58 protein-coding genes, 1 tRNA gene and 1 pseudogene (1 of these 60 only partly in view) are annotated in these 54,318 nt (G+C 69.1%); 16 read left to right on the plus strand and 44 right to left on the minus strand.

From position 1 onward, the window contains the following. Positions 1-326: 326 nt before the first annotated feature. The 5 genes from AC07N1_RS20455 to AC07N1_RS20475 all read right to left on the minus strand — a co-directional run bounded on the left by AC07N1_RS20455 (position 327) and on the right by AC07N1_RS20475 (position 5,652). A complete protein-coding gene (locus AC07N1_RS20455) occupies positions 327-1,304 on the minus strand; it encodes a class 1 fructose-bisphosphatase (protein WP_494673464.1) in 978 nt (325 codons plus the stop codon). Between the two features lie 120 nt (positions 1,305-1,424). Further along, on the minus strand, positions 1,425-2,375 hold the full coding sequence (glpX, locus tag AC07N1_RS20460) for a class II fructose-bisphosphatase (protein WP_494673465.1): 951 nt from the start codon (positions 2,373-2,375) through the stop codon (positions 1,425-1,427). Between the two features lie 74 nt (positions 2,376-2,449). Then, positions 2,450-3,739, minus strand: a complete 1,290-nt coding sequence (locus AC07N1_RS20465; protein WP_494673466.1) for a homoserine dehydrogenase — start codon at positions 3,737-3,739, stop codon at positions 2,450-2,452. Between the two features lie 138 nt (positions 3,740-3,877). Then, positions 3,878-5,098 (minus strand): LL-diaminopimelate aminotransferase, encoded by a 1,221-nt coding sequence (locus tag AC07N1_RS20470; protein WP_494673467.1) that lies wholly within the window; start codon positions 5,096-5,098, stop codon positions 3,878-3,880. A gap of 107 nt (positions 5,099-5,205) precedes the next feature. Beyond that, positions 5,206-5,652: a hypothetical protein gene (locus AC07N1_RS20475; protein ID WP_494673468.1), complete on the minus strand. Its 447-nt coding sequence runs from the start codon at positions 5,650-5,652 to the stop codon at positions 5,206-5,208. Between the two features lie 95 nt (positions 5,653-5,747). Between AC07N1_RS20475 and phaC the strand changes: the two genes are divergently transcribed. Further along, complete coding sequence (phaC, locus tag AC07N1_RS20480) at positions 5,748-7,745, plus strand: class I poly(R)-hydroxyalkanoic acid synthase (protein ID WP_494673469.1); 1,998 nt, start codon at positions 5,748-5,750, stop codon at positions 7,743-7,745. A gap of 190 nt (positions 7,746-7,935) precedes the next feature. Further along, the gene (locus AC07N1_RS20485) at positions 7,936-8,550 is read left to right on the plus strand and encodes a DUF1287 domain-containing protein (RefSeq protein ID WP_494673470.1); all 615 of its coding nucleotides are present in this window, start codon (positions 7,936-7,938) and stop codon (positions 8,548-8,550) included. On the opposite strand, the gene AC07N1_RS20490 is transcribed toward AC07N1_RS20485, so the two are convergent. Then, a complete protein-coding gene (locus AC07N1_RS20490) occupies positions 8,532-10,052 on the minus strand; it encodes an FAD-dependent oxidoreductase (protein WP_494673471.1) in 1,521 nt (506 codons plus the stop codon). The two genes, AC07N1_RS20485 and AC07N1_RS20490, sit on opposite strands and share 19 nt — an antisense overlap. 81 nt (positions 10,053-10,133) lie before the next feature. Between AC07N1_RS20490 and AC07N1_RS20495 the strand changes: the two genes are divergently transcribed. Beyond that, the gene (locus tag AC07N1_RS20495) at positions 10,134-10,601 is read left to right on the plus strand and encodes a MarR family winged helix-turn-helix transcriptional regulator (RefSeq protein WP_494673472.1); all 468 of its coding nucleotides are present in this window, start codon (positions 10,134-10,136) and stop codon (positions 10,599-10,601) included. Here the strand turns inward: AC07N1_RS20495 and AC07N1_RS20500 are convergent. From AC07N1_RS20500 to AC07N1_RS20530, 7 genes and pseudogenes are all read right to left on the minus strand, one after another. Beyond that, on the minus strand, positions 10,598-11,677 hold the full coding sequence (locus tag AC07N1_RS20500) for an ATP-binding protein (RefSeq protein WP_494673526.1): 1,080 nt from the start codon (positions 11,675-11,677) through the stop codon (positions 10,598-10,600). The two genes, AC07N1_RS20495 and AC07N1_RS20500, sit on opposite strands and share 4 nt — an antisense overlap. A 99-nt stretch (positions 11,678-11,776) precedes the next feature. Then, positions 11,777-13,069: pseudogene (locus AC07N1_RS20505) on the minus strand (PAS domain-containing protein); the annotation flags it as partial. 67 nt (positions 13,070-13,136) lie between these two features. Next, a complete protein-coding gene (argC, locus tag AC07N1_RS20510) occupies positions 13,137-14,090 on the minus strand; it encodes an N-acetyl-gamma-glutamyl-phosphate reductase (RefSeq protein ID WP_494673473.1) in 954 nt (317 codons plus the stop codon). Between the two features lie 159 nt (positions 14,091-14,249). Then, positions 14,250-14,723: a 30S ribosomal protein S9 gene (gene rpsI, locus AC07N1_RS20515; RefSeq protein ID WP_494673474.1), complete on the minus strand. Its 474-nt coding sequence runs from the start codon at positions 14,721-14,723 to the stop codon at positions 14,250-14,252. 3 nt (positions 14,724-14,726) lie between these two features. After that, complete coding sequence (rplM, locus tag AC07N1_RS20520) at positions 14,727-15,200, minus strand: 50S ribosomal protein L13 (RefSeq protein WP_110118255.1); 474 nt, start codon at positions 15,198-15,200, stop codon at positions 14,727-14,729. A gap of 182 nt (positions 15,201-15,382) precedes the next feature. Continuing rightward, positions 15,383-16,870, minus strand: a complete 1,488-nt coding sequence (locus AC07N1_RS20525; RefSeq protein ID WP_494673475.1) for an alkaline phosphatase — start codon at positions 16,868-16,870, stop codon at positions 15,383-15,385. Positions 16,871-17,089: 219 nt separating this feature from the next. Next, the gene (locus tag AC07N1_RS20530) at positions 17,090-18,121 is read right to left on the minus strand and encodes a COX15/CtaA family protein (RefSeq protein ID WP_494673476.1); all 1,032 of its coding nucleotides are present in this window, start codon (positions 18,119-18,121) and stop codon (positions 17,090-17,092) included. 185 nt (positions 18,122-18,306) lie between these two features. On the opposite strand from AC07N1_RS20530, the gene AC07N1_RS20535 reads away from it, so the two are divergent. Further along, positions 18,307-18,558 (plus strand): GlsB/YeaQ/YmgE family stress response membrane protein, encoded by a 252-nt coding sequence (locus tag AC07N1_RS20535; protein WP_494593088.1) that lies wholly within the window; start codon positions 18,307-18,309, stop codon positions 18,556-18,558. Continuing rightward, positions 18,549-18,791 carry a DUF2842 domain-containing protein gene (locus tag AC07N1_RS20540; RefSeq protein WP_487291183.1) on the plus strand — a complete coding sequence of 81 codons (243 nt, stop codon included), beginning with the start codon at positions 18,549-18,551 and terminating at the stop codon, positions 18,789-18,791. Before AC07N1_RS20535 ends, AC07N1_RS20540 begins: the two co-directional genes overlap by 10 nt. A gap of 90 nt (positions 18,792-18,881) precedes the next feature. On the opposite strand, the gene AC07N1_RS20545 is transcribed toward AC07N1_RS20540, so the two are convergent. From AC07N1_RS20545 to AC07N1_RS20575, 7 genes are all read right to left on the minus strand, one after another. After that, positions 18,882-18,958 (minus strand) — tRNA-Pro (locus AC07N1_RS20545). A gap of 73 nt (positions 18,959-19,031) precedes the next feature. Then, positions 19,032-19,463, minus strand: coding sequence for a MerR family transcriptional regulator (locus AC07N1_RS20550; RefSeq protein WP_494673477.1), 432 nt, complete (start codon positions 19,461-19,463; stop codon positions 19,032-19,034). Positions 19,464-19,476: 13 nt separating this feature from the next. Next, complete coding sequence (locus AC07N1_RS20555) at positions 19,477-19,779, minus strand: integration host factor subunit alpha (protein ID WP_110118249.1); 303 nt, start codon at positions 19,777-19,779, stop codon at positions 19,477-19,479. Between the two features lie 222 nt (positions 19,780-20,001). After that, positions 20,002-20,979: a beta-ketoacyl-ACP synthase III gene (locus AC07N1_RS20560; protein ID WP_494673478.1), complete on the minus strand. Its 978-nt coding sequence runs from the start codon at positions 20,977-20,979 to the stop codon at positions 20,002-20,004. Next, on the minus strand, positions 20,976-22,058 hold the full coding sequence (gene plsX / locus AC07N1_RS20565; RefSeq protein WP_494673479.1) for a phosphate acyltransferase PlsX: 1,083 nt from the start codon (positions 22,056-22,058) through the stop codon (positions 20,976-20,978). Before plsX ends, AC07N1_RS20560 begins: the two co-directional genes overlap by 4 nt. A gap of 85 nt (positions 22,059-22,143) precedes the next feature. Next, positions 22,144-22,683, minus strand: coding sequence for a YceD family protein (locus AC07N1_RS20570; protein WP_494673480.1), 540 nt, complete (start codon positions 22,681-22,683; stop codon positions 22,144-22,146). After that, positions 22,668-23,198, minus strand: coding sequence for a ubiquinol-cytochrome C chaperone family protein (locus tag AC07N1_RS20575; RefSeq protein WP_494673481.1), 531 nt, complete (start codon positions 23,196-23,198; stop codon positions 22,668-22,670). The genes AC07N1_RS20570 and AC07N1_RS20575 overlap by 16 nt, the downstream gene beginning before the upstream one ends. 121 nt (positions 23,199-23,319) lie before the next feature. Between AC07N1_RS20575 and AC07N1_RS20580 the strand changes: the two genes are divergently transcribed. Both AC07N1_RS20580 and AC07N1_RS20585 read left to right on the plus strand, forming a co-directional pair. Continuing rightward, positions 23,320-23,808, plus strand: a complete 489-nt coding sequence (locus AC07N1_RS20580; RefSeq protein WP_494673482.1) for an outer membrane protein assembly factor BamE — start codon at positions 23,320-23,322, stop codon at positions 23,806-23,808. A gap of 153 nt (positions 23,809-23,961) precedes the next feature. Further along, positions 23,962-24,516 (plus strand): response regulator, encoded by a 555-nt coding sequence (locus AC07N1_RS20585; protein ID WP_494673483.1) that lies wholly within the window; start codon positions 23,962-23,964, stop codon positions 24,514-24,516. A 244-nt stretch (positions 24,517-24,760) separates the two neighbouring features. On the opposite strand, the gene AC07N1_RS20590 is transcribed toward AC07N1_RS20585, so the two are convergent. From AC07N1_RS20590 to glyA, 8 genes are all read right to left on the minus strand, one after another. After that, complete coding sequence (locus AC07N1_RS20590) at positions 24,761-26,896, minus strand: sodium-translocating pyrophosphatase (RefSeq protein ID WP_494673484.1); 2,136 nt, start codon at positions 26,894-26,896, stop codon at positions 24,761-24,763. A gap of 216 nt (positions 26,897-27,112) precedes the next feature. Beyond that, the gene (locus tag AC07N1_RS20595) at positions 27,113-27,652 is read right to left on the minus strand and encodes a hypothetical protein (RefSeq protein ID WP_494673485.1); all 540 of its coding nucleotides are present in this window, start codon (positions 27,650-27,652) and stop codon (positions 27,113-27,115) included. A 135-nt stretch (positions 27,653-27,787) separates the two neighbouring features. Then, positions 27,788-28,444: an outer membrane protein gene (locus AC07N1_RS20600; protein WP_494673486.1), complete on the minus strand. Its 657-nt coding sequence runs from the start codon at positions 28,442-28,444 to the stop codon at positions 27,788-27,790. A gap of 248 nt (positions 28,445-28,692) precedes the next feature. Next, positions 28,693-29,769, minus strand: a complete 1,077-nt coding sequence (thiL, locus tag AC07N1_RS20605; protein ID WP_494673487.1) for a thiamine-phosphate kinase — start codon at positions 29,767-29,769, stop codon at positions 28,693-28,695. Further along, positions 29,753-30,208, minus strand: a complete 456-nt coding sequence (gene nusB / locus AC07N1_RS20610) for a transcription antitermination factor NusB (protein ID WP_494673488.1) — start codon at positions 30,206-30,208, stop codon at positions 29,753-29,755. Before nusB ends, thiL begins: the two co-directional genes overlap by 17 nt. Further along, positions 30,205-30,669: a 6,7-dimethyl-8-ribityllumazine synthase gene (locus AC07N1_RS20615; protein WP_494673489.1), complete on the minus strand. Its 465-nt coding sequence runs from the start codon at positions 30,667-30,669 to the stop codon at positions 30,205-30,207. Before AC07N1_RS20615 ends, nusB begins: the two co-directional genes overlap by 4 nt. Positions 30,670-30,750: 81 nt before the next feature. After that, complete coding sequence (gene nrdR / locus AC07N1_RS20620) at positions 30,751-31,224, minus strand: transcriptional regulator NrdR (protein WP_494673490.1); 474 nt, start codon at positions 31,222-31,224, stop codon at positions 30,751-30,753. A 32-nt stretch (positions 31,225-31,256) separates the two neighbouring features. After that, positions 31,257-32,546, minus strand: a complete 1,290-nt coding sequence (gene glyA, locus AC07N1_RS20625) for a serine hydroxymethyltransferase (RefSeq protein ID WP_494673491.1) — start codon at positions 32,544-32,546, stop codon at positions 31,257-31,259. Between the two features lie 215 nt (positions 32,547-32,761). Between glyA and AC07N1_RS20630 the strand changes: the two genes are divergently transcribed. Beyond that, positions 32,762-33,205 (plus strand): Ros/MucR family transcriptional regulator, encoded by a 444-nt coding sequence (locus tag AC07N1_RS20630; protein ID WP_494673492.1) that lies wholly within the window; start codon positions 32,762-32,764, stop codon positions 33,203-33,205. A gap of 210 nt (positions 33,206-33,415) precedes the next feature. Here AC07N1_RS20630 and AC07N1_RS20635 read toward each other — a convergent pair whose 3' ends face one another. From AC07N1_RS20635 to AC07N1_RS20680, 10 genes are all read right to left on the minus strand, one after another. Next, the gene (locus AC07N1_RS20635) at positions 33,416-34,210 is read right to left on the minus strand and encodes an SDR family NAD(P)-dependent oxidoreductase (RefSeq protein ID WP_494673493.1); all 795 of its coding nucleotides are present in this window, start codon (positions 34,208-34,210) and stop codon (positions 33,416-33,418) included. Positions 34,211-34,403: 193 nt separating this feature from the next. After that, the gene (locus tag AC07N1_RS20640) at positions 34,404-35,048 is read right to left on the minus strand and encodes a hypothetical protein (protein WP_494673494.1); all 645 of its coding nucleotides are present in this window, start codon (positions 35,046-35,048) and stop codon (positions 34,404-34,406) included. A gap of 9 nt (positions 35,049-35,057) precedes the next feature. Continuing rightward, positions 35,058-36,284, minus strand: coding sequence for a 5-aminolevulinate synthase (gene hemA / locus AC07N1_RS20645; RefSeq protein WP_494673495.1), 1,227 nt, complete (start codon positions 36,282-36,284; stop codon positions 35,058-35,060). 168 nt (positions 36,285-36,452) lie between these two features. Then, the gene (gene mmsB / locus AC07N1_RS20650) at positions 36,453-37,352 is read right to left on the minus strand and encodes a 3-hydroxyisobutyrate dehydrogenase (protein ID WP_494673496.1); all 900 of its coding nucleotides are present in this window, start codon (positions 37,350-37,352) and stop codon (positions 36,453-36,455) included. Positions 37,353-37,522: 170 nt separating this feature from the next. Then, on the minus strand, positions 37,523-38,329 hold the full coding sequence (locus AC07N1_RS20655; protein WP_494673497.1) for a class I SAM-dependent methyltransferase: 807 nt from the start codon (positions 38,327-38,329) through the stop codon (positions 37,523-37,525). 87 nt (positions 38,330-38,416) lie between these two features. Continuing rightward, the gene (locus AC07N1_RS20660; protein ID WP_494673498.1) at positions 38,417-39,490 is read right to left on the minus strand and encodes an enoyl-CoA hydratase/isomerase family protein; all 1,074 of its coding nucleotides are present in this window, start codon (positions 39,488-39,490) and stop codon (positions 38,417-38,419) included. Positions 39,491-39,498: 8 nt separating this feature from the next. Then, positions 39,499-40,104, minus strand: coding sequence for a histidine phosphatase family protein (locus tag AC07N1_RS20665; RefSeq protein WP_494673499.1), 606 nt, complete (start codon positions 40,102-40,104; stop codon positions 39,499-39,501). Then, the gene (locus AC07N1_RS20670; RefSeq protein WP_494673500.1) at positions 40,101-40,526 is read right to left on the minus strand and encodes a type II toxin-antitoxin system VapC family toxin; all 426 of its coding nucleotides are present in this window, start codon (positions 40,524-40,526) and stop codon (positions 40,101-40,103) included. Before AC07N1_RS20670 ends, AC07N1_RS20665 begins: the two co-directional genes overlap by 4 nt. After that, positions 40,523-40,792 (minus strand): type II toxin-antitoxin system Phd/YefM family antitoxin, encoded by a 270-nt coding sequence (locus tag AC07N1_RS20675; protein ID WP_494673501.1) that lies wholly within the window; start codon positions 40,790-40,792, stop codon positions 40,523-40,525. The genes AC07N1_RS20670 and AC07N1_RS20675 overlap by 4 nt, the downstream gene beginning before the upstream one ends. A 42-nt stretch (positions 40,793-40,834) precedes the next feature. Next, on the minus strand, positions 40,835-41,974 hold the full coding sequence (locus AC07N1_RS20680; RefSeq protein WP_494673502.1) for an isobutyryl-CoA dehydrogenase: 1,140 nt from the start codon (positions 41,972-41,974) through the stop codon (positions 40,835-40,837). Positions 41,975-42,180: 206 nt separating this feature from the next. Here AC07N1_RS20680 and AC07N1_RS20685 point away from each other — a divergent pair, with 206 nt between their 5' ends. Genes AC07N1_RS20685 through arfB form a run of 8 tightly spaced genes read left to right on the plus strand, consistent with a single transcriptional unit; the run spans position 42,181 to position 47,444 of the window. After that, positions 42,181-42,618: a DUF2147 domain-containing protein gene (locus AC07N1_RS20685; protein WP_494673503.1), complete on the plus strand. Its 438-nt coding sequence runs from the start codon at positions 42,181-42,183 to the stop codon at positions 42,616-42,618. 56 nt (positions 42,619-42,674) lie between these two features. Beyond that, positions 42,675-43,679 (plus strand): porphobilinogen synthase, encoded by a 1,005-nt coding sequence (gene hemB, locus AC07N1_RS20690; RefSeq protein ID WP_494673504.1) that lies wholly within the window; start codon positions 42,675-42,677, stop codon positions 43,677-43,679. A 2-nt stretch (positions 43,680-43,681) separates the two neighbouring features. Continuing rightward, entirely contained in the window at positions 43,682-44,107 is a 426-nt protein-coding gene (locus AC07N1_RS20695) for a hypothetical protein (protein WP_494673505.1), read from the plus strand. Next, positions 44,104-44,961, plus strand: a complete 858-nt coding sequence (locus AC07N1_RS20700) for a helix-turn-helix domain-containing protein (RefSeq protein WP_494673506.1) — start codon at positions 44,104-44,106, stop codon at positions 44,959-44,961. The genes AC07N1_RS20695 and AC07N1_RS20700 overlap by 4 nt, the downstream gene beginning before the upstream one ends. A 32-nt stretch (positions 44,962-44,993) precedes the next feature. Then, positions 44,994-46,100 (plus strand): serine hydrolase domain-containing protein, encoded by a 1,107-nt coding sequence (locus AC07N1_RS20705; RefSeq protein ID WP_494673507.1) that lies wholly within the window; start codon positions 44,994-44,996, stop codon positions 46,098-46,100. Between the two features lie 37 nt (positions 46,101-46,137). Then, positions 46,138-46,536, plus strand: a complete 399-nt coding sequence (locus tag AC07N1_RS20710; RefSeq protein WP_494673508.1) for an NUDIX hydrolase — start codon at positions 46,138-46,140, stop codon at positions 46,534-46,536. Positions 46,537-46,566: 30 nt separating this feature from the next. Further along, positions 46,567-47,025, plus strand: a complete 459-nt coding sequence (locus tag AC07N1_RS20715; protein WP_494673509.1) for a YaiI/YqxD family protein — start codon at positions 46,567-46,569, stop codon at positions 47,023-47,025. Continuing rightward, positions 47,022-47,444 carry an alternative ribosome rescue aminoacyl-tRNA hydrolase ArfB gene (gene arfB / locus AC07N1_RS20720; RefSeq protein WP_494673510.1) on the plus strand — a complete coding sequence of 141 codons (423 nt, stop codon included), beginning with the start codon at positions 47,022-47,024 and terminating at the stop codon, positions 47,442-47,444. The genes AC07N1_RS20715 and arfB overlap by 4 nt, the downstream gene beginning before the upstream one ends. Positions 47,445-47,488: 44 nt before the next feature. On the opposite strand, the gene AC07N1_RS20725 is transcribed toward arfB, so the two are convergent. The 6 genes from AC07N1_RS20725 to AC07N1_RS20750 all read right to left on the minus strand — a co-directional run. Continuing rightward, entirely contained in the window at positions 47,489-47,764 is a 276-nt protein-coding gene (locus tag AC07N1_RS20725) for a hypothetical protein (protein ID WP_494673511.1), read from the minus strand. Positions 47,765-47,863: 99 nt separating this feature from the next. After that, a complete protein-coding gene (locus tag AC07N1_RS20730; protein WP_494673512.1) occupies positions 47,864-48,376 on the minus strand; it encodes a MarR family winged helix-turn-helix transcriptional regulator in 513 nt (170 codons plus the stop codon). Between the two features lie 149 nt (positions 48,377-48,525). Further along, positions 48,526-49,401 (minus strand): pentapeptide repeat-containing protein, encoded by an 876-nt coding sequence (locus AC07N1_RS20735; protein WP_494673513.1) that lies wholly within the window; start codon positions 49,399-49,401, stop codon positions 48,526-48,528. Positions 49,402-49,595: 194 nt separating this feature from the next. After that, a complete protein-coding gene (locus tag AC07N1_RS20740; RefSeq protein ID WP_494673514.1) occupies positions 49,596-51,377 on the minus strand; it encodes a CIA30 family protein in 1,782 nt (593 codons plus the stop codon). Between the two features lie 265 nt (positions 51,378-51,642). Beyond that, positions 51,643-52,920 (minus strand): RICIN domain-containing protein, encoded by a 1,278-nt coding sequence (locus tag AC07N1_RS20745; RefSeq protein WP_494673515.1) that lies wholly within the window; start codon positions 52,918-52,920, stop codon positions 51,643-51,645. 306 nt (positions 52,921-53,226) lie between these two features. Further along, positions 53,227-54,318, minus strand: partial view of an adenylate/guanylate cyclase domain-containing protein gene (locus AC07N1_RS20750; RefSeq protein WP_494673516.1) — the 3' portion only. It continues 528 nt past the right edge of the window; only the last 1,092 of its 1,620 coding nucleotides appear in the window; its start codon lies beyond the right edge, outside the window; the stop codon is at positions 53,227-53,229.

Below are 54,318 nucleotides of genomic sequence, written 5' to 3' on the forward strand. Positions count from 1 at the left end.
CCGCAAGGGGAGAGGGAAGACGGAAAAAGCCTGGGTCCCCGCTTTCGCGGGGATTTTACGGGAGGAGAGGCAGGCTCCCCTCTCGTAACTTCCCTCGCCCAACCCAACACCGCCTTCCTGGGCCTTGTGCCCGGGATCCATCGCTCAGCCGCTCAGACCTTGGCAGGACGGTCGAGGTCTGAGCGGTCGCCGGCATGGGCCCTCGCCACAGGGGCGAGGGAGGCGGGGTTTTGTGGTTGTGGGTGGGGGGAAGACCGGCCGGCTTCGCGGAAGCTGAAAACTTCCCCCCTCCGGCCCTTCGGGCCGCCTCCCCCAGAGGGGGAGGATCAGCCGGCGGCGGTTTCGCGGGCGACTTCGTCGACTTCGTTGGCCGAGCCGAGGACGACCGGGACGCGCTGGTGGAGCTTGGTCGGGGCCAGGTCGAGGATGGGGGTGACGCCGTCGGTGGCCTTGCCGCCGGCGCGTTCGACGATCAGGGCCATGGGGTTGGCCTCGTACATCAGGCGCAGCTTGCCGGGCTTGGTCGGCTCGCGGGCGTCCCACGGGTAGAGGAAAATGCCGCCGCGCATCATGATGCGGTGCACGTCGGCGACCATCGAGGCCACCCAGCGCATGTTGAAGTTCTTGGCGCGCGGGCCTTCCTTGCCGGCCAGGCACCCGTCGACATAGCGGCGGATCGGCGCGGCCCAGTGGCGCTGGTTGGAGACGTTGATGGCGAACTCGGCCGCGTCGGCGGGGATGGTCGCCGAGGCGTGGGTCAGCAGCCAGCGGTCGTCGGCCGACAGGGTGAAGCCCACGACGCCCGAGGTCAGGGTCAGGACCAGCATGGTCTGCGGGCCATAGACGGCGTAGCCGGCGGCCACCTGGTGACGGCCCGGCTGCAGGAAGTCGGCTTCGGTCGGCTCGCGGCCTTCCGGCGCGGGCAGGACCGAGAAGATGGTGCCGACCGAGACGTTGACGTCGATGTTGCTGGAGCCGTCGAGCGGATCGAAGGTGACGAGGAAGCCGCCCTGGCGGCCCGTGGGCTCGATCTCTTCCAGCTCTTCCGAAGCCAGGCCGGCGACCGGCTGGCAGGCCTTGAGGGCGTCGCTCAGCAGGTCGTTGGTCAGGATGTCGAGCTTCTTCTGCTCCTCGTCCTGGACGTTGGTCACCCCGGCCGCGCCGAGATTGCCCAGGATCGCCCCGCCGGCGACGATGCGGCTGATGCGGGCGCAGGCGGCGGCGATATCGGAGACGACGGTCTTGACCGCGGGGCTGGAGGGATCGCCGGCGAGGTGGCTGGCGAGATCGATCAGGGCGGTCATCAGGAAGGGCCTCGAATGGACAGGCGGCGAAGCGCGCCGCGGCTGCGAGCCGACTCGCAGACTAGTACGACAGTATTACGTGGCGGAACGGGCCGGCCGCCAGGGACCGGCCCTATCGCCTCAGACTCGACGCTTCATGCGCACTTCGCGCACGGCGCCGGTCGAGGAATTCATCACCAGGCTGTGGGTGTGGACGAAGCCGTCCTTGAAGGTCACCCCGTCCAGCAGGGCGCCGGAGGTGACGCCGGTGGCCGCGAAGATGGCGTCGGCGCGGACGATCTCGTGCAGATCGTACTTCTTGTCGAAGTCGGTGACGCCCCAGCGCGCCGCGCGGGCGCGCTCGTCGGCGTTGCGGAAGACGAGACGGCCCTGGAACTGTCCGCCGACGCACTTCAGGGCCGCGCAGGCCAGCACCCCTTCGGGCGCGCCGCCGGAGCCGAGATAGAGGTCGATGCCGGTCGAGGGATCGGCGGTGTTGATGACGCCGGCGACGTCGCCGTCGGTGATCAGGTTGACCCGCGCGCCGGCCGAGCGGACGGCGGCGATGATCTCGGCGTGGCGCGGACGGTCGAGCACGCAGACGGTGATCTGGGAGGGATCGACGCCCTTGGCTTCAGCCAACGCCTTGACGTTGTCGGCCGGCGACTTGTCCAGATCGATGACGCCCGCCGGATAGCCCGGACCGCAGGCGATCTTGTCCATGTAGGTGTCGGGGGCGTTCAGCAGCGTGCCCTTGGGCGCCCAGGCCATCACGGCCAGCGCGTTGGGCATGGCCTTGGCCGTAAGCGTGGTGCCTTCCAGCGGATCGAGGGCGATGTCGACCTTCGGGCCGCCACGGCCCACCTTCTCGCCGATATAGAGCATGGGCGCTTCGTCGCGCTCGCCCTCGCCGATGACGATCTCGCCGTCGATGGACAGGTCGTTGAGCGCATTGCGCATGGCGTCGACGGCCGCCTGGTCGGCGGCCATCTCGTCACCCCGGCCCACCATGGTCCAAGACGCGATGGCGGCGGCTTCGGTCACGCGGACCGCATCCAGGACCAGAGAACGGTCCAGGGTGTTAGAACTCATCAGTGTCTCCCAGCCCGTGGCGAGGCTAAATTCCCAATGTCTTCATACCCTGGACCGCTTGTTGCTCGCGGCCTCTAGCTACGTGCGACACGCAGAAGACGGGGACGCTCTAGCACGGCCTGCAGTTTTTCGATGCGTGTAATCGCGTCGAGAAGCTTCGATTCCGGAGTCGCATGGGTGACGATCACGATCGGCACGCCGCCCGCCCCTTCGACAGGCTTCTGCAGGAAGGCGTCGATCGAGACGCCGCATTCGGCCAGGGTTTCGGAGATGGCGGCGATGGCGCCGGGCTCGTCGCGGACCATGATCCGCAGATAGGCCTTGCCGACGCTGCGGGCCGGATCAACCGGCACGAACGGCTTCAGCGCCCCGGCCGGGGCCTGGAACACCGGACGCTGGGCGCGGGTCATGACGTCGGCGATGTCGGCGGCGACGGCGGCGGCCGTCGGGCCAGCGCCCGCGCCCGGTCCCTGGATGAAGATGCGGCCGATGCGCTTGCCCTCGATGAACAGGGCGTTGAGCGCGCCGCCGGCCTGGGCCAGCGGATGGGCCAGCGGGATCAGGGTCGGATGCACCGTCACCGAGACGCCGTCGTCGGACTTGGCGGTGCCGGCGATGAGCTTGATGCGATAGCCCAGGTCCTTGGCCAGCTTGATGTCGAGCAGCTCGACCTCGCTGATGCCCTCGATCTCGGCGGCCTCGTAGTCGGGCGCGCAGCCGAAGGCCAGGGCGGCCAGGATGGTGATCTTGTGACCGGCGTCGAAGCCGCCGACGTCCATGGTCGGGTCGGCCTCGGCGTAGCCCAGGGCCTGGGCCTCGCGCAGCACGTCGCCGAAGTCGCGGCCGGTCTTCTCCATCTCGGAGAGGATGTAGTTGCAGGTGCCGTTGAGGATGCCGGCCACCGAGACGACGTCGTCGCCGACCATGGCCTCGCGCAGCATCTTCACGGCCGGGGTGCCGCCCATGACGGCGGCCTCGAACAGCAGCGGGACGTTGTTGGCCTCGGCCAGGGCGGCCAGTTCGGCGCCGTGCTCGGCGATCAGGGCCTTGTTGGCGGTGACCACGGGCTTGCCCAGCTTGAGCGCGGCTTCGACCGCGGCCTTGGCCGGGCCGTCGCTGCCGCCGACCAGCTCGACGAAGAGATCGACGTCGGGCGAGCTGGCCAGGGCGACCGGATCGTCGAACCAGGCCAGGCCCGAGATGTCGACCGTACGCGGACGCGACTTGGAGCGGGCCGAGACGGCGACGACCTCGGCGCGGTCGCCGGCCGGGGCGAAATCGGGACGCTCGGCGAGGAACTGCAGGAGGCCGCCGCCTACGGTGCCGAGGCCGGCGACGCCGACGCGCCAGGTTTTCTGAGTCATGGTGCGGTTCCTAGTGGTCCGGTGGCCGGTGGGGCCGCCCTCCTCCTTCGACAAGCTCAGGATGAGGGCTATTGCAGGCGTTGGCGGTCGAAATCCTCACCCTGAGCCTGTCGAAGGGCGAGGATTTCGCAAATGGGATCAGGTCTGTTCGAGGCTGTTGTGGGCCTTGGCCAGGATCTGGTCGGCGTTGGCGATGAACTTCTTCACGTTGCGCGCGGCCTGCTTGATGCGGTGCTCGTTCTCGACGAGGCCGATGCGGACATAGCCCTCGCCGTATTCGCCGAAGCCGATGCCGGGGGCGACGGCGACGCCGGCCTCCTCGATAAGCAGGCGCGAGAACAGCATCGAGCCGGCGGCTTCGAACTGCGGGGGGATCTTGGCCCAGGCGAACATCGAGGCGGGCGGGTTGGGGATGTCCCAGCCGGCGCGCTTCATCGACGACACCAGCGTGTCGCGGCGGCCCTTGTAGATGCCGCGGATCTCCTCGACGCAGTCCTGCGGACCGTTCAGCGCGGCCGCGGCGGCCACCTGCACGGGGGTGTAGGCGCCGTAGTCGAGATAGGACTTCACGCGGGCCAGGGCCGCGCAGATGCGGGCGTTGCCGACCACCATGCCCACGCGCCAGCCGGCCATGGCGTAGGTCTTCGACAGCGAGTTGACCTCGACGGCGATATCTTTCGCGCCGTCCACCTGCAGAATCGACGGCGGCGGGTTGTCCTCGAAATAGATCTCGCCATAGGCCACGTCGCTGATCACCAGCAGGTCGTGCTTTTTGGCCAGCGCCACGGCGTCCTTGTAGAAGTCCAGATCCACCGTCTGGGCCGTCGGGTTGGACGGATAGGACAGGATCAGCACGGACGGCGGCGGCACCGAGTGCTTCACCGCGCGGCTGATGTTCGAAAGGTACTGCTCGGGGCTCAGCGCCGGCACGTGGCGGATGACGCCGCCGGCCATGATGAAGCCGAAGGCGTGGATCGGATAGGCCGGGTTCGGACAGATGATGACGTCGCCGGGGGCGGTCAGGGCCTGGGCGAGGTTGGCGAAGCCTTCCTTGGAGCCCAGGGTCGAGATCACCTCGGTGTCGGGGTTCAGCTTCACGCCGAAGCGGCGGTCGTAATAGCCGGCCATGGCCTTGCGCAGGCCCGGGATGCCCTTCGAGGCCGAATAGCGGCCCGAGCGCGGGTCGCGCGAGGTCTCGACCAGCTTGTCGACGATGTGCTGGGGCGTGGGCATGTCGGGGTTGCCCATGCCGAAGTCGATGATGTCGACGCCCTGGCCGCGCAGGCGGGCCTTGATGCGGTTGACCTCTTCGAAGACGTAGGGCGGCAGGCGGCGGATGCGATGAAAATCGGCGGTCATGATGGCTCGTGCGCCCTCTGGCGCTGCAGGAGCGAAAAGTCGGGCATGGATAGACCCCGAGCGGGGCATAGCCAAGCCAGTTCAAGGAAAATTATGCCTCCGTCGCCCTATTGGGGCTTGGACGGAGGCGGGGTAGCTCGGCCGCGAGCAGCCTTGGCGAAGGCTTCGGTCTCGGCGCGGTCGGCGGCGGTCGGAATCTCCGACGGCGGAACGCGGGCCGCGCGCTGGGCGCGGGCGGCGAAGCCGTCGGTGTCGGACAGGGCGAAGGTGTCGGGCGCGGTGTCGCGCTTCAGCTGGGCGGCGGCCGCCTGCTGTTCCTGCACCTGGGCCTTGTACTCGCCGGGCTTGGGCACGTCGGTGGGGATCGCCGGGATGTCGGCGAAGGTCGGCAGCTTGCCGCGCTGGTGAGCGGCCGCGTCGGCGGCGGCGGCCACCGGCGAGGTCGGATCGGCGGGCGGCGGCGTGAACGGCGACGTGCCGCACGCTGACAGCAAGGTCGCGAGGACCGCCAGCGAGGCGCCGTAACGTACGATTTTACCGGTTTGGCCGTTCATCTTGTCTCAGGTCTTATGCGATGATCGCGGCGAGCGGAAGGCGCCGAACGAGAATCGGGCCGCCGATCGACGACATTCAGACGGAAGGAACGCGCATGGCAAAGGGCGGGACCACCGGCAAGGACACGGGCAAGAGCGCCAAGGCGCCGCCGAAGCCCAGAAAAGCCCCTGCCGCAGCCGCCAAGAAGCCCGCCGCCGCGCCAAAGCCCCCTCCTCCACCGCCGCAACCCGACCCCAAGCCCGAATCGCCCCAGGCCGGTTCAGGCGCCGGCTTTTCCGCCGGCCCCGACATCGCCTCGCTGCTGACCGAAGAGCAGCGCAGGATGATGGAGACCCTGTCGGCGAACCTGGCCCGCGCGGCGGTCACCGCCCAGGGCGCGATCGCAGAGGCCGCCCTGCGCCAGGCCGACCGGCCCGCGGCCCTGTCGCCCGACCCGTTCCACGTCGGCCCGGCCCTCAACGAGGTGATCGGAAGTCTCGCGGCCCAGCCCGACCGGCTGCTGCGCGCCCAGGCCGACCTCTTCAACGGCTACATGGAGCTGTGGCAGTCGGCCGCCCGCCGCGCCGTCGGCGAGGAAACCAAGCCCGTCGTCGCCCCGGCCCACGGCGACAAGCGCTTTTCCGACCCCGACTGGGTGGCCAACCCGGTGTTCGACATGATGAAGCAGTCCTACCTGCTGACGTCGAACTGGCTGAACGGCCTGGTGGCCCAGGCCGAAACGGTCGATCCGCAGTCCAAGCGCCGGGTCGAGTTCTTCACCAAGATGCTGACCGACGCCTTCTCGCCGTCGAACTTCCTGATCTCCAACCCCGCCGCCCTGCGCGAGGTGATGCAGACGGGCGGCGAGAGCCTGAAGCGCGGCATGGAGAACTTCGCCGCCGACCTGGAGCGCGGCGGCGGCCAGCTGGCCATCAGCCAGACGGACCTGGCCAAGTTCAAGGTCGGCGAGAACGTCGCCACCGCCCCCGGCAAGGTGGTCTACCAGAACGACATCCTGCAGCTCCTGCAGTTCGATCCGACCACGGAGCAGCAGTACGAGATCCCGCTGCTGATCTTCCCGCCCTGGATCAACAAGTTCTACATTCTGGACCTGCGCCCCGAGAACTCGATGATCCGCTGGCTGACCGGCCAGGGCTTCACGGTGTTCGTCGCCTCGTGGGTCAATCCCGACAGCCAGCTCGCGGCCAAGACCTTCGAGGACTACATGCTGGAGGGCATCTACGACGCCAGCCAGCAGGTGATGACCCAGTGCGGCGTCGATCGGGTCAACACCGTCGGCTACTGCATCGGCGGCACGCTCCTGTCATGCGGCCTGGCCCACATGGCCGCGCGCGGCGACAAGCGGATCAATTCGGCCACCTTCTTCGCCGCCCAGCAGGACTTCGCCGAGGCCGGCGACCTGCTGCTGTTCACTGACGAGGCGTGGCTGAAGGAGATCGAGCAGCGGATGGACCAGGAAGGCGGCTTCCTGCCCAGCCAGTCGATGGCCGACACCTTCAACGCCCTGCGCGGCAACGACCTGATCTGGTCGTTCTTCATCAACAACTACCTGATGGGCAAGGAGCCGCGGCCCTTCGACCTGCTGTTCTGGAACGCCGACCAGACGCGGATGCCCAAGTCGCTGCACCTGTTCTACCTGCGCAATTTCTACAAGGACAACAACCTGACCCAGGGCCTGCTCAGCCTGGGCGGGGAGCAGCTGGACCTGTCGAAGGTCAAGACGCCGATCTACGTGCAGTCCTCGAAGGACGACCACATCGCCCCCTATCGCAGCGTCTATCGCGGCGCGCGGGCGTTCGGCGGGCCGGTAACCTTCACCATGGCGGGCTCGGGCCACATCGCCGGCGTGATCAACCACCCGGACGCCAAGAAGTACCAGCACTGGACCAACGAACACCTGCCCGGCTCGGTCGAGGGCTGGCTGTCGGGCGCGGTGGAGCATCCCGGCTCGTGGTGGCCGCACTGGGCGGGCTGGCTGAAGGCCAAGTCCGGCAAGCTGATCCCGGCGCGGGATCCCGCCAAGGGTCCGCTGAAGGCGTTCGAGGAGGCCCCGGGCAGCTTCGTGCGGGTGCGGTCGAACGTGGCGGCTTAAGCGCTTCGCGCGACCCCCTCAGTCGCTCCGCGACAGCTCCCCCAAAGGGGGAGCATCTGTCTGGCGCGGCGCTCAGGAGATCCTCCCCCTCTGGGGGAGGTGGCCCGGAGGGCCGGAGGGGGTCAGCGGCGCCACCTTGAAGACCCACGTTCGCCCAAAACTCGCCCCGATCACGGCGGAGCTTGCCGCCATGCTCGAGTTCGACCGTCGCACAGCGCTGGGCCTGCTGGCCGCCGCCCCCTGGCTGGGCGCGGCGAGCCGTGGCGACGGGCTGCGGCTGGCCAAGGCGGCGCGGGCGCAGGTCGGGGTGACCACCGACTACGATCCCAGCTACCGGGCGATCGGCTATCCGCACGGCGACGTGCTGCGCACCACCGGGGTCTGCGCCGACGTGCTGGTGCGGGCCGCCCGCGACGCCTGGAACGTCGACCTGCAGGAACGGGTGCATGCCGACATGGTGCGGGCCTTCTCGGCCTATCCCGCCCGCCGCGCCTGGGGCCAGAAGAGCGCCGACGCCAATATCGACCATCGGCGGGTGCTGAACCTGGAGACCTATCTCGACCGCCAGGGCGCCCGCGTGCGCTCAAGCCGGGCGGCGCGGTCAGGCGACGACTTCGAGCAGCCCGAGCCCGGCGACGTGCTGTCCTGGCGGCTGTTCGGCAACGGCCGCCCGCACATCGGCGTGGTGGTCGAGGGACCGGACAAACCTCGCGTCGTCCACAACATCGGCGGCGGCGCCCGCGACGAGCCGCTGTGGATGCTCAAGCTGCACAAGCCGGCGGGGCACTATCGCTGGCGGGTGTAGGGCGCCCCACTTGTTCCATCTCTCTTTGAGAGGGGGATCAGGTGGTCAAGATAGGCCATTGGCCTCTCCCTCTCCGCGCCTATCGCCGCGACATAGCCGTCGGGGCGGATGAGGACGAGGTCGTCGTCGGCCAGGCCGTAGACGCGGCCCAGGGCGTCGTCGGGATCGGCGAAGGCGAGGCCCTCTCCGACGGTGACCACGCGCAGGCCCTCGCGCTCCGGGGCGTTCCCTCCCCTGGCGACCAGCGTCCAGTGCGGGCCGGCCATCAGGTCGAACAATCGCACCGACGCGCCCACCGAGTCGCGCAGGACGGCGTCCGGCGCGCGGTCGCCGGCCAGCAGGCCCTCCTCGCGCCCGGGCGTTTCCAGGGACAGGGACGAGGCCTCGTAGCCCAGGTCCAGCTGGTGCACTTCGCGGCCACGACGCATGTCGCACCGTCGGGCCTTTTCCAGCAGGTCGGTCGCCAGGCCCAGCATGCCGGCCGCGATCGGGCGGCGTTCTTCCTCGTAGGTGTCGAGCAAGGGCTCGGGCGCGCCGGCCAGCACGGCCGCCAGCTTCCAGCCCAGATTGTAGGCGTCCTGGACGCTGGTGTTCAGGCCCTGGCCGCCGGTGGGCGGGTGGATGTGGGCGGCGTCGCCGATCAGGAACACGCGCCCGACGCGGTAGTGGTCGGCCAGCCGGGCGTTCATGGCGTAGGCCGAGGCCCAGACGACGTCGCGGATGACCAGATCGGTCTGCGGCGTGCGCGCCTCGATGAAGGCCTGCAGGCCGGCCGCGCTCAGATCGACCTCTCCTTCGAGCGGGATCGGGGCCTGCAGCTGGAAGAGATCGGTCCCGGCCAGCGGGCACAGGGCGTACTGCCGGCCCAGGTCGCCCTCGTTGAAGCGATGCCAGGCGTCGCGGGACAGGCCTTCCAGCGCCACGTCGGCGACGATGGCCCTCACGCCGAGGGTCTTGCCCGGAAAGTCTACCCCCAGCGCCTTGCGCACGAAGGAGCGGCCGCCGTCGCCGCCGACCAGGTAGCGGCAGGCGACCGCCTCGGGTCCGGACGGCCCTTGAACCTGGGCGACGACCCGGTCGGCGGCCTGTTCGAAGGCCGTCAGTTCGAGCCCGTACTCGACCGCGCCGCCTAACTCCGCCAGCCGTTCGCGCAGCACCCCCTCGGTGGCGAACTGCGGGACCATCAGCGGCGAGCGATAGGGCTCCTGGGCGGTGGGCTGCGCTGCGACCATCGCCTGGACCTCGTCGGCGCCGTCGGGGCCATGGATGCGCTGCGGCGGATAGGGTCCGCCGACCGCCGTCAGCGCCGCCAGGACGCCCAGGTCCTCGAACACCTCGAGCGTGCGGGGCTGGATCCCCTTGCCGCGCGAGCCGGCGAAGGGGGCCGGCAGCTTGTCGATCAGGCGGAATGACAACCCGCGGCGGGCCAGGTCGATGGCGAGGGTCAGGCCGGCGGCGCCCGCGCCGCAGATCAGGACGTCGATGGGGCTGTGGTCTTCCATGTCGGCCTCATTATGTGCATGATGCACATATCCATTCGAGGTCGCCGCATGTCAACAAACAATGTGCAAAATGCACATATCTTGAAGTCCCTGCCCTCGCTGCATCGGTCGATGATGGATCTGGTCGGGGCGATGAACGAGCCCGAGCGGGATGCGGCCATGCTGGAGGCGGCGGGCCTTTCCCTGGAGCGGGCGCTGTTTCCGCTGCTGGTCTCGATCGAGCGGCTGGGGCCCATCGGCGTGGTGGAGCTGGCCGGCCGGGTCGGGCGCGACCATTCCACCGTCAGCCGGCAGGTGGCGCGGCTGGAAGAGCTGGACCTCGTCAAACGCCAGGCCGGCGCGGCCGACCGGCGGGTGCGCGAGGCGGTCATCACGCCGCAGGGCAAGATCGCCACCGACGCCGTCGACGCGGCGCGGGCGCGCATGGCCCTGGTGCTGTTCAAGGACTGGAGCACGGAGGACGTCGATCACCTGGTGCGGCTGATGCGCAAGCTGGCCGACGGGATCAACGCCGACCCCGCCGTGCTGCTCAGCGGCGGGACGCCTTAGCCCGCGCTGGAAACCACCTTCGCCTCGCCTGCCCGGCCGACGACCTGGCGCAGGATGTGCGACAGCTCCTCCACCGAATAGGGCTTGTGCAGCAGCGGGAAGCCGTGGCGGGCGTCGGTGGCCAGGACGTGGCTGTAGCCGCTGGTCAGGATCACCGGCAGGCCCGGCCAGCGCCCCGCGATTTCGCGGGCCAGTTCGACCCCGCCGAGGCCGGGCATGACCACGTCGCTGAACACCACGTCGAAGTCGACGTCGCTTTCCAGGCGCTCCAGGGCCTCGCCCCCGTTGGCGGCCCATTCGGTCTGGTAGCCGAGGTCGCGCAGCAGTTGCGTCGCGAACTCGCCGATGGCGGCGTTGTCCTCGACCACCAGCACGCGACCTTCGTGGCGCATGCGGGTCGGCGGCGAGGCGCGGCGCGAGGGAACGATCACTTCGCGTGTGCGCGGCAGGAACACGGTGAAGGTCGAACCCCGGCCAGGCCGGCTGTCGACCGCCACGTCGCCGCCCGACTGCTTGGCGAAGCCGTAGACCTGGCTGAGGCCAAGACCCGTTCCCCGCCCCACCTCCTTGGTGGTGAAGAACGGCTCGAAGATCTTGGCGAGGTCGTCCTCGCCGATGCCCGAGCCCTCGTCGACCACCGACATGGTGACGAAGTCGCCGTGGCTGGCGGCGTGGCCGCGGATGGCAGGGATGGTCTCCCGGGCGTCGATGCGGACGGTGAGCGCCCCCTCGCCGTCCATGGCGTCGCGGGCGTTGACCGCCAGGTTGATCAGGGCGGTCTCGAACTGGTTGACGTCGGCCTCGACGACGCAGTCCTCGCAATCGACCACCACCTCCAGCCGCATGCGCGCGCCCAGCACCGAGCGCAGCATGTCGCCCAGCGCCTCGACCTTGGCCGCGACGTTGAAGCGCTCGGGCTTCAGCGCCTGGCGGCGGGAGAAGGACAGCAGCTGGCTGGTCAGCTTGGCGGCGCGGTCGGCGGTGTCGGAGATGGCGTCGACATAACGGCGGCGGCGGTCGGGCGGCAGGTCGCGGCTGCGCAGCAGGTCGGCCGACGAGCGGATGACGGTCAGCAGGTTGTTGAAGTCGTGGGCGACGCCGCCGGTCAGCTGGCCGATGGCCTCCATCTTCTGGGCCTGGCGCAGGGCTTCCTCGGCCTGGCTCAGTTGCCGGGCCTGGTGCTTTTCCTCGGTGACGTCGCGGCCGTAGCCGTAGATCAGCCCGTCCTCGAAGGCGGTGTTCCACGAGATCCAGCGCCAGTCGCCGCCCTTGGTGCGGTAGCGGTTCTCGAAGCCGGTGACCTGGGCGCCGTCCATGATGCCGCCGTGGGCGGCGTAGGTGGCGTCGAGTTCCTCGGGCATGACGAAGGCGGCCATCGGCCGGCCCACCACCTCCTCGACCGCGTGGCCGAGAATGCGGGTCCAAGCGGGACTGACCGCGCGGAAGATCCCCTGGCCGTCGACCACCACCATCAGGTCGCGGGCGTTGGTCCAGATGCGGTCGGAGCGGCGGCGTTCGCTCTCGACGCTGAGCGCCTGGGCGAAGGCGCCGGCGGCGCGGTCGGCGACCAGATTGGCCAGGTCGTGCAGGCCGGGATCGCCCCGCCGATGCGGGTTGAGGCCGAGCACCAGGGTGGCGACGGGCTCGCCGTGCGGCCCCGGGATCGGCAGGATCAGGGCGCGGGTCGGCGCAATGGCCCAGGGGCCGGTCGGATAGGAAATCCCGGCCTCCAGCGGATAGTCCTGGACGCCGTCGGCCTCGCGCTCCAGCGGCCAGCGCACCCGCAGCAGGTCGCGCGCTTCATCCGTCGCCGAGCAGCCGACCAGGCCGCCCAGCGGATCGCGCACATAGGCCAGGGCGAAGGGGAAGTCCTCGGTGTTGGCGGCCAGGGCGTCGCAGATCCCCTGCAGCACGGTCTCCTGGGTCACCGCCCCGATCAGGCACTCGCCCAGCCGCCGAACGGTGTCGAGCCGCCGCTCGCTGATCACCCGCTCGGTCTCCTCGGTGACGATGCACATCAGCCCGCGGATGGCGTCGCCGTCGCGCAGGGGGCTGTAGGAGAAGGTGTGATAGGTCTCCTCGGGATAGCCGCTGCGTTCGAGCAGCAGCAGCAGGGCCTTGTTCCAGGTCGGCCGGCCCTCGACCATCACCGAACGGACCTGAGCCTCGACGTCGGCATAGACCTCGCGCCAGACCTCGCGGAACGGCGTGCCGAGCGCTGCGGGGTGCTTGATTCCGAGCGTAGGGATGTAGGCGTCGTTGTAGAAGAAATGCAGGTCCTCGCCCCAGCCGAGCCACATCTCGAAACGCGAGGTGAGCATCATCGCCAGGGGCGTCGCCAGGCCCGTGGGCCAGGCCTGCGGCGGACCGAGCGGCGTGGCGGCCCAGTCGGCCTGCCGCATGCGGCGCGCCATCTCGCTGTCGCCGGGAAAGACCCTGGCCAGGGCGGCGTCGCGATCGATGGACATCCAGCCTCCCCGCTCAAGCTGAGGAGAGAACGATCCGCCGCGTGAAAGGCTCCACGCGGCGGAAGTCTTAAAGCCCGGCCTTCTCGTCCAGGCCCAGGGCCAGGTTGAGGTTCTGGACGGCGGCGCCCGATGCGCCCTTGCCCAGGTTGTCGAGCAGGGCCACCAGGCGGGCCTGGCCGCTGGTGTCGGAGCCGAAGACGAACAGCTTGATGCGGTTGGTGCCGTTCAGGCCCTCGGGGTCGAGAGTGGCCAGGCTCTTGGCCTCGTCCAGCGAGGCGACCTCGACGAAGGCCTCGCCCTTGTAGTGGGCGGCGAGCGCGGCGTGGATGTCGCCCAGCGAGCACGAGCCTTCCAGCAGGCCAAGGTGCAGCGGCAGCTCGACCAGCATGCCCTGGGCATAGCGGCCGACGGCGGGCGTGAAGATCGGACGGGTCAGCAGGCCGCCGTGCTTCTGGATCTCGGGCACGTGCTTGTGGGTCAGCGACAGGCCGTAGATGCGGTAGGCGACCTTGGTATAGCCCGGCGAGGTCTCGTCCTCGAACTCGGCGATCATCGCCTTGCCGCCGCCGGTGTAGCCGGAGACGCCGTTGAACGAGATCGGCAGGTCGGACGACAGCAGGCCGGCCGAGACCAGCGGACGGGTCAGGGCGATGGCGCCGGTGGCGTAGCAGCCGGGGTTGGAGATCCGCTTGGCGCCGGCGATCTTCTTGCGCTGTTCCTTGTCCAGCTCGGGAAAGCCGTAGGTCCAGTCGGCGTTGGTGCGGTGGGCGCTGGAGGCGTCGATCACCTTGACCAGCGGGTTCTCGATCAGGCTGACGGCTTCCTTGGCCGCGTCGTCGGGCAGGCACAGGATCACCGCGTCGGCGGCGTTGAGCAGCTCGGCGCGGGCGGCCGCGTCCTTGCGCTTGTCGGGATCGATCGAGATCAGCTGCAGGTCGGTGCGGCCGATCAGGCGCTCGCGGATCTGCAGGCCGGTGGTGCCGACTTCGCCGTCGATGAAGACCTTGGGGGCGTTCGCCATTGCCTACTCCTCGACCTGGGCCCGCTCGTGCTCAAGCGCCCAGTCTTGCAGCACCGTGTGACCGGCGCTCGCGTTCGGACCGCGTGGCCCGAGAAAATCGCAAGAAAAAGGGCGCTTCGGATGACCGAAGCGCCCTCTTCCAAACGCGTATAGACGCGCTTAGCGCTTCGAGAACTGGAAGCTGCGGCGGGCCTTGGCCTTGCCGTACTTCTTACGCTCGACGACGCGGCTGTCGCGGGTCAGGAAGCCGTGCGGCTTCAGGACCGGGCGCAGAGCCGGTTCGTAGTAGGTCAGGGCCTTGGACAGGCCGTGGCGGATGGCGCCGGCTTGACCCGACAGGCCCGAACCTTCGACGGTGACGTCGATGTCGAACTGGCCGACGCGGTCGGTGACCTGCAGCGGCTGGGCGATCATCATGCGCAGCACGGGACGAGCGAAGTAGACTTCCTGGTCGCGGCCGTTGACGGTGACCTTGCCGGAGCCCGGCTTGATCCACACGCGCGCGATGGCGTTCTTGCGCTTGCCGGTCGCGTAGGCGCGGCCTTGGGCGTCGATCTTCGGCTCGGCCGGAGCGGCCGCGGCGGGGTTGCTGGACAGGCTGGCCAGCGCGTCAAAACCTTGAGCTTCAGACATGACTTAGGCGCTCCGGGTGTTTTTGACGTTGCGCGCCGCGAAGTCGATGACTTCCGGGTTCTGCGCTTGGTGCGGGTGCTCGGCGTCGGCGTAGACCAGCAGGTGCGTCAGTTGCTTGCGCGCCAGCGGGCTTTCCTTCGGCAGCATGCGCTCGACGGCCTTGTTCAGGACGCGTTCCGGGAAGCGACCTTCCAGGACCTTGCGCGGGGTGGTTTCCTTGATGCCGCCCGGGTGACCGGTGTGGCGGTAGTAAACCTTGTCGTCCAGCTTCTTGCCGGTGAACTTCACCTTGTCGGCGTTGATCACGACGACGAAGTCGCCGCAGTCGACGTGCGGGGTGTAGTCGGGACGGTGCTTGCCGCGAAGACGCATGGCGATGAACGTCGCCAGACGGCCGACAACGGCGTCCTTGGCGTCGACCACGATCCACTTCTTCTCGACCTCGGCGGGCTTCAGGGAAGCCGTGGTCTTTTGCATGGGATTGATCCGTAATTCCTGTGCGTCGGGGGCCAAGGAAACGGCTCCGTCCGCGTGAGGGGCGGCTGATACCGAAGCCTTGGCCGCCTGTCAACAATGCGCGTGCAGGAAAGTTCGGAAAGCCTTGTGGAGCAAGGGATTGCGCGATGCGGTATCTAAATACCGCATCGCGCCGTATTCCCCTACTTGGCCGCGTCGAAGCCGAAGGCGTGGCGCATGACCTGGAAGATGTAGCTCTCCTCGACCACGCCGCGGACCAGATAGGCGCCCGGGCCGTCGGCATAGATCCCGACGTCCTCGCCCGAGTGGGCGGCGCTGGGCAGGTTGGCGCCGGCCTGCTGGTGGTAATCGACCTCGTCGAGGTCCTCATGGGCCGGATCGGCGCGCAGGTTGTTCCCCTCGACGCCGCCCGGACCGGTGGCGAAGCTCAGTACGGTGTAGGCCTTGCCGTCGCCGGCCACGACCGGCTCGCCCTCGTTGCCGGCCAGGCCCAGGATCGGGGCGCTGCGGGCGGCGTAGCCCGAGATCACCAGGCCGTGGCTGTGGTCGGCGGTGACGATGACCAGGGTCTCGTTCAGATCCACCTTGGCCAGCACCGCCTCGATGGCCTTCGAGAACTCGACGGTCTCGGTCAGGGTGCGCTTGGCGTTGTTGAGGTGGCTGCCCATGTCGATCTTGCCGCCCTCGACGAGCAGGAAGTAGCCCTTGGGGTTCTGGGCCAGGATGTCGACGGCCTTGGTCGCCATCTGCGCCAGGGTCGGCACGCCCTCGCCCAGCACCGGACGCTCGACCTCGTAGGGCAGGTGTTCGCCGGCGAAGAGGCCCAGCACCGGACCGGTCTTGCTGGCGTCGATCGCCGCCAGTTGGTCGGCGGTCGTGACATAGGCCGCGCCCTTGGCCTTGGTCCATTCGGCGGTCAGGTCGCGGCCGTCGGCGCGCTTGCCGCCCTTGTCTTCCGGCAGGAAGCGCGAGCGGCCGCCGCCCAGGGCGACGTCGAGGCGCAGCTTGGCCGGGGCCTCGACCAGTTGGCGGGCGATGTCCTTGCAGCCGCCGCCCAGGGCCTCGGCCGGCATGTCGCCGTCGCCTTCCCAGTCGCGATAGGCGGTGTGGGCGTACGTCCCGGCGGGCGTGGCGTGGGTGATGCGGGTGGTGGTGACCGCGCCGGCCGACAGGCCGTGGGCCTTGGCGATCTCGGCGATGGTCTCGACGCGGTTGGCGGCCTCGTCGGCGCAGGCCTCGGGCTTTGCCGCTCCGGTCAGGCCGATGACCTTGTTGCGGGTCTTCACGCCGGTGGTGATGGCGGTGATGCCGGCCGCGCTGTCGGTGACCTGGGTGTCGTGGCTGTAGGTCTTGGAGAGCGCCACCCAAGGCAGTTTCTCGAAGGCCAGGGCGTTCGACTCGCCGTCGACGCCGCGCTGCTGGCCCTCGTAGATGCGGCTGGCCACGGCGGTGGAGATGCCCATGCCGTCGCCCAGGAACAGGATGACGTTCTTGGCCTTGCCGGTCTTGGGGTTGACGGTCAGGGCCTTGGCCAGGGCGGCCTCGCCGGCCTTGTAGTAGCTGTCGGCGGCCTGGGCGGGCGTGGTGTCGGCGGCCAAAGCGGCGACGGGCGCGAAGGGCGCAAGGGCCAGGGCGCAGACGCCGGCCAGGAGCGAGGGAACGCGGATCACGAGGGGATCTCCAGCAGGGACATTCGGGTCCTGTGCTGGAGTTTCGTGACAGTTCTTCGAGCGCCGCCCCAGAAAGCCCGGGTCGGCGAAATCCTGACTCCCCTCCATCCGTAAAACCCCCGCGAAAGCGGGGGCCCAGGCGTTTTATCGTCAAGCGCCGTGGGTTTCAGAAAAAGCCTGGGTCCCCGCTTTCGCGGGGATTTTACGGGGTTAGGGAGTCTAAGGACGCCGCACCCGCCAGGCGAAGGCGGTGGCCGCGCCCAGCAGCAGGGCCGCGCCGGCCTGATGCAGCACGCCGAGGCTTAGCGGCACGGCGGCCATCAGGGTCCAGACGCCCAGCCCCGCCTGGACCAGCACGACGCCGAGCACGACATAGGCGACGATCCGGGCCTCGTGCGGCAGGCGGCGGGCGCGGGCCGCGCCGACGGCCAGGGCGATGGCGGCGGCGCACACCGCATAGGCCATCAGGCGGTGATGCAGCTGCACCGCGCCCTGGCTGTGAGCCAGGGTGCCCCACAGGCCCTTGCCCGCGTATTCGGCGGGCAGCAGCGAGCCGTTCATCAGCGGCCAGTCGTTGTAGACGAGGCCCGCGTCGTTGCCCGCCACCAGGGCGCCCAGCAGGCTCTGGAAGAACACCGCGCCCAGGAAGGCCAGGCCCCAGCCGCGCCATTCGCTACGCTCCTCGACGCGCGGGGCGCCGTTCCAGGCGTCGAGCGCGGTCCAGATCAGCAGCACGAAGAGAGCGAGCGCCAGGCCCAGGTGCGCCATCAGCCGCTCGGGCGCGACCGAGACCCGCTCCGAAAGACCGCTGGAGACCATCCACCAGCCGACCAGCCCCTGCAGGCCGCCCAGGGCCAGCATGGCCCCGCAGCGCCAGATCAGGCGGCGCGGCAGCATGCGGCGCACCAGGAAGAAGGCGAACGGCAAGGCGAAGGCCGCGCCGACGATCCGGCCCAGCAGCCGGTGCGCCCACTCCCACCAGAAGATGCCCTTGTAGGCTTCGACCGTCATGTCGGGGTTCACCAGATGGTACTGGGGGATCTGCTTGTAGAGCTCGAAATTGGCCCGCCAGGCTTCCTCCGACATCGGCGGCAGGGCGCCCATGATCGGTTTCCACTGGGTGATCGAAAGCCCCGAGTCGGTCAGGCGAGTCGCGCCGCCGACCACGACCATGCCGAAGACCAGAACGGCCACGACAAACAGCCAGATGGCGACGGGCCGGGAACGGTCGGAACGCAGGAAGGAAGTCATGAAGCCGAAAAAACGCCTGTTCTGGGCCTAAATGGGGCGGCAAGACCCCTACTCCCGCGCCCCTACTCCCCGCAAGGCGCCGCTGTCCATGCCCAGCCGGCCCTTAAGGAGGTCATGACGCGCCTCACGGCCCGTGCCATTGTGCGCCCGCTGCGGGGGCGCAGCGCGTTCTTGGGGGATGTGAGATGAGCGGCGTGGGCGTGTTCGTCGCCTTGGTGATCGGCATCCTGGCCGGCTGGATCGCGGACGTGGCCCTGGCCCGCCGCCACAGCCTGTTCATGCAGATGCTGATCGGGGTGATCGGCTCGTTCATCGGCGCCTTCATCGCCCAGCGCCTGCACATGGTGGTCCCGGGCTTCCTGGGCAGCCTGGTCGTCTCGGCCGTGGGCGCGACCCTGTTCCTGGCCGTGCTCGGCCTCTTCCGGAGATCCGCGTGAGCGCTCCCCTCATTCCGGCGCGCCTGCGCAAGCTGATCGGCTCGATCGGCGTGATCGCGATCCTGCTGGGCTGGATCTGGGCCTTCACCAGCCTCTACGACCACCTGCCCCTGAATCGCGCCGTGCACCTGCTCTATTTCGTGGCGCTGGGCATGGGCTGGATCCTGCCGGTCATTCCGCTGATCACCTGGATGGGCAAGGCGGACAAACCGCTGAACGTCGGTGAGCGATAGCCTAGGGCGAGCGATAATCCGAAAACGAAAAAGGCCGCCCCGAGGGGCGGCCTTTGCGTTTCTTCCGCGGCCTTCTCTCCGGGGAGAGAATGGTCGGAGCGACAGGATTCGAACCTGCGACCCCTTGACCCCCAGTCAAGTGCGCTACCAGGCTGCGCCACGCTCCGACGCGGAAGGAGCGCCCTTATAGGCGCCGCTCCCCGACTCGGCAATCGGAAATCGAGGGCTTTTTGCGAGGCCTCAGGAACGCGTCAAAAGCCCGTCCAGACGGGCCTTGATGCTGGTCAGGTCGTCCAGGGCCTCGACCAGGCGAGCCCGGCGTTCGGGGCTGTGAGCCTGCGAAACGGACGAATCGCCGAACCCGTCGGCGATGGGAGATTCGAGAAAGGCCGCGCCGTTCTGGCCGAGACCCGCGGCGATCACGTGAGTGACGCCCTGCTCGCGGTGTAGCTTCTGGACGCCCTTGATCGTGTAGCCCTCGGCGTGCAGCAGCGCGCGCACGCCGTTGAGCACGGCGATGTCCTGCGGGCGATAGAAGCGGCGCCCGCCGGCCCGTTTCATCGGGCGGATGAAGGAGAACTTGGTCTCCCAGAAACGCAATACGTGCTGGGGGACGCCTAGCTCTTCGGCGGCCTCGGAAATCGTGCGGAAGGCGTTGGGCCCCTTCGCCACCGCATCGAATCCCTTAGTCGCCCAGGGCGCTGTCGATGCGCGCCTTCATGACCTGGGAGGAGCGGAAACCGATGACCCGGCGCGGCTCGATCTCGGCCGGCTCGCCCGTCTTGGGATTGCGCCCCATCCGGGCCCGCTTCTCGCGAACCTGGAAGACGCCGAATCCGGAAAGCTTGACCGTCTCGCCCTTCTCCAGGGCCTCGGCCACCAGGTCGAGAGTACGCTCGACGAGACCGGCGCAGTCCTGACGCGTCAGGCCTACTTCCTCGTGGACCGCCTCGCAGAGGTCAGCCCGGGTCAATGTCGAACCCTTCATAACGCCCCCTTACGCAACACGCGGACGAGAAGTCCTTGTCCGCGCCAATGACCAGTCACCCGACAGGCGGGGCGCACGAATGCCCCGATCTCGCGCGACATGACCTCGTCAACTCAAGACTGCATGCCGCGAATACCGCATGAAGTCAAAGGGTCAAGCCGGACACCTCATATGCGGAGGAAGCCCGGACGCCAACCCAAGGTCAAGCTTGCTTCGTAACCATCAGAGGCGCAGGACGCAGGCGCCCCACGTCAGGCCGCCGCCCATCGCCTCGAGCAGAAGCAGGTCGCCCGGCTTGATCCGGCCGTCCGCGACCCCGTGCGCGAAGGCCAGGGGAATCGATGCGGCCGAGGTGTTGGCGTGCAGCGCCACGGTCGAGATGACCTTTTCCTCGTCGATGCCGCAGCGGTTGGCCACGCCCTGGAGGATTCGCTGGTTGGCCTGGTGCGGAATGAACCAGTCCACCTCGGGCACGGTCACGCCGGCCTTCTCGGCGGCGGCGAAGATGGCCTCGGAGATGTTGATCACCGCGTGCTTGAAGACCTGGTTGCCCAGCATCCGCAGCTTGCCGACCGTGCCCGTGGTCGACGGACCGCCGTCGACATAGAGCAGGTCCTGCTTGGTTCCGTCGGCGCGCAAGGCGAAGCCCAGCATGCCGCGATCGGCCGTGGTCCCCTGCCCTTCGCCCGGCTCCAGCACGACCGCGCCGGCGCCGTCGCCGAACAGCACGCAGGTGCCGCGGTCGGTCCAGTCCATCAGGCGGGTCATGGTCTCGGCGCCGATCACCAGGGCGCACTTGGCGTGCCCCCGGGCGACGAAGCCGTCGGCCACCGACAGGGCGTAGACGAAGCCCGAGCACACGGCCTGGACGTCGAAGGCGATGCCGACGCCCGCGCCCAGCTTGCGCTGGACGATGGCGGCGGTGGCCGGGAAGGTCAGGTCGGGCGTGGTGGTGGCCACGATGATCAGATCGACGTCGGCGGCCGACTTGCCCGCGCGCTCCAGCGCCTGCCTGGCGGCCTCGACGGCGAGGTCGGAGACGGCCTGGTCGTCGGCGGCCTTGTGGCGCTGGCGGATGCCGGTGCGCTCGATGATCCATTCGTCGGAGGTGTCGACGACCTTCGACAGGTCTTCGTTGGTGACGATCCCCGGCGGCAGGTAGGCCCCGACGCCGGTCACCACGCTACGGACTACGCTCACTCGGCGGCTCCCTGGGTTTCGACGCCATCGGCGCCGTCGTCCTTGGCCGCTTGATCTTTTTCCGCGGTCAGACGCTTCAAGTTACGATCGATCTCGGCGGTGAAGTCGCTGCGCGCGAGATCCACCGCGACACGCACGGCCGAGGCGAAGCCGCTGGCGTCGGCGCCGCCGTGGCTCTTCACCACGATGCCGTTGAGGCCCAGCAGCGGCCCGCCATTGACCCGGCCCGGGTCGAGGCGGCGCTTCATCTTCTTCAGCGAGCCCGAGGCGATCAGCGCGCCCAGCATGGCCAGCGGGCCAGCGGTGAGCGTGGCCTTGATCTCGTTGCCGAAGAACCGGGCCAGGCCCTCGGCGGTCTTCAGGGCGACATTGCCGGTGAAGCCGTCGGTGACCACCACGTCGACGGTGCCGTAGGCGATGTCGGTGCCCTCGACGAAGCCGCGATAGTCGAAGTCGAAGTGCGGGCTGTCCTGCAGGATGCGATGCGCCTCGCGCACCTCCTCGTGGCCCTTCTGGTCCTCGGAGCCGACATTGAGGATGCCGACCGTCGGGCGGGTCGAGCCGTGCACGGCGTGGTGGAAGGCAGCCCCCATGATCGCGAACTCGACCAGTTGCTCGGCGTCGCTCTCGACATTGGCGCCGACGTCCAGCACCGCCGAGACGCCCTTCATGGTCGGCCAGGAGGCGACGATGGCGGGACGCTCCAGATCCGCGCTCATCCGCAGGATCAGCTTGGAGATGGCCATCAGGGCGCCGGTGTTACCGGCCGAGACGCAGGCCGCGGCCTGGCCCGAGCGGAGGGCCTCGACGGCGTTCCACAGGCTGGAGCCCTTGCCCCGGCGCATGGCCTGGGCGGGCTTTTCATCCATGGCGATGGACTTGTCGGTGTGGACGACGGTGCAGACGGCGCGGGCCGCAGGGGCGCGCGCCAGCTCGGCGTTCAGCGCCGTCTCGTTCCCGTGCACCAGGAAGCGGACGTCAGGCAGGGACTTGGCGGCGATCTCAAGCGCGGGTACAACCACGGATGGTCCGTGATCCCCGCCCATGGCGTCGACCGAAATGACAACGGGTTGGGGCACGAGACGCTATCGACTCCTGTGACGGTCGCGACGCGGCCGGCTTGATTCCGGGCGTGATATCACGCCCGGAGGGAAAAGGGCCAACTCAGCCCTCTTCGTCCTTTGCTTTCAGCCCCTTCAGGGCTGCAAAGGGAGAAAGGTCGACGGGCTCGGCCGGTTGCACGAACACCGCTCCCGGCTTGCGCGGGAACGGGTCCAGCTCCAGCGCCAGGTGCTCGATCACATAGCCCGAGACGTCGATCGTCTCGTCTTCCAGCACGTCGGGCGGATCGTCGCTCTCGGGATCCATGCCCAGCTCGCCGCCCTCGTCCTGGGGGGCGTGCTCGCTGTCGGCCGGCAGCACATGCAGGCTGAAGCGGGCGTCGATGCGGGTCTCGAAGTCCTCGGCGGTGACGCCGCAGGTCTGGACGACGCGGGCGCGCAGCACGCCCGACACCTCGGCCCCGTCCATCCACGAGCGCAGATAGACGTCGGCCTCCAGCTGGTCGAGCGACACCAGGTTCAGCTGCGCGGCGATCGCCTTGCGCACGGTTTCGTCGGGAGCCAGCTTCAGGTCGACCCCGCCGCGGTCGACGCGGGCCAGGGTGACGGTGCTGGGCCAGGGATCGATCAGACGTTCGGCCATTGCACCACTCCATTCAGCAGGTCGTTCAGCGATTGCCCGGCCAGGGCCTCTCGCGCGAACCGCACATAGGCGCTCACGGCGGCGATGTCTCCCTCGCCGCGCTCCTCGAACACGGTGCGGGCCAGGGCGGCGTCGAGGCCGGCCGCGTCGGGCAGGCTCTCGAAGGCCTCGTCATAGGTCTTCAGCCGGCCGTAGAAGGCGCCGGCCAGCTTCTTCATCTTCTTGCCGACGGCGGTGTCGGAGACCCCGATCTCGCGGAAGGCGTCGTCGAGGCCGCGGACATAGGAATCGAACACCGCCTGCGAGGTCTCGCCCGCCGCCTCGCCCTGCCCCTTCAGTCGTTCCATCACCAGCACCACGTGCAGGGTGAAGAGCTCGAAGCGGCCCTCCAGCGAGTCGCGGACCCCGAGATCGGCGTAGAACCGCGCCGAACGCGCCTGGGCCACCGCCGAGGCATAGAGCTTTTCTCCCGCTATCCTTGCGGCACGAGGCTTCAGAAGCCGATCCAGAAACATTCCACGCCTCTATTTCGCCGCGAGCCGGCCATAGATGGCCTGTCGAGCTACGCGGGCCATTGAACTAAGCCCGCGCGAGCGATAGGTCAAAGTCCAGCATTCTTCCGGTTCCGGAGCCTCTATGTTTCGTCCCGCCGTTTTCGCCGCCGCCGCCATCGGCCTCGCCGCCGTCGTCGGGGGCTGCACGCCGCTGACGAGCTATTCGGGCTTCCAGGCCATCGAGGCCAAGCCTGTCGACATGAAGGTCGGCGAAGACAGCAAGTCGACCGTGATGGAAAAGCTGGGCTCGCCCTCGGCCACCTCCACCTTCGACAACAACGCCTGGTACTACGTCTCGCAGACGACCGACCGCGTGGCCTTCTACAGGCCGCGGGTGATCAAGCGCGACGTCGTGGCGATCAAGTTCAACGCCGCCGACGAAAAGGTCGCTTCGGTCGACACCTTCACCCTGAAGGACGGCAAGGTCATCGCCTACAACGGTCGCGAGACCCCGACGCGCGGCCGTGAGATGACGATCCTCGAGCAGCTGCTCGGCAACGTCGGCCGCGGCGGCATGCTGCCGCAGGACGACGACGGCGTCCCCGGCACCCGTCCCGGCGACCGTCGCTAAGTCGGAAACCCGACACTCAGCTTGACCATAAGCGCGTGATTTCGTGCGACTTTTTGTCGCCGTATCAACGTTTGCTAAATCACGCGCGGAGCAACCTTCACGCTTAGCCGACGCCTGGCCCCAACCAGACGTCGCTCTGGGGGGAGAAGGTTCGTGGACGGACCAGATCTGCGGGCGTTGACGATCCTGATCGTCGACGACAACGCCAACATGCGCGGGATCCTGTCGGCGATCCTGAAGGCCGCCGGCGTGCGGCGCATCCTCGAGGCCGGCGACGGCGTCGAGGGCCTCAAGGCCTTCGCCGAGCGCGAGGTCGACATCATCTTCACCGACCTGATGATGCAGCCGGTCGACGGGCTGGCGTTCGTGCACTGGGTGCGCAATTCGCCGGCCAGTCCCAACCCTTACGCTCCGATCATCATGATGACCGGCCACGCCACCCGCCGCAGCCTCGACGAGGCGCGAATGGCCGGGGTGACCGAGTTCCTGGCCAAGCCGATCAACGCGCGCGGGGTGATGCACCGCATCAACGAGGTCATCAACAACCCGCGCGACTTCGTGCGGGCCGGCGACTATTTCGGCCCCTGCCGCCGTCGCCGCATCGACCACGACTTCACCGGCGACGAACGCCGCGGCGCCCAGCCGTCGCCGACGGTGCTGGGCGGCGAGGCCGAGGTCCACGCGTTCGATCCGGAAGAGTGCTACTGAGCCCCCCTTCCACATCCCGCTCCCACGTTCGTCATCCCGGAAAGCGCGCAGCGCTTATCCGGGACGCAGGGGACTGGGCGCCGCGCCTGCCCCAAGCTCCGATGGCGTTTGCAGGCGCAACGCGGCGGCCCCTGGGTCCCGGCTCTACGCTTCGCTACGGCCGGGATGACGACGGTAGGGGATCAAAAGAAAACGCCCCGGAGCCTGAGCTCCGGGGCGTTTCCGTATCAGCAAGATCGCAAGATCAGCCGTGGGCTAGCACCGCCAGGAGCAGCAGGGCCACGATGTTGGTGATCTTGATCATCGGGTTCACGGCGGGACCCGAGGTGTCCTTGTAGGGGTCGCCGACGGTGTCGCCGGTGACGGCGGCCTTGTGGGTTTCGCCGCCCTTCTTGTGCAGGACGCCGTCCTTGTCGGTGAAGCCTTCCTCGATCACCTTCTTGGCGTTGTCCCAGGCGCCGCCGCCGCTGGTCATCGAGATGGCGACGAACAGGCCGGTGACGATCACCCCCATCAGCATGGCGCCGAGGCAGGCGAAGGCGTCGACCTTGCCGGCGATGGCGTTGATGACGAAGAACAGCACCACGGGCGAGACCACCGGCAGCAGGCTGGGCACGATCATCTCGCGGATGGCGGCCTTGGTCAGGATATCGACCGCCTTGCCGTATTCGGGCTTGGTCTCGTAGGTCATGATGCCCGGGTTTTCGCGGAACTGGCGACGGACCTCGGCTACCACCGACTCGGCCGCGCGACCGACGGCGGTCATCGACAGACCCCCGAACAGGAACGGCAGCAGGCCGCCAAACAGCAGGCCGACCACGACATAGGGGTTGGAGAGGTCGAAGCTGACCGCCCCCATGCCGTCGAAGAAGCTGCCCGGGGCGGCGTTCTCGGAGAAGAACTTCAGGTCTTCGGTATAGGCCGCGAACAGCACCAGGGCGCCCAAGCCCGCCGAGCCGATGGCGTAGCCTTTGGTGACGGCCTTGGTGGTGTTGCCGACCGCGTCGAGGGCGTCGGTGGTGACGCGGACTTCCGGCGGAAGACCGGCCATCTCGGCGATGCCGCCGGCGTTGTCGGTGACCGGGCCGAAGGCGTCCAGGGCGACGATGAAGCCGGCCAGGGACAGCATGGTGGTGGTGGCGATGGCGATGCCGAACAGGCCCGACAGGTTATAGGTCACCACGATGCCGACGATGATGGTCAGGGCCGGCAGGGCCGTGGACTCCAGCGACATGGCCAGGCCCTGGATGACGTTGGTGCCGTGGCCGGAGACGCTGGCCTGGGCCACCGACTTCACCGGCCGGAAGCCCGTGCCGGTGTAGTACTCGGTGATGACAACGATCAGCGCGGTGACCGCCAGGCCCACGAGGCCGCAGTAGAACAGGTTGTCGGCGGTGAACAGGCGGCCGTCGAGCTCGATCGAGGTCGGGACCAGCTGGTGGATCACCCACCACACCGCCGGGATCGACAGCAGCCCGGTGACGATCAGGCCCTGATAAAGGGCCCCCATGATGTTCTGCTTCTTGCCCAGGCGGACGAAGAAGGCGCCGATGATCGAGGTGACGATGCACACCGCGCAGATGGCCAGCGGCAGCAGCATCATCGAGCCGACGACGTCGGTGCCGGTGAAGAAGATCGCCGCCAGCACCATGGTGGCGACGGTGGTCACCGCATAGGTCTCGAACAGGTCGGCGGCCATGCCGGCGCAGTCGCCGACATTGTCGCCCACGTTGTCGGCGATGGTCGCGGCGTTGCGGGGGTCGTCTTCCGGAATGCCGGCCTCGACCTTGCCGACGAGATCGCCGCCGACGTCCGCGCCCTTGGTGAAGATGCCGCCGCCCAGGCGGGCGAAGATCGAGATCAGGGACGCGCCGAAGCCCAGGGCCACCAGGGAGTCGATGACGACCCGGTCGGTGCCTTCATGGCCGACCGACAGCAGCAGGGCGAAATAGCCCGCCACCCCGATCAAAGCAAAGCCCGCCACCAGCATGCCGGTCACGGCGCCGGAGGTGAAGGCCATCGACAGGCCCTTGGCCAGGCTCTCGGACGAGGCCTGGGCGGTGCGCACATTGGCCCGCACCGAGATCAGCATGCCGGCGAAGCCCGCCAAGCCAGACAGGATCGCGCCCAGCGCGAAGCCCACCGGCTGCTCCCAGCTCCTGAAGAAGAAGGCGAGCAAAGCGATCACGACGACGCCGACGATGGCGATGGTGGTGTACTGACGGTTCAGATAGGCTTGAGCGCCTTCCTGAATGGCCGCGGCGATCTCCTGCATCTTCGCATCGCCCGGCGAGGCCTTCAAAAGCCTGGCGGTCTGAACCGCGCCATACAGCACCGCCAGAAGCCCGGCGCCGATGGCTACGTAAAGCCAAGAACTCATGGGTTTAGTGCCCCTTCGTGTTTCCAATCACGAGGGGTCGCGGTTCCCGGCGCGAGGCGAATACGACCGCCCCGGACCGGGAGCGGCGGGCGGGCCTTATGGCCTCATTCCCCCTCGATGCTCCCTGAACTGGCCCCGACATCGGCGCCAAGGGGAAACACTGCCATCCACCCGCAAAGCGCGCAACCGCTTGCGAGAACGGCGTTCGCGAAGGGATCAGGGAATGATGGGGGCCGAATCGACCTGCGGGGCGGGCTTGGCCGGCGTTCCCGGCTTGGCGGGCGGCCTGGGCGGGGGCACGAAGTTGCGCGGGGTCTGCTTGCCGACGGTGACGCTGGCGACCTTGCCCTTGCCGACGAGCACGGCCGCCTCGCGCATCACGGCGGCCTTCAGCTTGCCCTCGTCGAGCAGGACGTAGCTGCCCGGCTTGTTGAACGGCTGCTTGTGGGCGGCGCGGACCAGGGCGTCGCGCAGCTTGGGTTCGGTTCCTGCGAAGGCCGTGAGGTCGCCGCCGGGCGGCAGGGTCAGGGAAAGCTCGACGAAGACGTAGTTGATCAGCCGGCCGCCATCGACGATCGGCAGGGCCATGGAGCCCAGCTTGATCACCGGATCGGCCTTCTCCTTCTCGCCCTCCCCGCCTTCCTTCTCCTTCTTCTTGTCGGAAGCAAAGGCGGGCGCGGCGCACAGCACGAGCGGCGCGGCGAACGCCAGGAGGGCGCGACGGGAAACGCCATTGGCGTTGGAGGGACGGGTCATGCTCCAGCCCTTAACCGAGAAGACTTGAGGCTTCGCTACCGAGCGGCGCCGGCGAGGACCTCTCAAGAAGACCGGGCAAGACAGAGGGCGCGCCGGGATCCGGCGCGCCCTCCACGTTCAGGATCGATCCCGCCCCTAGAAGCTGAAGCGCACGCCGACCAGGCCGCCGAAGCTCGACAGGTCAAACTCCGACTCGGTCTTGCCGGAGAAGCTGGTGATCTCGACCTTGACCGGGCCGACGCGCTGGTAGCGGCCTTCGGCGAACAGCGAGACGTTCGGCGACACCTCGACGCTGGCGCCGACGATGGCCTGCAGGGTCAGGGCGTCGCCCCGGTCGTCCAGGATGCCGTCGTCGATCTTCACCGAGGCCACGCCGATGCCGGCGCCCAGATAAGGCTTCACCTTCCCTTTGATGGGAAAGTCGTAATAGGCGTTGATGTCCACGCTGATCACCTGGGCCTTGCCACCGTTCCAGGTCTGCGTCAGCGCGCCCCCGCGATAGGTGGTTTCGAGCTTCTGGCTGCGATAGCCTGCGGCCAGCTCGGCCCGCCAGTTGGGTCCGAACGACGCGCCCCAGGCGACGGCGCCCTGAGCGCCGGCGTCAGCCTCGGAAGACACGTTAGGACCGGCATAGTCGTAGTCGAAATCGGTGCTGCCGATGACGCCGCCGGCGATCGAGACGTACTGGCCGTGCTCGGTGGCGGGCGCCTTGGCGGCGGGCTTGGCCTCTTGCGCCGAGGCGACGCCGGCGAGGGCCAGAACGGCGACTGCCGTGGTGATGAACAAACGCATGAAGAGAAATCCCCCAATGGATACGCGCCAAAGTTTGGCGATCTCGCGATAGGGGGTGGGCCAGGCCGCGTAAACCGGGCGCCTGTCCAAGCTTGGCCGTTTGCCGCCGACCATTGCAGCTGCGCAACATTCAGTTGCGCGATGCGATTTCACTCACGCTTTCATTGAGAATGAAACGGCGACGCCATCGACGCGCCGACGTCGGCATGGACGGGACGGAAAGACGCGACGAGGAGGCAGAAGCCGCCCTAGCCGTGCAGCCAGCCCAGGCGCTGAGGGGTGATGTCCTTGCCCTTGAACAGGGCCGCGACCCCCTCGCCTTCGACGAACTCGCCGATGTCGCGCACCGGCAGGCCGGCGGCGAAGGCGGCGGCCTGGAAGGCGGCGACGTCGGCGGCGGGAATGGCGCAGACGATCTCGTAGTCGTCGCCGCCCGAGGCCAGGGACATGCGGGCTTCGCCGCGCTCCGGCTGGGCTTCCAGCCAGGCGCGGGCGCCGGTCGACAGCGGCAGGCGGTCGAGGTCGACCTTGACCTGCAGGCCGCTGGCCTTGGCGATGTGGCCGGCGTCGGCCAGCAGGCCGTCGGAGACGTCGGCGGCGGCGTGGGCGTATTGGCGCAAGGCTTCGCGCAGGGCCAGGCGCGGCGCGGGGGTGCGATAGCGGCGCACGAGGCCGCCGTCGGGATCCTCTACCTCGCCCCAGTGGGCCAGCAGGCCCAGCCAGCCGTCGCCGATGCTGCCGCTGACCACGAGCCGGTCGCCGGCCTGGGCGCCGCGACGCAGGACCGCCGCGCCTTGCGGGACCCAGCCCAGCAGGGTGGCCGAAACCACGAGCGCGCCGGAGGTGGTGACGGTGTCGCCGCCCAGCAGATTGATCCCATAGGCCTGGCCGTCCTCGGCCAGACCCCGGGCGAAGGTCTCACGATCCTCGACCGTCGTGCCCGAGGGCCAGCCGACGGCCAGGAAATAGCCGTAGGGCTCGGCGCCCTTGGCGGCCAGGTCGGAAAGATTGGTGCGCAGCAGGCGCCTGGCGACGATGTCGAGTTCTTCACCGGCCAGGAAGTGCACGCCGGCGACCATGGCGTCCTTGGTGATCACCAGGTCGTAGCCGGGACGCGAGGGCAGCACCGCCGCGTCGTCCAGCAGGTCGAGCGCGGCGGGGTCGCCGTTGGTCAGCGGCCGCAGGAACTTTTCGATCAGCTCGAACTCGTCCGGACCGGTCGGCGCGGCCGTCGGCGGGACGTCGTCGAACCACGACTCGTCGTCCTCCGCCGCCGTCGCCGGGGCGGGATCGTCGAACCAGTCGTCGTCAGACTCGGGCGTCACGCGCGATGGCGTCCAGGGCGCCGTTGATGAAGCCGGCTTCCGGCCCTTCGAAGAACGACTTGGCGATCTCGACGTACTCGTCGATCACCACCTCGGTCGGAACGTCCGGGCGGTTCATCAGCTCGTAGGCGCCGGCGCGCAGGACGGCGCGGGCGGTGGCGTCGAGACGCTCCAGCTTCCAGCCCGAGGCCAGGCGGCGGACGATGGCGGGGTCGATGGCGGCCTGCTTGGAGACCACGCCCTTCACCAGGTCGGCGAAGAAGGTCTCGTCGGCCTGGGCCAGCTGGGCGCCTTCATTGTCCTCGACGGCGCGGTCGAAGCGGTGCTCGGAGAACTCGCGGACGACGGCGTCGACGCCGGCGCCGGAGACTTCCATCTGATAGAGGGCCTGCACGGCCGCCAGACGCGAGACGGAACGAGGCTGGATGCGCTTGCTCATCGCGCTTGTCCTGACAGCTGACGCTTCAATCCGACGATCTCCAGGCATTCCCGAGCGGCTTGGCCCCCGCGGTCGCCTTGCGACAGGCGGGCGCGATTCCAGGCCTGATCCTCGTCGTCAACCGTCAACACGCCGTAACCAATGGCCAACCTTTTTCCGACGGCCAGGTCCTGGAGGCCGCGGGCGGTCTCGTTGCTGACGATCTCGAAGTGGTAGGTCTCGCCGCGGACCACGGCGCCCAGGGCGATGTAGCCGTCGTAGCGCACGCCCGACGGACCCTTGCCGGCCTCCTCGGCGATGGCGATCGCGGCGGGGATCTGCAGGGCGTCCGACACGGTGACGACGTCGTACTCGGCGCCCTGCGCCTCGACCGCCTGCACCGCGCCGGCCAGCAGCGCGTCGGAAAGGCCCGAATAACGGCGCCCCTCGACGATCAGCAGACGAATCCTGTCTTCCACCATATGCCTCTGAACTCCTGGGCGGACGGGAGGCCTCGATGGGCCGTCTCGCGCCGACCCGAAAAATCGAATCGTAGAATGCGCCTATAGCTCGTCTTCGGCGACGTCGCTCAAGCCTTCTTCGCCCAAAAACTTCGCGAAATCGCTGGTCTCCCGGAAATCGCGGTAGACCGAGGCGTAGCGCACATAGGCCACGTCATCGAGCGACTTGAGCGCGGTCATCACCATCTCGCCGACGGCCGACGACGGCAGCTCGGTCTCGCCCTGGCTTTCCAGCCGACGGACGATGCCGTTGACCATCCGCTCGACCCGCTCGCCCTCGATCGGCCGCTTGCGGGTGGCCAGCGAGATCGAGCGCATCAGCTTGTCCCTGTCGAACGGCGAGCGACGGCCCGACCGCTTGACGATGATCAGCTCACGGAGCTGGACGCGCTCGAAGGTGGTGAAGCGGCCGGCGCACTCCGGGCAGAGGCGACGGCGGCGGATGGCCGCGCCGTCTTCCGACGGGCGGCTGTCCTTCACCTGGCTTTCGGCGTGGCCGCAGAATGGGCAGCGCATGATCTTGGGCCCTCCCCTGCGGCCTCAACCCATTAGTTGTAGATCGGGAAGCGGGCCGTCAAGGCCAGCACTTCCTCGCGGACCTTGGCTTCGACGGCCGCGTTGCCGTCGGCGCCGTTGGCGGCCAGACCGTTGACCACTTCGCCGATCAGCTCGCCCACGCGGGTAAACTCGGCTTCCTTGAAGCCGCGGGTCGTGCCGGCCGGCGTGCCCAGGCGGATGCCCGAGGTGATGGTGAACGGCGCGGTGTCGAACGGCACGCCGTTCTTGTTGCAGGTCATGTGGGCGCGCTCGAGGCTGTGCTCGGCGTCGCGGCCGGTCACGCCCTTGGGACGCAGGTCGACCAGCATCAGGTGGCTGTCGGTGCCGCCCGAGACGATGTTGACGCCCGACTTGCCCAGCGCTTCGGCCAGGGCCTTGGCGTTGGCGATGATCTGCGCGGCGTATTCCTTGAACGAGGGCTGCAGCGCTTCACCGAAGGCCACGGCCTTGGCGGCGATGACGTGCTCGAGCGGGCCGCCTTGCAGGCCCGGGAACACGGCCGAGTTGACCTTCTTGATGATGGCTTCGTCGTTGGTCAGCACCATGCCGCCGCGCGGACCGCGCAGGGTCTTGTGGGTGGTGGTGGTGACGACGTGGGCGTGCGGGACCGGATTGGGGAACACGCCGCCGGCCACCAGGCCCGCGAAGTGGGCCATGTCGACCATCAGGTAGGCGCCGACGCTGTCGGCGATCTCGCGGAAGCGGGCGAAGTCGATCTCGCGGCTGTAGGCCGAACCGCCGGCGATGATCAGCTTGGGCTTCTCGCGCTGGGCGACCTCGGCGACGTTGTCATAGTCGATCAGCTGGTCCTGCTGGCGCACGGTGTAGGACACCGGCTTGAACCACTTGCCCGACTGGTTGGCGGGCGAGCCGTGGGTCAGGTGGCCGCCGGCCGCCAGGTCCATGCCCATAAAGGTGTCGCCGGGCTGGAGCAGCGACATGAACACCGACTGATTAGCCTGCGAGCCCGAGTGCGGCTGGACGTTGGCGAAGGCCGCGCCGAACAGCTGCTTGGCGCGCTCGATGGCGATGGTCTCGATCTCGTCGACCCATTCGCAGCCGCCGTAGTAGCGCTTGCCCGGATAGCCCTCGGCGTACTTGTTGGTCAGGATCGAGCCCTGGGCTTCGAGCACCGCCTTCGAGACGATGTTTTCCGAGGCGATCAGCTCGATCTGGCTCTGCTGACGACCCAGCTCCCGGCCAATGCGATCGAAGATGTCGCGGTCGGCGGTCGCGAGATCGGCGCCGAAGAACTTGGTCAGGTCGGTTGAAGTCGTCATCAGGCGCTCCTTGGGGCAGAGGCGGGGGTGCGGCGGCAAGGCTTTGGGCGACGCGCTCCCGCGGGCGGGAGTCGACGGGGCTCTCTTTAACTCCCTTCGCGCCGCGATCAATCACGGAACCGTCGCAGTAACCATGCGTTGCTCACGAACCCGGCCGGGTGTTGCCGTCAAGCCGGGTGATTTTGAGTGCAACGAACAGAATGGGCGGGATGCGTATGGCGGTTTCACACGGCGAAACGGGATCGGAACTGACGGACGAGCCCGACCTGCTGGCGCTGAGCGCCGGGATCGTCGCGGCCTATGTGGGGCAGAACAAGGTCTCCCACAGCGCCGTGCCCGCCCTGATCCGCACCGTGCATGGCGCATTGCAGACCCTGGGCGGCGAGCCCGCCGCGGCCAGGCCGACCGAGAAGGCCAAGCCGGCCGTGCCGGTGTCGCGTTCGGTGCAGCACGACTACATCGTCTGCCTGGAGGACGGGAAGAAGCTCAAGATGCTGAAGCGCTACCTGCGCTCGCACTATGACATGAGCCCCGAGGACTACCGCCGCAAATGGGGCCTGCCCTCGGACTATCCCATGGTCGCCCCGGCCTACGCCGCCCGCCGCTCGGACTTCGCCAAGCAGATCGGCCTGGGCAAGGGCGTGCGCCGGAGGGCGTAAACGCCCTCCCCTTCATTCCTTCTTGCCCCCACTCGTCGTCATCCCGGCCGAAGCGCAGCGTAGAGCCGGGACCCAGGGCCGCCGCACGGAGTCAGCGCCCTCTGAAGAGGCTGTTGCAAGCGCGGCGCCCAGTCCCTCTGGGTCCCGGATAAGCCCTGCGGGCTTTCCGGGATGACGAAGTTGGGTGGCATGGGTGTGAAGCGCGAAGCCTCACGCCTCGGAGAAGATATCCCGCTTCTTGAACGAGGCGGTCATGAACCGGCCCATGGCCTTGGGCATGGTCAGCCAGCGCACCGGCGCGGCCGTGGCCTCGCCCTTCAGCACGCCGTCGGCGATGTAGGGGGCGACGGTTTCGACGCGGTCGCCGAGGATGTTGTAGAGTTTCATCGAGCGTTCGCGATCGGCGTCGGTGGCGTCTTTCATCTCGGCCTGCAGCAGGTCGGTGGCGACGATGCCGGGGCTGATCGTGCCGATGCGGACATTGGTGCCGTCCAGCTCCTTGCCCATCGACTTGGTGAAGTAGGACACCGCCCGCTTGGTGGCGCCGTACAGCGTCAGGCCCGAGGCGGTCATGCCGTCGCTGCCGAAGCCCTCGAAATTGTAGATCGCCCCGCCGCCGGGCTGCACCAGCATGCGGGTCATGGCCAGCTTGGTCGCCTTGATGACGCCCAGCAGGTTGGTGGCGACCACCGCGTCGATGTCTGCCTCTTCCACCTGGTCCAGGCGTACGCGGGGCGAGACGCCGCCGGCGTTGTTGATCCAGATGTCGACCGCGCCGAAGCGCTCGACCGCCGTGTTCCACAGCGCTTCCAGGTCGGCGACCTTGCTGACGTCGCAGGCCTGGGCGGCGACGGCGCCGCCGGTGGCTTCCAGCTTGGCCAGCGCCTCGGCCAGGACGGTCGGGTTTCGGCCCGAGATCACCACCTGGCAGCCCCGCTCGAGGAAGGCTTCCGCCAGGCCGAAGCCGATGCCGCGGCTGCTGCCGGTGATCACGATGGTCTTCACGGTGCGACTCTCTTCTAGCGCAGGACGCCGCATCCAGCCTCAAGCCGAGCGGACGCGCAGCGGCCTTGTATCGGGAAACCGCCACGCGGAGAGGTCAGGCCGGACGGACACTCATCGACACGCCGCCCTTCAATCCGTCCAATCCCCGCATTCGCGGGGACGCTCGGTGAGAATGGCCAAGGGCCTTGAAGCCTCAGACCGCCGCGTCCCGCTCCAGCCAGTCCATGGCTTCCGATCGCGCCCGGGCGATGTGGGGCGCGAGATCGGCCACGGCGTCGTCGTCGAGCCCGACCAGCAGGCCCCGGGCCTCGTCCAGGGCCGCGAGGTCCGCCCGCGCTTCGCCAAGATAGGCGTCCGGCAGTTCGTGCTGGTGGAAGGCGATGTCGGCCAGAACGGCGACGACGAGGTCCAGCCGCGCGGGCGCAAACAGCGGATCGCGCTCCAGCGCCTCGCGCAGGAAGGGCTGCGGCGGCGCGTGCCAGGTGGAGCCGCCGCTCGACAGCCGCGCCAGCCAGACCAGCGGCCAAGGATCGGCGGCCTTGACCACCGCCCATTCCTCCAGGGTCGGACGGACGAGCAGGCGAAACAGCGGAACCGGCAGCACGGCCTCGGGCTGGCCGCGATAGGCCATGCGCTTCTCGCCGATCCAGACGACCAGGATCACGCGCTCGGCCAGCGGCCAGCTGACCGCGCCGGCCATGAACAGGTCGAGGGCTTCAAGCGCCTCGCGCCTCAGGCCCTGATGGCGAAACCGGAAATAGTCGGACAGCCCCGACCAGCCGGGATGCTCGGACGCATCCTCGGCCAGCTCGCGCAGGTAACCGAGATCGAAACCCAAGGCGGAGTTTTAGGCCGCGTGGCCGCCCATGCGGGCGACGTTGCAGTGCGCCCACAGCTTTTCCATCGCCCCGACCAGCTTGCGCATCATGTCGTCGGTGTGGAACGGCGTGGGGGTGAAGCGCAGGCGCTCGGTGCCGCGCGGCACGGTCGGATAGTTGATCGGCTGCACATAGACGCCGTGGTCGGCCAGCAGCATGTCGCTGATCAGCTTGGTGTGGACCGGATCGCCGACCAGCACCGGCACGATGTGGCTGTCGTTTTCCATGACCGGCAGGCCGGCGTCCTGGAACATCTTCTTCAGGGTGCGGGCGCGCTCCTGGTGGGCGTCGCGCACTTCGGGATGTTGCTTGAGCCACTTGACGCTGGCCAGGGCCCCGGCGGTCAGGGCGGGCGGCAGCGAGGTGGTGAAGATGAAGCCCGAGGCCATCAGGCGCACGGCGTCGATCACCTCGGCGTCGCCGGTGATGTAGCCGCCCATGACGCCGAACGCCTTGCCCAGCGTGCCCTCGATGATGTCGATCTGGTCCATCACCCCGTCGCGCTCGGCGACGCCGCCGCCGCGCGGACCGTACATGCCGACCGCGTGGACCTCGTCCAGATAGGTCATGGCGCCGTATTTCTTGGCCAGGGCCGCCGTGGCGCCGATGTCGGCGATGTCGCCGTCCATCGAATAGACGCTCTCGAAGGCCACCAGCTTGGGCGCGTGCGCCGGGGCGGCCGCCAGCAATTCTTCAAGGTGGGCCAGGTCGTTGTGGCGGAAGATGTGACGCGGGCCGCCGCCGTTGCGGATGCCGGCGATCATCGAGGCGTGGTTCTGGGCGTCGGAGAAGATGATCAGGCCCGGCAGGATCTTCTGCAGGACGCTGAGGGTGGCTTCATTGGAGACGTAGCCCGAGGTGAACAGCAGCGCGGCTTCCTTGCCGTGCAGGTCGGCCAGCTCGGCTTCCAGCTCCACGTGGTGGTGGTTGGTGCCCGAGATGTTGCGGGTGCCGCCCGAGCCCGAGCCGTGCTCGTCGATCGCCTGGTGCATGGCGTCCAGAACGACGGGGTTCTGGCCCTGGCCGAGATAGTCGTTCGAGCACCAGACCACGACTTCGCTCTCGCCGCCGTCGGCGCGAGTCCAGGTCGCGCGCGGGAAGGCGCCACGATGGCGCTTCAGGTCGGCGAACACCCGGTAGCGGCCTTCGTTGCGGATCTGGGAGACAGCAGCGGTGAACGCGGCTTTGTAGTCCATGCTCGTATCTTCCCCCCGGACCGAGGCCCGGCGGTCCTTGTTCTTCTAGCCCGGCTTTTCGCACCGCGCCGACGTAGTGTCCACCTAAGGGCCTCTACCTACAAATTGGAATTAGGCTTGGTGTCGCATCGATTGGTTCTATAAGCGCCAGACTCAACCCTGCCTTGTTCAGGCAAGCTCCGCAAGACGTCCGCGCAACAGTTGCAGCACGGCCGAGAAATCCTTGCCGCCGAAGCCGTTGGCGTCGAACAGGGCGTAGAGGGCCTCGGCCTGGGCGCCCATGGGCGTGCTGGCCCCGGCCCGGGCGGCGGCTTCCTGGGCGAGCTTGAGGTCCTTGAGCATCATCGCCGTGGCGAATCCCCCTTCATAGCCGCGATCGGCGGGCGTGGCGGGCCCCACGCCCGGCACGGGGCAGTAGGTCGAGACCGACCAGCACTGGCCCGACGACTGGCTGGCGATCTCGAAGAAGCGGTCGGCGGCCAAACCGAGCTTCTCGGCCAGGGCGAAGGCCTCGCAGGTTCCCAGCATCGACACGCCCAGCAGCATGTTGTTGCAGATCTTGGCCGCCTGCCCGGCGCCGTGACCGCCGGCGTGGATCACCGCCCGCGCCATCGGCTTCAGGGCGGCCTCGACGGCGGCGAAGTCGGCGTCGTCGCAGCCGACCATGAAGGCGAGACTCCCAGCCTCGGCCGCCATGATGCCGCCGGAGACCGGCGCGTCGGCGAAGCGGAAACCGGCCGCCCTCGCCTGCTGCGCCACCGCGCGGGCGCTGTCGACGTCGATGGTCGAGCAGTCGATCAGCAGAGCCGATTTCGGGGCGTTGGCCAGCACCTGCTCGCCATAGACGGCGCGGACGTGAGGTCCCGCCGGCAACATGGTGATGACGATCTCGGCGTCGACGACCGCTTCGGCGACGGACGCGGCGGCGGCGCAGCCGGCCACGGCGGCCTTTTCCAGGGCGAGGGCCGACAGGTCGAACGCCGCCACGGCGTGGCCGGCCTTGGCCTGGTTGGCGGCCATGCCGCCGCCCATGTTGCCCAGGCCGATGAAGGCGATCCTGGTCATCACTACGCTCCCTAAATGCGAACCGCGCCTACGTGGGCGCGGTCCTTGTCTTTGGTGTCTTCAGTGCGTCCTTCGAGGCTCGCCGGCGGCTCGCACCTCAGGATGAGGACCGCCTGCACAGACTTCCTCATCCTGAGGCGCCCGCGCAGCGGGCCTCGAAGGACGCAATGCCGTTACCGCGCCCCGGCCGGCTTGCGGAACTTGTAGATGAACTGGTCGGTCTTGCCGCGGATCGACGGGTCGAACACCGAGACGTTGCGCTTGTCGGCGGCGTCGCGCAGCACGCGGCTCTCGCCTTCGAAGACGAAGCCGGCGGCGGTGACCTCGGCCTTCACGGTCTCGGGGTCGATGCGGTGCAGGTTCGCGGCGTCGCGCAGGCCCGAGCCCGGCTGGGCCGAGTGGTCGAGCACCAGGTAGACGCCGCCCGGCTTCAGGGCCTGGAAGATCTTGCGGTTCACGACCGACAGGTCGGCCGGCCCCATCAGCGGGGTGTGCATGTCGTGGTAGTTCTGGGCGGTGAACACCAGGTCCAGCTTCTCGGGCGCGCTGAAGTTGGGCAGGGTGTTGAGGATCACCGAGACGTTCCTGTAGGCCGGATCGGCGGCGATGGCGTTCACCGCCGGCTCGCGCTTGGCCAGCTTGGTCAGCTCGTCGGGCACATAGGCGTAGACGTGGCCGCGCGGGCCGACGGCTCGCGACAGGATGCGGGTGAAGTAGCCGCCGCCCGGGATCAGGTCGGCCACCTTGGCGCCGGTGCGCACGCCGGCGAAGGCCAGCACCTGGGCCGGCAGGCGGTCGGCGTCGCGCTTGCTGTCGACCTCGGGGCGCAACGGGTTCTCGACCGCGGCGACGATGTTGGCCGGAATGGCGACCGGAGCGTCCGCCGGGGGCGGCGGCGGCGGCTCGACCGGTCCCATCGGGGTCGTGGCGCAGGCGGTCAGGGCGAGCGCGGCGACGAGGCTGAGAAGCGGCTTACGCATGGTCTTCCTTCCGGAGGGTCTTCTTAGTTGCGGGCAAGCTAGCGGCGCCGGCCGCCTGCTTCAATGCCGCTACGGCATATCCCGACATCAGGCGTCCGCGAGGGGCGTCCACTCCTCGTCGGCCGGCAGCGGCGCGAACATCGCCTGGATGTCGGCGTCATCCACCGCCTCGACCGTCGGCGGGTCCCAGCGGGGGGTGTTGTCCTTGTCGACGATCACCGCCCGCACGCCCTCGATGAAGTCGTGACGGCGCACGACGCGCGAGCCGATCCGGTACTCCATCGCCATGTGCTCGGCGAAGTCGGTCATGGCCTCGCCGCGCTTCAGCTGCTCGAAGGCGACCTTCAGGGTCTGGGGCGACTTGGTCTTCAGCACCGCCAGCTGGGCCTTGCCCCAGTCGCTGGAGTCGGCCTCGAGGAACTCGAAGATCTGCTCGACGCTGTCGCCGACGAACAGGCGGTTGAGGTCCTGCTCGAAGCCGACCAGCGGCGCCTTGCCGGCGTCGGCGCGGTACATGCGCAGGGTCTCGTCGATGCGGCGATGGTCGGCCAGGACGGCCTTTTTCAGCCCCTCGACCGCGCCGAACTCGACGAAGTGGGTGGCGACGCCCAAGCGCATGCAGTCCGCGCCCTTGATGCGCGCTCCCGTCAGCGCCAGCCACAGGCCCGCCTTGCCCGGCAGGCGCGGCAGGTACCAGCCGCCGCCGACGTCCGGGAACAGGCCGATGCCGGTCTCGGGCATGGCGAAGGTCGTGCGCTCGGTGGCGATCCGGTAGTGGGCCGGCATCGAAATGCCGACGCCGCCGCCCATGACCACGCCGTCCATGATCGCCACGACGGGGCGGTCGTAGTGGAACAGCAGGTGGTTCAGCCGGTACTCGGTGTGGAAGAACCTGCGCGCCTCGACGCCGTCGCCCGCCCCGCTCTGCGCCAGCATGCGGATGTCGCCGCCGGCGCAGAAGCCGCGCTCGCCGGCGTGGTCGATCATGACCATGTCGATCTCGGGATCGGCCTGCCAGTCCAGCAGGGCCTGGATCATCGTCTCGCACATCGACAGCGTCAGGGCGTGCAGCGCCTGGGGTCGATTGAGGGTGATCCGGCCGACGTTCTTCTTGGCGCGGATCAGGACTTCAGGGGCCTGCTTGGGGGGAGCGTCGGTCATCTGGGATCTCAGGCGAGTTCGGGGTCTTCGACGGGCGCGCAGTCGAAGCGGTCGATCTGGCCGGCCAGCAGGCGATAGACCGCGTCCTGCGGCACCTCCTGGGCCAGGGTGTCGGCGCGCGACAGGCCGGCATAGGCGCCGCGCAGCAGCCGGCCGGCGACGCCGTGGCTGACGACGATCAGGCGGCGCTCGCCTTCCGGAGCCTGGTCGGCAAGCCAGCCGGCGACGCGGGCGGTGACGTCCTCGAAGGTCTCGCCGCCGGGCGCGCGGAAGGCCCATTCGTAGCTGGCGAACAGCTCCGGATTGTCGCGGCGGATATCCTCGCGCAGACGGCCGGACCAGTCGCCGACGCTGATCTCCAGCAGGCGATCGTCGAAGCTCAGCGGCAGGCCCGTGCGCTCGGCGATCGCCTCGGCGGTATTGCGCGCCCTGCGCAGCGGGCTGGCGACGATCCGCCAGGCGTCGGACGGCTCGCGCGCGATCAGGTCGGCCAGCAGGTCGCCCATGGCCCGCGCCTGGGCGCGGCCGAGCGCGGTCAGGTCGGACTCGGTCTGGCCCTGGAAGCGGCCCTCGCGGTTGAACTGCGTCTGGCCGTGGCGGCAGAGATAGATCATGCAGTCGTCGCCCTCAGGTCGAAGCACTCAATGCCGGCGCTCTCTGCCGCCTTTAGCAGGGCGTCGTCCCTCGAAGCCAGCGGCCAGGCATGTTCCAACGCCAAGGCGAGATAGGCGGCGTCGAAAAGGCTGAGCAGGTTCGCCTTGGCCAGCGCTCCTAGTTCATCCATGTCGATAGCCGGCGCATGGAGCTGCACGTTCAGGGCCGCATAAAACAGCAGGGCCTCGTCGTGCTCTTCAGGCGGAAGCGCGCCCCGCCTTTCGACCTTCAGCAATACGTTGCGCACTTCCCAGTCGAAGATGGCCGGCGCCTCGAAATGCAGGGTGTTAGCCTGATCCAGCATCGCGCTCGCCGCCAGCGTGGCCTGCGACGGCAGAATCCAGGCGAGCGCGGCGGATGCGTCGACGACGACCGACCTCACTCGCGCGCCATCTGCTTCAGTTCGTCCCAAGCCATGCTTTCAATCTTGGGATCGGCGGCGGCGATCCGCTCGCGAAGCGCTTTCGAGCGGGCCACGAGTTCCGCGGCGGACACCTTGCGCGGCAGCAGCGACGCGTCATTAGCCGGCGACAGCTTGGCCACCGGACGCCCATTGCGGGTGATGAGCACGGCCTCGCCGCCCTTCTCGACGGCGTCGAGCAGGGCCGACAGATGGGTCTTGGCTTCGAGGACGCCGACTTCGCGCATAACGGGCTCCAATCTGACCAGCCTGGTCAGATTAACACGATCTCACTGCCGGAACATCTCGCGGGCGATGATCACCCGCATGATCTCGTTGGTGCCTTCGAGGATCTGGTGGACGCGCAGGTCGCGGACGATGCGTTCCAACGGGTAGTCCTGCAGGTAGCCGTAGCCGCCGTGCAGCTGCAGGGCGTCGTTGGCGACCTGGAAGCCGGCGTCGGTGGCGAAGCGCTTGGCCATGGCGCACAGCTTGGTGGCCTGCGGATCCTTGTTGTCGAGCGCGTGGGCGGCGCGACGGACCATCAGGCGGGCGGCTTCCAGCTCGGTGGCCATGTCGGCCAGCTTGAACTGCAAGGCCTGGAAGTCCTTCAGCGGGCGGCCGAACTGATTTCGGGTCTCGAGATAGGTCTTGGCCGTGTCGAGGGCGAACTGGGCGCCGCCCAGCGAGCAGGAGGCGATGTTCAGCCGGCCGCCGTCGAGGCCCATCATCGCGAAGCGGAAACCCTCGCCCTCCCCGCCGATGCGGTTGGCGGCGGGCACGCGGCAGTCGTCGAAATTGACCTGGGCGGTGGGCTGGGCGTTCCAGCCCATCTTGCGCTCGTTGGCCCCGAACGACAGGCCCGGCGTTCCCTTCTCGACCACGAAGGCCGAGACGCCCTTGGGGCCCTCGCCGCCGGTGCGGGCCATGACCACATAGACGTCCGACACCCCGCCGCCCGAGATGAAGGCCTTGCCGCCGTTCAGCACATAGTCGTCGCCGTCGAGGCGGGCCGTGGTGCGCATGCCGGCCGCGTCGGAGCCCGAGCCCGGTTCGGTCAGGCAATAGCTGGCGATCAGCTCCATGGTGGTCAGGCGCGGCAGGTAGCGCCGGCGCAGCTCTTCGGAGCCGAAGCGGTCGATCATCCACGAGGCCATGTTGTGGATGGTGAGGTAGGCCGCCGTCGGCACGTCGCCATAGCTGAGGGCCTCGAAGATGATCGAGGCGTCGAGGCGCGATAGGCTGCTGCCGCCGAGGTCGTCCTGCACGTAGATGCCGGCGAAACCGAGCGCGGCGGCCTCGCGCAGCACGTCGACCGGAAAGTGCTTGGCCTCGTCCCAATGCGCCGAATGCGGGGCAAGGCGTTCCGCGGCGAAGCCGGACGCCATCTCCTGGATGGCGCGTTGATCGTCGTTCAGCGCGAAATCCATGCGCCGTTTCCTCCCATGCGGGGCAGATCCGCCCTCATCGTCTTGGCCGCTGACGTGCCTCGCCGGGCGGAGTGTGTCAATCATATCTCAGTTGGCGAATATGAATGCGGCGCCGCAGCGAAATCGCGTGCGAAACGTCGCACCTCCCTTGATCCGGAACCTTCTCGGTATCAGATCGTCGCCATCGGAGGCGTCGTCTCGGTTCCATGCAAAAGTTCATTACCGCTTTGGCCGCGATCGCGGCCCTGTTCACGTTCGTGTCCGCGCCGGCTCACGCCGAGAATCTGGGCGTCTGGCGCAACCCCAAGGACAACATCCGCCTGCACATCACCGACTGCGGCAAGAGCATGTGTGGCTGGGTCGTCTACGCCAGCCGCAAGGCCGAGGCGGACGCCAAGAAGAGCGGCTACGACACCCTGGTCGGCCAGCAGGTGCTTCGCGACTTCGCGCCCACCGGCAACGGCAACATGCGGGGCCGTGTGTTCGTTCCGACGCTGAAGGTGACGCTGAACGGCACGGCCGAGTTCATCGACGCCCGCACCATGCGCGCCAAGGGCTGCGTCCTGGGCGGCCTGTTCTGCAAGTCCCAAGTCTGGACCCGCATCGACGGCGTCCAGCAGGCCAGCGTCAACAAGACCGAGTAGCCCCTTAAGGGCCCTGCGGTCTTGCCTCCCGGAGCGACGCGCGCGAAACCGTTCGCATGACCGTTCCTCCTCTCGCCCCCTACCCCGCCTCGCGCCTGCGCCGCCTGCGCCAGGCCGACTGGACCCGCCGCCTCGTGCGCGAGACCGAGGTTAGGCCGTCCGACCTGATCTGGTCGATGGTGGTGCACGAGGGCGAAGGCACCGTGCCGGTCGCCTCGATGCCCGGCGTCGAGCGGCTGAGCGTCAAGGAAGCCGCCAAGGCCGCCGTCCGCGCCCGCGACTTAGGCATTCCCGCCATCGCCATCTTTCCGCACATCGATCCGTCGCGGAAGGACGCCGCCGGCTCGATCGCCGCCGATCCGGACGGGGTGATCCCCCGCGCCGTAAAGGCCATGAAGGACGCCGCCCCCGAGGTCGGCATCATGTGCGACGTGGCTCTGGACCCCTTCACCGACCACGGCCATGACGGCGTGGTCGAGGGCGGCAAGATCCTCAACGACGCCACGATTGAGCGCCTGATCGAGCAGGGCCTGATGCAGGCCGCCGCCGGCGCCGACATCCTGGCCCCATCCGACATGATGGACGGCCGCATCGGCCGCCTGCGCGGGGCGCTGGAAGGCGATGGATGGCACGACACCCTGATCATGTCGTACGCGGCCAAGTACGCCTCGGCCTTCTACGGTCCCTATCGCGACGCCATCGGCTCGGCGAAGCTGTCGGCGGGCCAGGGCGACAAGAAGACCTACCAGATGGATCCCTCCAACACCGAGGAAGCCATCCGTGAGGTCGCGCTCGATATCGCCGAGGGCGCCGACATGGTCATGGTCAAGCCGGGCCTGCCGTACCTGGATATCCTGCGCCGCCTGGTCGACGAGTTCCGCATGCCCACCTACGCCTTCCAGGTGTCGGGCGAGTACGCGATGATCAAGGCGGCCGGGGCCAACGGCTGGATCGACGAGGAGCGCGCCATCCTCGAAAGCCTGGCCGCCTTCAAGCGGGCCGGCGCGGCCGGCATCATCACCTATTTCGCCCCCTGGGCGGCCCAGAAGCTGGGCGGCTGACGATGATGCTGGGAGGCGCCGTCGATCATTTCGCCACCTTCCGCTTCGAGGACCCCGCCGCGGGTCCCAAGGCGCACGCCCGGTCCGTGCGGGACTTCGCCGCCGCCCTGCATCGCGGCCTGGAAATTCCGGGCGCCCGGATCGAGGATCCCTTCGGCGACGAGGAACTCTCGATGTTCTCGACCAGCTGCGGGAACACCGAGATCAACGTCGGCATCAGCGCCGAAGCGCTGAACTCCGACCAGGTCTGGGAGCTGCATGTGCAGCTGCGCGACCCGGCCTTCTTCAGGAAGGCCCGGGAGGCGCAACTGGAGACCCTGCGGCGCGTGGACGAAGCCCTGCATCGCCAGTTGCTGGCGCTGGGGGCGCGGGATCTGCTCTGGTTCGTCGAGGGCAAGCGCGGCAAGCCGGGCCAGGCCGCTCCGTGACCGCCCCGAGGACCGCTTTCGCTCCGGGACGGTTCTATGGCGCGCCGACGATCGAGCGTCAGCTGCCGGGCGTGCGGCTGGCGCATCTGGCGGCCACCACCAGCGCCGAGCACGTGCACGAGCACAGCCACGACGACGCCCACTTCGTGCTGGCCACCCACGGCCGCTACGAGACCACGGCCTGGGGTCCGGACACCGAGGGTCCGGTGCTGGTCTACAATCCTCCGGGCGTGATTCATCGCGATCGCTTCATCGACGAAGGCGGCTACTTCCTGGCCGTCAGCTTCGGGGCCGGCGACTGGCGGGGCCTGGCCGACGGCCGGGCGGCGATCGACGCCCTGCGGCTGACGGGGCCGGTCGCCCGCCGCGCCGCCCTGCGCCTGACCCGCTCGCTGCTGTCGACCGACGCCGAGGCGCTGTCGCTGGAGGCGCTGAGCCTGGAGCTGGCGGCCGAGGCCCTGGCCCCGGCGCGCGACAGCGACCATCCCCCGCCCTGGCTGGCCTTGGCCGAGACCTTCCTGGCCGACGCCTTCGACCAGCCGATCGGCGTGGCCGACCTAGCCCGCGTCGCCGGGGTCCATCCCGTCCACCTGGCGCGCGGTTATCGCCGCTGGCTGGGCGCCGCGCCGGGCGAGCGCCTGCGCACGCGACGGCTGGAGCGGGCGGCCGACCTTTTGATGCAGGGCCGCGTCTCCATCGGCGAGATCGCGCTCAGCGCGGGGTTCTGCGACCAGAGCCACCTCAATCGCCAGTTCCGCCTGGCCTATGGCGTGACGCCCGGCGAGTTCGCGCGGCTGTGCGGGCGCCGGTCGGATGTTTCAAGCGTCCAAGACGAGGCCCCGGTGCTCGCCTAAAGCTTGGGCGTGCAAGTCGGAGTCGCTTTGTCGTGAAACGCTTCCTGTTCGCCGCCGCCCTGGCGCTGGCCCCGCTTTCGTATGCTCAAGCCGCCCCCGACTGGGCGACCGCCACGCCGGCCGCCGAGGGGATGTCGGCCGAAAAGCTGGAGGCCATGTCAGCGGCCATCAAGGCCGGCCAGTTCCAGAAGATCACCAGCGTGCTGATCGCCCGCCACGGCAAGCTGGTGTTCGAGGCCTACTACGACGAGGCCCAGCCCGATGGAGGCCCCGAGGCGCGGCGCAACACCCGCTCGGCCACCAAGACCGTCACCGCCATGCTGGCCGGGGCCGCCATCGCCCGCGGCGCCATTCCAAACGTGGATGCGCCGATCAAGCCGTACCTGAAGGGCCGCCCGCCGGCCGCCAATCCCGATCCGCGCAAGGACAGGGTCACGGTCGAAGACCTGATGACCATGAGCTCCATCGCCGAATGCGACGACGAGAACCAGTTCTCGCGCGGCAACGAGGAGCGGATGTACCTGATCGAGGACTGGGTCGGCTTCTATCTCGACCTGCCGGTGCGCGGCTTTCCCGATTGGGCGCCCAAGCCCGAGGCCTCGCCCTACGGCCGGGCCTTCTCCTACTGCACGGCCGGCGTGACGACCCTGGGGGCCGTGGTGCAGGGCGCGGTCGGCAAGCCCCTGCCCGCCTTCGCCCGCGAGGCGCTGTTCGGGTCGCTGGGGATCGAGGGCGAGCGTTGGCAGACCTCGCCCCTGGGCCTGGCCCAGGGCGGCGGCGGGCTTGGCCTGCGCAGCCGCGACCTCTTGAAGCTGGGCCAGCTCTATCTGAACGGCGGCAAGTGGAACGGCAGGCAGGTGCTGCCGGCGTCGTTCGTGGCCGCGGCGACCGCGCCGCACGCCAACGCCCGGCCGGACACCGACTACGGCTACCTGATCTGGCTGCAGACCTTCAAGGGTCCCGACGGCGCTGGCCACAAGGCCTGGCTGATGAGCGGTTCGGGCGGCAACAAGGTCGCCATCGTGCCCGATCTCGACCTGGTGGCGGTGGTGACCACGGTCAATTTCGACGTCCGCCAGCCGCATGCGATCAGCGAGCGCCTGCTGGCCGAGCACGTGCTGGCGGCGGCCCAGCCCTGAGGCCCAAACCCGCGGGCGAATCCGCTAGTCTGGGGCCATGACCAAGGTCCTCGACATCGTCACCGCCGTGATCCGCGACGAGGCCGGCGCCATGCTGCTGGTGCGCAAGCGCGGCACGGCGATCTTCATGAAACCGGGCGGCAAGCGCGATCCCGGCGAGGACGATCTGACGGCCCTGGCCCGGGAACTGGACGAGGAACTGGGCTGCCGGCTGGTCTCGGCGACCTTGCTCGGCCGCTTCTCGGCCCCAGCCGCCAACGAGGCCGGCTTCACGGTGCAGTCGGCGACCTATCTGGCCACGGTGGAGGGCGACATCGCCGCCAGGGCCGAGATCGAGGAGCTGGCCTGGATCGATCCTGCCGCCCCGCCCGCCGGCATGGCCCTGGCGCCGCTCCTGAAGGACGAAGTGATTCCAGCCCTGCTGGCCCTGGTCTGACAGGCGTGAAGCCTGTGCTATAGGGCGGCCATGACGACGATCTACATCGACGCCGACGCCTGCCCCGTGAAGGACGAGACCTACAAGGTCGCGGCCCGCAACGGGCTGAAGACCTATGTCGTCTCCAACAGCTGGATCCGCGTTCCCGCCACCCCCGCCATCGAGCAGATCGTGGTCGACTCCGGCCCCGACGTCGCCGACGACTGGATCGCCGAGCGCGCCGGACCGGGCGACGTGGTGGTGACCAACGACATTCCCCTGGCCGACCGCGTACTGAAGGCCGGCGGGGCGGCGATCGCGCCCAACGGCCGGGTGTTCACCAACGACATGATCGGCTCGGCCCTGGCCTCGCGCTCGATCGGCGAGCACCTGCGCTCGATGGGCGAGGTCACCAGCGGCCCCAAGGCCTTCGGCCCGCAGGATCGCAGCAAGTTCCTGCAGGCGCTGGACCAGGCCGTGGTCAAGGCCCGCCGCGTGGTCCCGCGATGATCGAGATCACCTCCTGGCTGCGCATCGACGAGGATGAGCTGGTCGAAAAGGCCGCCCGCGCCTCCGGCCCCGGCGGCCAGCACGTCAACAAGACCTCGACGGCGATCGAGCTGCGCTTCGACGTCGCCAATTCCCCGGCCTTGACCGACGACATCAAGGCCCGGCTGACGGCGCTGGGCGGCAGCCGCATGACCCAGGAGGGCGTGCTGGTGCTGTTCGCCCAGGGCCATCGCTCGCAGGAACTGAACCGCCAGGACGCCCGCGAGCGCCTGGTCGACCTGATCCGCCGCGCCACCGAGAAACCCAAGCCCCGCCGCCCGACCAAGCCGACCTATTCCAGCAAGCTCAAGCGGCTGGAGACCAAGACCAAGCGGTCAGGCGTGAAGTCGATGCGCGGCAAGGTTCGGCACGACGACTGACCGCGCGACACCCCGTCTAGTTGGGCCCGTCTAGTTGGGCCCCTCTAGTTGGGATCGACAACGCCCACGCCCAGGCGAACACCGTTGACCTGCTGTTCGACAACGAACACCGCCTCGCCCTGGGTCAACAGGGTGAGTTGGCCATCGACGATGGTTCCGAAAAGATTGGCCAGCACGATATCGGCCGACCCCTGCCCCCCATGCTGGATCATCGCATCCCAACCCATCATCTGATAGGTCACGCCGCCGGACTGCACCGCGATGCCCGTGGGGCCCTGCGCGTAATCCTGAATGTGCTCGGCGACCTGTTCGACGTTCATGTGATGGACCTCCCCTTCGCGGCCCCTAGCGGCCGGAGAGCTCCACCATGGGGCGCAATCGCTTAATCGGAGATTGCGCCCGAACGAGATCGACAGGCTTCAGGCCATCGACGGGATCGGCGGGCCGAACGAGAGGATCTCGTCCTTCCAGTCGGGCTCGGGGATCAGGCCGCCCAGCATCTTCTTCAGATAGAAGGCCAGGGCCGACTGCTCGTCGGCGCTCAGTTCCGAACAGGCTTCCTGGTGCAGGGGCGCGAGTTCGCTGCGGATCTGCTCCAGCAGCGCCGCCCCCGTCTCGGTCAGGCGCACCACCACCTTGCGGCGGTCGTTCGGCGCGCCGCCGCGTTCGACCAGGCCGTCGCGGATCAGGCCGTCGATCGAGCGGGTGAGCGTGGTGCGGTCGGCCGCCGAAAGCTTGGCCAGCCGCGTCATCGAACACTCGCCGAATCGAGCCAGCGACAACATCGCCACCCATTTCGGAAACGACAGACCGTGACGTGCAACATGGTCGGCGGCCAAGGCCCGCCGATGTTGCTCGGTCTGGTACATCAAATAACTCAAATAGCTGGGCAGGGGCATGGATTGCCCCTCCCTCAGGTCATGCTGTGGCATGGTGTCCCCCCGCGCCGTGCGTCTTGATCTCACAACCTCTGCTGTTGCGCAATCGCCGCGAGGTCCCTAGCCAACGCAGCGTTCACCATCTTAACAAACGCGGCCGTACGAACCGCGTTCCGGATGATGTTAGCGGAACCGCCAGGCGGTCAGCGCTTGGGGGCGACGGGCGCGGCCGGAGGCGCGGGCGGCGCCGGCGGGGCGGGCATGCCCTGGATGATCGAGATCCGCGAACGGCTACGGCCGCAGGCCTTGATCGACAGGCCCGGCGGCAGGCGCGTGGCGGTGTCGCCGCAGGCCTCGTCGAGCTGGTCCTGGGTCAGGCCCTTGGCCCCGCTCAGGTCGACGCCGAACAGGCGCACGCCAGAGAAGTCGGCGCCCCGGAAGTCCGCGCCGCCGAAACTGCCGCCACGCAGGTTGGACGCCGTCAGCGAGGCGTTGCGGAACTGGGCGCGGTCGAACCGGCCGCCGGTGAGGTTGGAGCCGTTGATCTCGGCGTTGGAGAAGTCGGCGCCGCGGGCGTTGACCGAGGCCAGGTTCGAGCCGTGCATCTCGGAATTGGCCAGGTGCGCGTCGATCAGGCTGGCGGCCTCCAGGTTGGCGCCGTGCAGCTCGGCCGAGGTCAGGTCGGCGCGGGCCAGGTTGGCGTTCTGAAAGTTGGCGGCGCTGGACTCCACGCCCGACAGGCGGGCCCCGGAGAAGTTGGCGTTCTGGAAATTGGCGCCGCGCATCTCGGCCCCGCGCAGGTCGGCGCGCGACAGGTCGGCGGACTGGAAGTTGGAGCCGAAGAACACCGCGCCGCGCAGGTCGGCGCCGATCAGGTTGGCCTTGGCGAAGTTCGCGCCGGTGAACTTGGCGCCGGTCATCTTGCGGCCGGCCAGATCGCAGCTGACGCACATGCCGCCGAGCGACACCAGGCGCGCCACGTCCTTGTCCTCGATCGAGGCCTTGGCCTGGGCCTGTCCGGCCAGGGTCGTCAGACCCATGACCAGGGCGGCGGCGAGTGTCATGCCCATGCGGGCCATCGGCGGTCTCCGTGCGGTCCAATAAGCGACCTTGCTGGTTACGGTTTGAGCCGCCGACCGCCGCAAGACCACTTAAATCGCGGTAATGACGGGGATTCGTCATCCCCGTCGCCCGTCGAACGCCCGCCGCCGCGGGGGTCGGGAGCGCTCGCCGCGTCAAACCGCCACGCCTCGAAAACCGCCTGGCGCGACCCTCAGTAGAAGGTCACGTCGTCGAGCTCGAACCACAGCTTGTCGCCCGCCGGACGCTCGCCCTCGACGCCCACCTCGAAGAGGTCGGTTCCGGTCCAGGCCTTCTTCTCGGCCTTGCCCGAAGCCGGCGTGAAGGCCGAGAACGGCAGCTCCACCTTGGTCCATTGCGCCCCGGCCTTGACCTTGGCCTGCCAGCGGCCGCTCGCGGTGTTGAAACCCACCACATAGGTCCCGCCGTCGCCGCGCAGCGACAGCGACAGGCCCTTGAAGACGCTGGCGTCGACCGGCGTCACCGAACCGCGGCTGAGCGGCAGCAGCACGCCGGCCGAGGCGTCGTCCTTGGTCGCCATGCGGGCGCCGATGCTCAGCACCTTGCCGCCGCCCTCGCGCTCGATGACCTGAGAGACCTCGAGGCTGCGGTCGCGGCCGCCGTCGAAGTCGTCCAGGCGCAGGGTGTCGAGGCTGGTGCGGCCGTCGGCGCGCTCGAAGTCGTCGATCAGCGCGCTCGCCTTCACGGCTGGCGGGGTCATGCGGTCGTTGGCGGCCGAGCGCGCCGCGCCGGGGCCGAAGGCGGCCTGGCCGTCGATGAACACCCGCTCGACCTTGTAGACGTCCGCGATCGTCTCCCACGGCTTGCCGCCGAGCAGCACGAAGTCGGCCCGCTTGCCGGCCTCCAGCGTGCCGCGGTCGGCGATCAGGTTCATGGCCTTGGCGCTGCCGGCGGTGCCGACGGTCAGGGCCTGGGCCGGGGTCAGGCCGGCCTGGACCAGCAGTTCCAGCTCGCGCTGGCTGGACGAGCCGTGCGGCGTGCCGGTCATGCCGGCGTCGGTGCCCAGGGCCAGCGGCACGCCGGCGTCGAACAGGGTCTTGGCGTTGGAAAGGGCGTAGCCGAACTTGGCGCGGCTCTGGCGCGCGCGCGGGCTGTCCGGATCGGCCGGCGGCCTGGCGCCCGGCTTGACCGGCTCGTAGACGGCCAGGGTCGGGGCGTAGGCCATGCCCGAGGCCTTGATCGCCGCCACGGTGGCCGCGTCGACCGGCTCGTCCTGCAGGCTGTGGGCGATGACATCGACGCCGCTCTTGGCCGCCACCATGCCGCGCTCGACCGTGACGGTATGGGTCAGGACCTTGAGGCCGTACTTGTGGGCCTCGTCGGTCAGGGCCTTCAGGGTCCAGGCGTCCATGCTGGTGTTGTCGGGCGCCGAGCCATAGCGCCAGCCGTCGGTGAAGGCCTTGATGGCGTCGGGCTTGTAGGTCGCGATGGCGTCGACGGCGGCCTTGGCGCTTTCGGGCGTGTCGACCCAGCGGGTGGTGGCCTGGTCGGCCCAGTCGGCGCCGTGGCCGCCGGGGGTGCTGATGCGGGCGACGAAGTTGACGTGCGGCGCGGTCAGGGTTCCCAGCCACTGGCGGCGGGGCGCGAAGGATTCCGGCTGCTGGTGGAAGTCGTTCACCGTGGTCACCCCGGCGGCGACATAGGCGTCGGCGATCTTGGGAACCAGGCTGGGAACGCCGTTCGGGGTCCAGTGGGTGTGGACGTCGAAGAAGCCCGGCAGCAGGGCCGCGCCCTTGGCGTCGATGACGGTCGCGCCCTTGGGGGCCTTGACCGCCGGGCCGACGGCGACGATGCGGCCGTCCTTGACCACCAGGGTCCCGCGATAGGGCGCAGCGCCCGTGGCGTCGAAGATCTCGGCGTCGACCACCGCCAGCGGCCTGGTCTGCGCGACCGCCAGCGACGTCGAGAGGGCGGCGACGGCGAGGCCGCCGAGCAGGATGCGGGCGCAGGTCATGGAGGGGGCGTTTCCTCGTTCGCGGGGACGCCCGTCTTGGGCGCTCAGACCTGATGACGAACCAGGGCCGCGAAACCGGCAGTCCCGACGTCGATCGATGCGCGCTTTTAGTGGATTTCCCGCGCCAGGGCGCGCGCGACCAGCTCGCCGGCCAAGCGGCAGCGGTCGGACGAGAACCGCCGAATCTCGGCGACCGGGGCCTGGTCTCCGGTCGGAGCGGCGACAGTCCGGGCGAGCGGCGCCACAGGTGAAGACGGAGGAACGGTCATGGGCAGGCCGCGTCGAAGGCGCGGGTCTCGGCCTCGAACTCGCCCAGCGCCGCCTCGGCCTGGTCAGCCATGCGCCGCCAGGCCGCCAGCACGCCCTCGATGTCGGCCAGGGCCGCCTCGGGCGCGTCCAGCCCGGCTTCCAGGTCGTCGAGCACGGCGTTCCAGTCGCCGCGCAGACCGCGGACCCCGGCCACCGTCCGGGCCAGTTCCGCCGCCGAGGCGATCAGGTCGTAGAGGCCGGTCTCGCGGCGCGAGCGCAGGGTCGGACTGAAGGTCCACTGCTGCGACGGCAGGCCGGTCTTTTCCCACAGCCGCAGCACCGCCCCGGCCTGCACTCCGCCCTCGCCGCCGACGTCCAGCGCGTGGCTGGGAAAGGCGACGTTCTCGATGCAGGCGCCCTGGCGCGGCGGGATCAGGAAGAGGTCGGCGCGCTGCGGCAGGCCGTCCAGCGGGCCGACGCGCGGGCGCGGCCCCTCGCTGACCAGCGGGAAGCCGAAGGGCGTCGAGGCGTTGGCCAGGGTCCACAGCTTCTCGTCGGGCGAGATGTGCAGGTGAAGCGCCGGGTCGGCGGCCGATTGCAGGCGGTGGGAATCGGTCGAGGGATCATGGCGCAGGCGCCAGAACTGGCGGGCCGCGCCGCCCTTCACCGGCTCCAGGCGGACCTGGTGGTCGTCGTCATAGGCCAGGCAGAGTTCGGGCGCCTCGCGCAGCGAGATGCGCACGGCCGGATCGCGCTCGAAGGCGGCGAACAGGGCGGCGAAGGCCCCGGCCCGGGTGGCGAAGTCGCGCATGCGGGCGGCGAGCGCCGTGGCGCGGTCGGCGCGCATGCGCACCTGCAGGCGCAGCGCCTCCAGCGCGGCCTCGCGCTCCTCGCCCAGCAGCTTGCGGTAGGATAGCGGCGCGACGTCTCGGCCGTAGGACACGAGGTCGCGGGCGAAGGCGGCCATGCCGAGCTGAAGGTCCAGCCCCTGCCCTTCCAGCATGGCGTCGAGTTCGGTCCAGGCGTCGAGCAGGCGCAGGCCTTCGGTCGAGAGGTCGCCGGGCTCGATGCGTTCGGCGCCGCGGCGCGGCTCCAGCGCCGGGCCGACCACCTCGCCCAGGAAACCCACGATGTCGCGACGCTGGCGCGAGGCTTTAAGGGCGGCGCGGGTGTCGGCGGCGATCCGGCCGAGGGCGGCGACGTCGCGCCAGTCGGCGAGACCCAGATCGAACAGGGGACCCACGGCGCCCGACCGTCCGCTGGCGTCGCCCGCGAAAAGCAGCAGGCCGGTCATCCCCGCCCCCGCGTCTGGTCGTGAAGCTGTCGCAAACCCCTCGCCTCCGCACTGGAGTCGGCGATGGGTCGCTCACGGCTCGCCGCAAGCGACCCCCGCCCCGCATGCGAAGAGCCCCCCAAGACTTCCTCGCGCGCCAATGGCCTGGAAAACCCGGAGCCGTCATGGCGGGACGGCCCCGGGTCCCTTCGATCGCGCGACGTCCGCTCTGGAGGCTGGTTGGCCCGGCCGCCCGTGATCTGCGACACGATGTCTCAACCACCCGGGGGCAGCTGTGCAATTTGTCACAGGGCCTCTGCTTACCGATCAGCGGCGGGAAAGATTGAAGATCGAAAGCGGCGGAAAGCTTTTGCGCAGTTGGGTTCGGCCCACGTAGCCGCACTGGAATCGGTCGGCGTTCTGCGTCGCCAGCGCCCCGGCCATGGCCTCGCTGACATAGGCCGCGCCGGGCGCGACGTCGGGCTCGATTCGGGCCGCGACGACCACGTGGGCGCCGACCACCGCCTGGGCGCCGGTGATCGGGTTCACCCGCAGGTGCACCGGCCCATAGTGGCCGCCGATGCGCAGGCCAAGATGGCGGGGCAGACCCCGGGCGCGCAGGTTCAGGCGACGATGCGCCTCCAGCAGGGTCAGGGCGGCCTCGGCCGCGTCGGCCGGCTGGTCGAACACCAGGAAGGCGCCGTCGCCCCAGGTCTCGACGTGCTCGGGCGGCGCGGCCAGGCTCCTGATCGCCTCGGCCATGCCGGCCATCACCACCTCGAAGAAGGCCGGCACCTGGTCGTCGCGCAGCGCGCCGAAGCCGCGCACGTCGATGAACAGCATCGCCTTGACCCCTCGCCCGCTGTCGGCGCCGGCCGCCGAGCCGCCCCCGACGTCGGACTCGGGACGCTCGAAGGGCAGGATCGCCTGCGGCCGGCCCGTCTGGCGCCAGTAGGCGACGTCGGCGGCGGCCCCGGCCGGTCCGGCGGCCGAGCGGCCGTCCCAGACCGCGACCTGGACGGCCCGGGTCGACAGCCCCTCGGCCCGCAGGATGGCGCAGCCGACGGCGAACCGGCTGGCGTAGGCGAAGACCTCGTCGTCGCCGGCGTAGGGATCGCGCGAGGAGAAGCGCAACGAGGCGGCCTTGGCCAGGCAGGCCTCGAAGCGGCCGATCCAGCGCTCGCCGAACGGGCGCACCGAGGTCTCGACATAGGAGGCCAGCGACACGGGCGCGACGACGTGCAGCTCGGCCCCGGCCGCCAGCAGGGCCTCGGCCCACAGGATGTCGGCCCCGGCTGCCAGGCCGCCATAGCCGAAGCCGATGCGCTGGGCGCGCAGCACCTCGGACATCCGGGCCTTCAGCGCCTCCTCCTCGGCGGGGTCGCGGGCGACGAACATGTGGCCGGTGAAATGGGCGGT

This window comes from Caulobacter sp. GW821-FHT09B11 (assembly GCF_059418205.1).

What these genes read in the sequence shown, in the direction of transcription:
- AC07N1_RS20455 (WP_494673464.1), bottom strand. Translation starts at nt 1,304, where the DNA reads ATGACCGCCCTGATCGATCTCGCCAGCCACCTCGCCGGCGATCCCTCC.
- glpX (WP_494673465.1), bottom strand. Translation starts at nt 2,375, where the DNA reads ATGAGTTCTAACACCCTGGACCGTTCTCTGGTCCTGGATGCGGTCCGC.
- AC07N1_RS20465 (WP_494673466.1), bottom strand. Translation starts at nt 3,739, where the DNA reads ATGACTCAGAAAACCTGGCGCGTCGGCGTCGCCGGCCTCGGCACCGTA.
- AC07N1_RS20470 (WP_494673467.1), bottom strand. Translation starts at nt 5,098, where the DNA reads ATGACCGCCGATTTTCATCGCATCCGCCGCCTGCCGCCCTACGTCTTC.
- AC07N1_RS20475 (WP_494673468.1), bottom strand. Translation starts at nt 5,652, where the DNA reads ATGAACGGCCAAACCGGTAAAATCGTACGTTACGGCGCCTCGCTGGCG.
- phaC (WP_494673469.1), top strand. Translation starts at nt 5,748, where the DNA reads ATGGCAAAGGGCGGGACCACCGGCAAGGACACGGGCAAGAGCGCCAAG.
- AC07N1_RS20485 (WP_494673470.1), top strand. Translation starts at nt 7,936, where the DNA reads ATGCTCGAGTTCGACCGTCGCACAGCGCTGGGCCTGCTGGCCGCCGCC.
- AC07N1_RS20490 (WP_494673471.1), bottom strand. Translation starts at nt 10,052, where the DNA reads ATGGAAGACCACAGCCCCATCGACGTCCTGATCTGCGGCGCGGGCGCC.
- argC (WP_494673473.1), bottom strand. Translation starts at nt 14,090, where the DNA reads ATGGCGAACGCCCCCAAGGTCTTCATCGACGGCGAAGTCGGCACCACC.
- rpsI (WP_494673474.1), bottom strand. Translation starts at nt 14,723, where the DNA reads ATGTCTGAAGCTCAAGGTTTTGACGCGCTGGCCAGCCTGTCCAGCAAC.
- rplM (WP_110118255.1), bottom strand. Translation starts at nt 15,200, where the DNA reads ATGCAAAAGACCACGGCTTCCCTGAAGCCCGCCGAGGTCGAGAAGAAG.
- AC07N1_RS20530 (WP_494673476.1), bottom strand. Translation starts at nt 18,121, where the DNA reads ATGACTTCCTTCCTGCGTTCCGACCGTTCCCGGCCCGTCGCCATCTGG.
- AC07N1_RS20535 (WP_494593088.1), top strand. Translation starts at nt 18,307, where the DNA reads ATGAGCGGCGTGGGCGTGTTCGTCGCCTTGGTGATCGGCATCCTGGCC.
- AC07N1_RS20555 (WP_110118249.1), bottom strand. Translation starts at nt 19,779, where the DNA reads ATGAAGGGTTCGACATTGACCCGGGCTGACCTCTGCGAGGCGGTCCAC.
- AC07N1_RS20570 (WP_494673480.1), bottom strand. Translation starts at nt 22,683, where the DNA reads ATGGCCGAACGTCTGATCGATCCCTGGCCCAGCACCGTCACCCTGGCC.
- AC07N1_RS20575 (WP_494673481.1), bottom strand. Translation starts at nt 23,198, where the DNA reads ATGTTTCTGGATCGGCTTCTGAAGCCTCGTGCCGCAAGGATAGCGGGA.
- AC07N1_RS20580 (WP_494673482.1), top strand. Translation starts at nt 23,320, where the DNA reads ATGTTTCGTCCCGCCGTTTTCGCCGCCGCCGCCATCGGCCTCGCCGCC.
- AC07N1_RS20590 (WP_494673484.1), bottom strand. Translation starts at nt 26,896, where the DNA reads ATGAGTTCTTGGCTTTACGTAGCCATCGGCGCCGGGCTTCTGGCGGTG.
- AC07N1_RS20595 (WP_494673485.1), bottom strand. Translation starts at nt 27,652, where the DNA reads ATGACCCGTCCCTCCAACGCCAATGGCGTTTCCCGTCGCGCCCTCCTG.
- AC07N1_RS20600 (WP_494673486.1), bottom strand. Translation starts at nt 28,444, where the DNA reads ATGCGTTTGTTCATCACCACGGCAGTCGCCGTTCTGGCCCTCGCCGGC.
- nusB (WP_494673488.1), bottom strand. Translation starts at nt 30,208, where the DNA reads ATGAGCAAGCGCATCCAGCCTCGTTCCGTCTCGCGTCTGGCGGCCGTG.
- AC07N1_RS20615 (WP_494673489.1), bottom strand. Translation starts at nt 30,669, where the DNA reads ATGGTGGAAGACAGGATTCGTCTGCTGATCGTCGAGGGGCGCCGTTAT.
- nrdR (WP_494673490.1), bottom strand. Translation starts at nt 31,224, where the DNA reads ATGCGCTGCCCATTCTGCGGCCACGCCGAAAGCCAGGTGAAGGACAGC.
- glyA (WP_494673491.1), bottom strand. Translation starts at nt 32,546, where the DNA reads ATGACGACTTCAACCGACCTGACCAAGTTCTTCGGCGCCGATCTCGCG.
- AC07N1_RS20630 (WP_494673492.1), top strand. Translation starts at nt 32,762, where the DNA reads ATGGCGGTTTCACACGGCGAAACGGGATCGGAACTGACGGACGAGCCC.
- hemA (WP_494673495.1), bottom strand. Translation starts at nt 36,284, where the DNA reads ATGGACTACAAAGCCGCGTTCACCGCTGCTGTCTCCCAGATCCGCAAC.
- AC07N1_RS20655 (WP_494673497.1), bottom strand. Translation starts at nt 38,329, where the DNA reads ATGCGTAAGCCGCTTCTCAGCCTCGTCGCCGCGCTCGCCCTGACCGCC.
- AC07N1_RS20660 (WP_494673498.1), bottom strand. Translation starts at nt 39,490, where the DNA reads ATGACCGACGCTCCCCCCAAGCAGGCCCCTGAAGTCCTGATCCGCGCC.
- AC07N1_RS20665 (WP_494673499.1), bottom strand. Translation starts at nt 40,104, where the DNA reads ATGATCTATCTCTGCCGCCACGGCCAGACGCAGTTCAACCGCGAGGGC.
- AC07N1_RS20675 (WP_494673501.1), bottom strand. Translation starts at nt 40,792, where the DNA reads ATGCGCGAAGTCGGCGTCCTCGAAGCCAAGACCCATCTGTCGGCCCTG.
- AC07N1_RS20680 (WP_494673502.1), bottom strand. Translation starts at nt 41,974, where the DNA reads ATGGATTTCGCGCTGAACGACGATCAACGCGCCATCCAGGAGATGGCG.
- AC07N1_RS20685 (WP_494673503.1), top strand. Translation starts at nt 42,181, where the DNA reads ATGCAAAAGTTCATTACCGCTTTGGCCGCGATCGCGGCCCTGTTCACG.
- hemB (WP_494673504.1), top strand. Translation starts at nt 42,675, where the DNA reads ATGACCGTTCCTCCTCTCGCCCCCTACCCCGCCTCGCGCCTGCGCCGC.
- AC07N1_RS20695 (WP_494673505.1), top strand. Translation starts at nt 43,682, where the DNA reads ATGATGCTGGGAGGCGCCGTCGATCATTTCGCCACCTTCCGCTTCGAG.
- AC07N1_RS20710 (WP_494673508.1), top strand. Translation starts at nt 46,138, where the DNA reads ATGACCAAGGTCCTCGACATCGTCACCGCCGTGATCCGCGACGAGGCC.
- AC07N1_RS20715 (WP_494673509.1), top strand. Translation starts at nt 46,567, where the DNA reads ATGACGACGATCTACATCGACGCCGACGCCTGCCCCGTGAAGGACGAG.
- arfB (WP_494673510.1), top strand. Translation starts at nt 47,022, where the DNA reads ATGATCGAGATCACCTCCTGGCTGCGCATCGACGAGGATGAGCTGGTC.
- AC07N1_RS20725 (WP_494673511.1), bottom strand. Translation starts at nt 47,764, where the DNA reads ATGAACGTCGAACAGGTCGCCGAGCACATTCAGGATTACGCGCAGGGC.
- AC07N1_RS20730 (WP_494673512.1), bottom strand. Translation starts at nt 48,376, where the DNA reads ATGCCACAGCATGACCTGAGGGAGGGGCAATCCATGCCCCTGCCCAGC.
- AC07N1_RS20735 (WP_494673513.1), bottom strand. Translation starts at nt 49,401, where the DNA reads ATGGCCCGCATGGGCATGACACTCGCCGCCGCCCTGGTCATGGGTCTG.
- AC07N1_RS20740 (WP_494673514.1), bottom strand. Translation starts at nt 51,377, where the DNA reads ATGACCTGCGCCCGCATCCTGCTCGGCGGCCTCGCCGTCGCCGCCCTC.
- AC07N1_RS20745 (WP_494673515.1), bottom strand. Translation starts at nt 52,920, where the DNA reads ATGACCGGCCTGCTGCTTTTCGCGGGCGACGCCAGCGGACGGTCGGGC.